Here is a 45,792-nt window from a genome sequence, read left to right as displayed (position 1 = left end):
GGTAACTTCTACCGCTCAAGAATAGCATTGTATTCAATTTAGGTAGGGGCGCAAGGACCTGCGCCCTCTAAGGTTGCGGTTCTAAACGATAATTTGATGGGCGTATGCCAGGAAGCCCCTACAGTTATGTTGTTGGGTAACGTGGGAAGGATTGAGGCGCGATCGCATTCTCCACCCCAAAACACGCGATCGCACACCCTCTCTCAGTCTTACTTTATTCCTGTTTCTGTCTAATCTTGAGATAAGAATGAACCGATACCGCCCAATCGATATCGTCGGGTTTGAGCAGGCTAATCCAGCCGTTCTTGTGCTTTTGCTTCAGACAGGATATGTTTTATGTTGAACCAAAAACAAATTATGTAAATTATGGCGAAGCATTTAGCCAAATCTGATGTCAAGCAACTAGCATTGATTCTGGGGATAGGCACACCTAAGGAGATTTTCAGAAGCCTCCGCAATTATTTAGCGGGGCAGTTCGTCGGTGCAACTCGTGATGAAACACTTTTAGATGAACTTCTCAAATGTCTATTCTGCAAGCTCTACATTGAGATGGGTCATGCTCAGTTACCTGAAACGGAGACAGATTCAGTAGACTACGCTCAGAGGATTCGAGCTATATTTGCAAAGGTTCGAGGAGACTTCCCAGACATTTACAGTTCGCAAACTGAAATTCTATTAGACCCTGAGACAATTTACAAGGTTATGAAAGAATGTTCCTTTTCTTTGATTGACGCGAATAGCGACCCAATTGGTGATGCTTTTGAAGTTTTTGTTGGCAGCGAATCACGAAGCCGTTCAGGACAATTTTTTACGCCTCGTTCCGTTACGGACTTGTTAGTTGAAGCGGTTGATCCAAAACCTGGAGAATCAATAATCGATCCGGCTTGTGGTGCTGGAGGTTTTCTGACTTCAGTTTCACGTTACTGGCGTCAGGAGGGAGTTTCTACTCAGGAAATTTCCAGGTTGGCTACACAAACGTTCTTTGGTATTGATAAAGACGAATATCTAGTCAATCTTGCCAAGCTTCATATCTCCCTTTTAACCAGCGGATATCCGAATATTTTATGTGGTGATAGTATTGCGCTAAATAATGGTCTTTCGTCTATTCGGGAAAAAGCAGAGGCAGAAGGCTTTGATGTACTACTAGCGAATCCACCTTTTGGATCTCGCATCGTTGCCGCTAGACCTGAAGTTTTAGATTGCTTTCAATTGGCTCGTAAATGGCAGTTCTATCCTAAACTTAACAAATGGCACCCGACCACAGAGATTAAAAATCGGGTACCTCCACAGGTTCTATTTGTTGAAAGATGTATTTCCCTACTAAAAAAAGGTGGAAGAATGGGGATTGTTCTTCCTGAAAGCATCCTGTCAAACAAGTCATACAGATATGTTGTGGAATACTTATTGGAGAAAAGCAAAGTTATAGCTGTAATTGGTATGCCTGAAGCATTATTTAAGACTTCAGGGAAGGGAGGAACCCATACAAAAACTTGCCTATTAGTTGCTGAAAAAAGCGGCAATTCATCGAAAAGTCGATCCTTTATTTTTATGGCTGAAGCTAAATGGTGTGGTCAAGATTCACGCGCAAAAAAAATACCCAATGATGATCTCCCAAAGATAGGAGAAAATCTGCAAATAGTGAAGAAACAAGGTACTTTATCTGAATCACATTTAGGATTTCTGATTGATAGTGATTCCCTACAGTCAAATGTCTTATGTCCCCGCTACTACGATCCTCAAGTTCATGAAAACCTGAACTCTTTAGAAACCACTCACAATTTATTCGCGTTCGGACAACTTGTTACAGATGGAGTTTTAAAAGTTGCTACAGGTAATGAAGTAGGTAAACTCGCTTATGGCACTGGGGACATTCCATTCATACGAACTACAGATATCAGCAATTGGGAGTTAAAATCTGATCCTAAACATGGTGTAGAGCCAAAAATATTTGAGTCTTTAAGGAATAAGCAGGATGTCCAAGTTAATGACATACTAATGGTCAAAGATGGAACTTATCTAATTGGAACCTGTGCAATTGTGACAGAGTATGACTGTAAAATTATCTATCAGAGCCATTTGTATAAGATTCGCGTGATGCCCAATGATTTAAGTTTAAATCCCTTTTTGTTATTAGCTATTCTCAGCTCACCAGTTGTACAACATCAAATAAAATCTAAGCAGTTTACACAAGACATTATTGATAGTCTAGGAGAACGAATTAATGAGATTGTTCTACCTATTCCGAAATCTGAGAAATTACGTCATGAGATCACGGAAATGGTTAGAACAGTAATCAAGGATCGTGTTGAGGCTAGAGAGCTTGCTAAGAGAGCTAGGTTAGCCGTTGCAGGATCGTAATCATGTCCATCCTTTGTCTTTATAATTATGAGTTATACGCTTCAGTAGATTTCGTACTTCTTCAAGACTCATACTACCTTGAATCCTATTTCCATTGGCTGAGATCCAGCTTATATTTTCCGGTGTATGACCAGAGATAATACTATTTGGATCATCAAGCTTGAGTGGGTTGAGATGACCGACTTGGAAATTTGACTTTCCATGAGTAGGATGCATAAGTTCTTCTTGAAACTCCTGGAATAACATTGGTTCTAGCGTTATAGGACAACAGAATATTTCTAATTCTGGTGGAAGAATATCTTGCTCTTGAAGCATCTTCCGGGAGTTTTCTGGAAAACCTTCAAACTCACAGAGTTGTGTAATAAGCTTATACTCAATCGCCATGCAGACGTGCCTAAGAGCAAAATGGACAGAGTGAGGATGAACTTCCCATCGCTTTTCTCGGTTTGTTTTATGAGAACCAGTTTGCACTCGATCAGTTAAGTATGTTTTAACTTTGATTTTATCTTTAAGTACTTTTTTAAAGAATTGAGCATCAGGGCTAGTTTTAGGATTGGTAAGATATTGCCGTAGCTTAAGAGTTCTGATGACATCTTGATTGATAACCCATTCAACATTTCCTCGACGGTGGATTTTTGTGGCTAGATCATGCAGTGCAGGTTGTTCTCTGTAATCAATTGGCAGCTCATATGGAAGAATTTCGTGGTTTAAAAACAAATTTAATGCTATACATTTATCAGAGTCGTTGAGCCAGCTATCAGTAAGTTCAAAAACAAGAGCTTGAGCAATTGCTAAGCATTCTGAGAAAGAACACTCTCTTTGATCGCCATTAAGTTGTGAATACCAACGAGTTCTGTATTTTGTTGTCTCACAACCTGGTAGCTTTACCAGTTCAATCAGGAAAGCGTGACGAAGTATCCCTTTACCAAGCTTCTTATATTGTTTTGCGCTAATTTTTTCTCTTATGATATTTATGTTAGGAGCTATTGTTTCATCAGAGGCAAACATTGACCAAACACTGTCATAGAGTGTGTTCATTTTAAAGCGTTGAGATTCAACAAGTTGATCTATGGTTTCCCGCAAGGCTCTTTACCCTCTTTCGTTTAAAGCTTGTTCAAACTCGGTAATGAAAACAGGAAGGGAAATCCCAATTGCCTGACACCAAGCCCTTAACTCAACAATGTCAAGTCTCCGTTCACCTCGTTCACACTTGCTTATAATCGATTGGGTTGTTTCGAGGCATTCTGCGAGTTGTTCCTGGGTAAGTCCAGCACGCTCCCGCACTTCACGCAGCAATTTGAGGAAGCATCTGTAATCTTCTGAGAAGACAGATTTTTTCATACCCCTCCTGTTTCCCTGACAGAAGGGTAAAGTCTATTTTTGAATAGTCCAAAATCGACTATTGTTAAATCGATAAACTTAATTAGAGACATTTAGAGAGGCGATCGCACTCCTCACCTCAAAAAGCGCGATCGCATTCTCGACTCCAAACAGCGCGATCGCACCGCACCTCATCCTGACTTTTCAGGGGAAGTTTAGAAACTATTGTAGAGACCAAACATGGACGGTCTGGGCGGGTTTAGTCACATCTGGGTACAACCGAAAAGATAGTAGTGAAACCCGCCCCTACACAATCTCCCTTGATTGCACCATATATTGTGGAAAAGAAGACCCAATCCCCCCTTCCCGCCTAACCCGGACAGGCAATAGTCTAGACTGAGAGATCGATCATCACAAAAAAGGGAACCTCACGATGCGACTCTCTCAAATGCTACTCGTCACCCTCCGGGAAGACCCAGCCGAAGCCGAAATCCCCAGCCATAAACTCCTGGTTCGCGCCGGCTATATCCGTCGCATCGGTAGCGGTATCTACGCTTATCTCCCCCTGATGTGGCGCGTTTTGCAAAAAGTTTCCCAAATCGTTCGGGAAGAAATGGATGCCACTGGCGCCCAAGAATGCTTACTTCCCCAACTTCAACCCTCTGACCTGTGGCGAGAATCCGGGCGCTGGGACACCTATACTAAAGCCGAGGGGATCATGTTCGCCCTCACCGATCGCCAAAACCGAGAACTGGGACTCGGACCCACTCACGAAGAGGTAATCACCACCATCGCCCGTGAAATGATCCGTTCCTATCGCCAACTCCCCCTCCACCTCTACCAAATTCAAACCAAGTTTAGAGATGAAATCCGCCCGCGCTTTGGACTAATGCGGGGACGAGAATTCATTATGAAAGATGGCTATTCCTTCCACGCCGATGAAGACAGCCTGAAAAAAACCTATCAGGACATGGATCAAGCCTATCGCAACATGATCAGCCGTTGCGGTTTAGCCTTTCGCGCCGTGGAAGCGGATTCTGGCGCAATTGGTGGTTCCGGTTCCCAAGAATTTATGGTTCTGGCGGATATCGGCGAAGATGAGATTCTCTATACCGAGGATGGGAACTATTCTGCCAATGTGGAAAAAGCCAGTTCCCTCCCGGCGGATGCGGAACCGTCTCCCTTTGAGACTTACGAAAAACGGGAAACCCCCAACACACCCACCATCGACGCCCTCTGTCAATTCCTCAACTGTTCGCCAACCAATGTCTTGAAAAATGTCCTCTACCAAGCCGTTTATGACAATGGGATGACGGTACTGGTAATCGTCAGTATCCGAGGCGATCAAGAGGTTAACGAGGTGAAGCTGCAAAATGAATTAGTCCGTTTAGCCGATCGCTATAAAGCAAACGCCCTCATCGCCCTAACCGTTCCCGACGCCACTACCCAGGCAAAATGGGCGTCTAAACCCCTCCCTGTCGGCTATATCGCCCCAGATTTAGAGGATGATTACATCCGCCCCAGTAGCGACGTAGCCCCCCAATTTTTACGCTTAGTCGATAATACAGGGGTTGACTTGAAAAATTTTGTCACTGGGGCAAACGAAACCAATTATCACGTCGTTGGTGCGAATTGGGGTGAACCCTTCCCCTTACCTAAACAGGTGGTAGATATCCGTACCGCCAAAGCAGGCGATCGCGCGATTCATGATTCTAGCCAAATTCTACACAGCGCCAGGGGAATTGAAGCCGGACATATCTTTCAGTTAGGCACTAAATATTCTAAAGCCATGGGTGCGACGTACACCAACGAAGCTGGCGAAGAAAATCCCCTGTATATGGGATGTTATGGTGTAGGCGTATCGCGACTGGCGCAAGCCGCCGTGGAACAATCCTATGATAAGGATGGAATTATTTGGTCACCCGCGATCGCACCCTACCACGCGATTATTACTGTTCCCAACATCTCCGACGCCAAACAGATGGATGCTGCTGAGACACTTTACCAGCAGTTATGGCAAGCTGGTGTAGAAACTTTACTTGATGACCGGAATGAACGGGCGGGAGTCAAGTTCAAAGACGCCGATCTGATTGGCATTCCCTATCGCATTGTCACTGGGCGATCGCTGAAACAGGGTAAAGTGGAAGTTGCAGTGCGGGCAACGCACCAGTCTCAAGAATTGCCCCTGGATCAGGTGGTTTCTACACTTAAACAATGGCTTGATGCGGCATTAACGTAACCTCCCCGATTAATACTGAAATGAATAAGGCAGCACTGACTCGATTCATCATAGTGGCGATTTATAGTTCTGCCTTTATTGGTGTAATTTTGGGTCTAGTCGGTGGATTTCAGACAGGGATTGCCTGTACTGCCATTGTTTTTTTCTCTATCCTTGCCTATAAGTATCCCCGCCTCGGATTATGGGGACTGCTAATCTATCTTCCCTTCAGCGGGAGCATTATTTATTCTGTGGGTGATGTTTACCAATCCATGGGTGAGAGCATCACCTACTCCGGGAATCATCCCCTCTTTCATTTAATTAAAGATGCGTTTTACCTTCCCGCCTTAATTGCCCTGATTCAGTCGCGGGATTCGTTCTGGAAACTGCTACCGCGCTCGATTCTTAAACCTTTATTGATCGCGATCGCGGTTGTGCTAGGGGTGGCGTTAATGACGTTCCTGTTGATTAATGTACCCCAGGAGTTTGATCCCCAGCTTAAAGGAAGCCCGTTTCTGATGGGAATTCTAGGGTTAAAAGGGCTGGTGGGGTATATTCCCTTACTCTTCTGTGGGTATTATCTGATTCGCGATCGCACGGATTTATTTTTCCTAACTCGCTTGCACCTGATTGTGATCCTCATCTGCTGTAGCTTGGCGTTCCTCCAATACCTGTGGCTGGTTACTGGTTTATGTCCCAGTAGCAATAGTTTGACCGGAGAAGCTGTCTACCGAGCCAGTTTACAGGCAAGATGTTTAGTTGGTGGTTCTCTGTTATACAATCCTCAAGTCGGGTTAATTCGTTTACCCGGTACATTTGTCGCGCCCTGGCAATGGGGATGGTTTCTGATTTCCAGCGCTTTTTTCACCTATGGGGCGAGTGTTAGTGATCCGTCTCGTCGTTGGCGACTCGTGGGATGGGTGGCGATGGTTGCTGTCTTGGCAGTAGCGGTCATTTCAGGTCAACGCATTGCTCTGGCGATCGTTCCGGCGACGTTTGTTCTGTTAGTATTACTCACAGATCGGCATAAGGTATGGCTCCCGATTAAATTAGGAATTGGGGTGCTTTTAGCGATTTGGATTACTCGAACGTTAGGGAAGGTAGAAGAACGAGTGATTAGTTTAGTTGATCGCTGGGAGGCGTCTCCACCGCCTACGTTTATGCTGGATCAATTTAAGTGGGTATTGAGTAGACAAGAGGGATTATTAGGACATGGTTTAGGACGAGCCACTAATGCTGCCCGTCGCCTAGGAGAAACTCAACTGATTGAAACCTATTATGCCAAATTGTTGTACGAAATTGGTCCGATTGGGGTTTTGGCTTTTCTGGCGCTGGTATCTTTGCTGACGTTTCTGACGTTTAAGGCATATCGGTCAGTTCAAGATGCTTCTTTACAACGCTTAGGGTTGTGTCTTTGGGTCTTTGTTTTGTTTATTAGTTATAACACCTATTATTATCCCCTGGCTGTCGATCCCGTAGAGGTTTATTATTGGTTTTTTGCGGGGGTTTTGCTCAAGTTACCGCGACTTGATGATCCGGTAGGTTCTGAAACACTACTTTTTGATCACAAAGACGCTTAGCCTAGAATACAGGGTAGGGCGCACGGGGCGTGTAGCTAACTTTTCACGGTATCTGGCGCAACGTGAGTGTTACGTGTGTAGGGGCGGGTTTCACTACTATCTTTTCGGTTGCACCCAGATGTAACTAAACCCGCCCCGACTCAGGTTTATAGAGTACTGGATATAATATAACTGTGAGTATTACCGGGGTTTGAAAACTTGCCAAAGAATAAAAATAGTAAAGCCGATATAGCCACACACGACGCTCCAATCTTGCCAATTATTAGAATTTGTGAAACCGTTATTACCCATTTTGATTTTCGATTTTAGTTTGAATTAAGCGACAGGGCGACCCGAATTTATTGAGTGGATTGGGGCTGTTCATTGATATCAGCTGATTGTATCTAGACATTAGAACTTTTTTTGCCGCAAACTGTTTTTATACCTAAAAGAAACTACAAATAAACTCTCCAGCGCCATCTGGTTCAAATGAAACAACCACTCCATCTTGGCGAACCCGGGTGCGATCGCGACAATTATAAATCTCTACCGGGCGTTTTACCCCATCAATACTCACGGCGGCTCGATACTGCCAATAATAGTTGGTAAAAGTATAGTCAAATATAGACAGACATAATTTCATTGCAGAAATTCCCTTCGCTTTTACTTTGAGAGATTAATTCTCCTTGGGTGAACTACGCACCTCTCTATCCCATAGCTGTTAAACGCATTTGGGAATGCTTTTCGTAAAATATTGTAGGAACCTATAACATCAGATTGAACAAGAAACCCCGGCTCTGTACGATATAAACCTCGTTTAATTCTTTTTCCTGAAAAAACGGGTTTTTCAGTGAGCTGTCCATAAACGGGGAGAGGATCTAAATTCAAAAAATTAGAAGCTGAGGTATAGGATTCTTCTTGAAGAATCACCGATATTCCTCGTAATTGACATTTGTAAATAATCATGTCAATTAATCGAGCATGAGGAACGGTCACAAATTTTTGATTGTTGACTTTTCCTAAGTTCACTTCTTGTTTACAACCGTCATTTTTCCCAATTACTAAAGTGGTGATATCTTGGTCAACTAAGAGATTGACTAAATAACGACTAGCTCGGTGAAGATAATTATCTATCTTCTGATTACGGCAACGGGTTAAACGACGAATTCTTTGGGAACTTTGACGATTGCTTTTTAACAGAGATTGTAACTTCGCTCGACGTTGGTTATAAAATTGATTTAGGCTTTTTAATGGTCTGCCATTAATCAACAAAGGAGTAAACTCCGGTTGATTTGAAGTTACAGCCATCAAATTATCTATGCCTAAATCTATCGCGGCTATCTTTTCATTTGGGGTTAATAACTGTTCTTTTTCTTCATAAATTACCTCAATTACATAACAATCGCACTTGGGGACAATCCTCACTTCTGCTATACGGTTAGCCACTTTACTGGTCAACTTGACGCTGAGCGGAGCCGAAGCGTCAATATTAGTTCCTGATAGCTTGACTAATCCTTTTCTTCTGGCTACTTTACTTATCGCTTGAATTGTATAAATTAGAAGATTTCGTCCTTTTTTTGTATCTTTATAGCCAGGAATTTTCGGTCTACCTATAAATTTATCGGGATGCTTTTTAAATTCAGAGTTCGCGGCGAAAAAAGATTTCCAGTTCCGCTCTAATCCTCTTAAAACTTGCTGTGATACTTTCGCCGGTAATGCTTTATATTGTTCTGTATCTTTCATCAAGGAAGCCATCTGATTATAAGTCAAATAACCCTGACCATAAATCCAGTTTTGACGGATGAGATAATTGGCAGAGTTATAAAGATTTTTAGACTGCCAAGATAAGCGATCTATCGACCTCCAAAAACGATGCCCTTTTTTGATTATATGTCTTTGGGCTAGTAGCATTATTGTCCGTGAGATTAAACTCTTGCATAAATACAAGCTATCAAGTCAGGTTTCAAGTTGTCCTCAATCGCCTCCCAAGTTATGATAGACAGTTATGATAATTGTACCAGACGGCAATTGATGACCTGTCAAATTTCCTTGTTTCTACCACCTCCAGGCAGTTCGATAACTGATTCCTGCTTTTTTGGCATAGTCTGAGAGTTTCATGTCTATATATTACACAACATGACTACATCTGACTATATTCTTATTGAAACTTTACAATACTCGCGGAGCGCCAAGCAAGCTACGTCATTCGTCATTTGTTATTAGAAAAATCCTCCCTCATCTCCCTCATCTCCCTCATCTCCCTCATCTCCCAGCGCTTTGATAGATGGGGATTATCACTTTGATTGTCAAATTGTCTAATTGCTTTGTTTGAACTTTACCCTCGACCCATTACACTATACACTAAGCTTAGAAAACTTAAGAAAAATTAATCGTTAAGTAAAAATACCTGTCTATCAGGGTTTCTTCAGGTTCAATACCACTGAAGAGGAAATTTGTATACCCCCACGAGATCATGTCGATGACTCAGTTTTTCCTTGACTCTGCCTGGTTAATACCTTGCTATGCCCTATTAGGTGCAATTTTAGCCGTCCCTTGGTCTCCGGCGATTATAAATCGTACCGGACCAAGACCCGCAGGCTATATTAATCTGTTGATGACCTTCATCGCTTTTTTGCATGGGTTGTTGGCATTACTCGCCATCTGGAATCAACCGGCTCAATCGGTTGTGATTCCCTGGCTACAAGTGGTTGATTTGGATTTATCCATTCCCCTAGAAATCTCGGCGGTTACGATTGGGGCGACAATGGTAATCACTGGGTTAAACTTCCTGGCACAAATTTATGCCATTGGTTACCTAGAAACCGATTGGGGATGGGCACGGTTCTATTCCTTTCTGGCATTGTTTGAAGCGGGAATATGCGCCCTTGTCCTTTGCGATTCCTTGTTTTTTAGCTACATTATCCTGGAAATTCTCACTCTGGGAACCTATCTTTTAGTCGGATTTTGGTTTAATCAATCCTTGGTGGTAACCGGTGCCAGAGATGCATTCCTGACCAAACGGGTGGGAGATTTAGTCCTATTAATGGGGGTGATTAGTATCTATCCCCTGTCTAAAACCTGGGACTTTTCTCAATTGGCAGACTGGGCAAGTACCGCTAATCTTGATCCGAAAGTAGCCACCTTGGTGGGTTTGGCATTAATTGCCGGTCCTATGGGTAAATGCGCCCAATTTCCCCTGCATTTGTGGCTAGATGAAGCTATGGAAGGACCCGTTCCCAGCACCATTTTACGGAATGCCGTGGTGGTTGGTACGGGGGCGTGGGTGTTGATTAAACTGCAACCCGTTATTGCTATATCTCCCGTTGCTGTATCCGCCATAATTTGGATTGGTGGAGTGACAGCCGTGGGTGGTACGATGGTCGCGATCGCACAAATCGATATTAAGCGTACTCTGTCCTATCTGGTAAGCGCTTATCTGGGATTGGTGTTTATTGCCGTGGGTACGGGACAAATCCAAACCGCCCTGTTATTAATGTTGACCTACGCCGTCGCCATGGGGTTATTGGTGATGAGTACAGGGGCGATTATTTGGAACAGTATTACTCAGGATGTGACTCAATTGGGCGGGTTATGGGCAAAACGCCCTGCTTGTGGGTTGTCTTACCTGGTGGGGGCGGCTGGATTGATTGCGGTTCCTCCTCTGGGCGGATTTTGGGCGTTTTTACAGTTGGGAGATTCTTTGTTTACCAATCACCCGAAACTCTTTGCCCTGTTGTTAGTGGTGAATGCTTTAGCCTCGTTTAGCCTATTCCGTGTCTTCGGTTTAGTCTTTGGTGGCAAGCCTAAACAAATGGCACAGCGATCGCCTGAGGTACATTGGCCCATGGTCTTCCCTATGATACTGCTGATGGGGTTTACGCTGCACGTTCCTTTACTCCTGGGGACATGGCAACTTTTACCGGAATGGGTAAGCCTGAATCCGACGGTGGCGGCTTCGCTGGTGTTGTCGAGTGCACTTGGTGGCGGTGCGGCGGCTTATATGTATCTGAGTAGCCAGGTGGAAAAGCCGATTCGATTTGGTTCAAAGGACCTGCAAGACTTTTTTGCCTACGATTTATATACCCAAAAGTTGTATCGGGTAACGATAGTGTTTCTGGTTGATTTGATTTCCAGAACGATTTCTTGGGTTGACCGCTATATCGTGGATGGTTTGGCTAATTTAGTCGCTTTTATGACGGTGTTTAGTGGGCAAAGCTTGAAGTATAATGTTTCGGGTCAAACCCAGTTTTATGCGTTGACTATTTTGTTGGGGGTGGCGTTATTGGGGTTTTTGTTGAGTTTGCCGATTTTGTCGCGTCTTTCGTTGATTGTTGGTGGATGATTTACGTTTTTGTCGGAGGTGTTGGTGGGGAAAGATGTGTTTTTTTAACGCAGAGGTACGCAGAGGTTAGCGCTCCAGGTAGCAGAGGGGTTAAGTGAGGTGGTGGAGGAATGGATGTGTCACTGTTTAGATGGATATTAAATGTAGAGACGTGCCATGGCGCGTCTTGAGGTTTGAGTTTATCGGGGCGGGTTTAATTTGAATCGTTTATAGTTATTTAGAGGCTGATGAACTTGCCCCGATTAAGTGGAAGCGTTTTAAGTTGGGAAGTTTGACGGGATTATGCTAAGTACGCTGATTGGGTTACCTGTTGTTGGTGCGATTATTATCGGGTTTTTGCCGGGAAAGGTGGCAAAAACACGACTCCGGGCGATTGCTTTAGCGGTGGCGACGGCGATTGTTCTGGTGACGTTGTGGTTAGCTACGAAGTTTGATATCACTTATTCCGGTTGGCAGTTTCAAGAGGAGTTAACCTGGATTCCTCAATTGGGATTATCCTACAAGTTAGGTGCGGATGGTTTATCGTTTCCGTTGCTGGCATTGGGGAGTTTGTTGAACTGGGTGGTTATTTTTAGTAGCCGCATTGATGTTGAACGAGTTCGCCTTAAATATGCGCTGATTTTGTTGGTGAATGCGGGAGTTACGGGGGCGTTTCTGTCACAGAATTTGTTGCTGTTTGTGCTGTTCTATGAATTGGTGTTGATTCCTTTGTATCTGTTAATTGCCATTTGGGGAGGAAGCAAGCGCGAATATGCGGCGATGAAGTTTCTCATCTATACCGCTGTGTCCGGAATTCTGATTCTGGCGGCGTTTTTGGGGATTACGTGGCTGAGTAATTCCACTAGCTTTAATTATGAGGCGATTCACACCCAAGGGTTATCGTTAACGACTCAGTTGGTTCTGTTGACGATTTTGTTGGTGGGATTTGGGATTAAAATTCCCCTGGTTCCCTTACATACCTGGTTACCTGATGCTTATGTGGAAGCGTCGCCTGTGGTGGCGATTCTGTTAGGGGGGGTTGTGGCGAAGATGGGAACCTATGGGTTGGTACGCTATGGGTTACAATTGTTTCCCGAAACTTGGTCGTTGGTAGCGCCGGGATTGTCGGTTCTGGGCGTCGTGAGTGTATTGTATGGTGGGTTTAGTGCGATCGCGCAAAAAGATATTAAACGGATGGTGGCGTATAGTTCTATTGGTCACATGGGGTATATTGTTGTCGCGGCTGCGGCGTTAACCCCGTTGAGTCTGTTGGGGTGTGTGACTCAGATGGTGAGTCATGGGATTATTCTGGCGATTCTGTTTTATTTGGTTGGGGTGGTGGAAACCAAGGTGGGAACTCGCGAGTTGGATGTTTTGAATGGGTTGATGAATCCAACTCGGGGTTTACCGTTGGTGAGTGCACTGCTGATTTTAGGGGGAATGGCAAGTGCGGGGATTCCGGGTTTAGTTGGATTCGTGGCAGAGTTTTTGGTGTTTCAAGGGAGTTATTCAGTGTTTCCTTGGCAAACGATTTTATGTATTTTTGCGTCCGGGTTAACGGCGGTTTATTTTGTGATTCTGCTGAATCGAACCTGTTTTGGCAAGCTGGATAATCGTCAGGCTTACTATCCGAAAGTTCTCTGGAATGAACAGGCGCCCGCGATTATTTTGGCGGTGATTATTTTCTTCCTGGGAATTCAACCAACTTGGTTGGTTCGGTGGACAGAAACAACCACAAATGCGATTGTTTCGGCGGTGCCAACTCAGGTTGATCAAGAAAATGTGGCGAGGGCGGATTCGTCATTCGTCATTAGTCATTAGTAATTAGTCATTAGTCATTCGTCATTAGTCATTCGTCATTCGTCATACTCGCTTTCATCGAGAAGCAAGCTACGTCTTATGTAGTTCTTTGACGTAAACAAAGGGCGGGTTTAGTTAAGTTAGGGGTTTGATCCGAAACGTTATTGGTAAAACCCGCCCCTACACCACTCATTCGGGGCGGGTTTAGTTACATCTGGGTGGGGGAAGAAACGATAGTTGTCAAACCCGCCCCTACACATTCAAAATGAAAAAATAAAAACTTGATAACCATGGTACAAACTCCAACAAAACCAGCAACAAAATTACCACCGTCTCAGCATGAATTTGCGGATATTGTTCATCGCTTAGAAGCTGGGGGGGCGATGGTTCCCGATACGCCGGAAAATCTGATGCAAATTATTGGGATTTGGAAGGCGTATGCGGTGCCAATGGATTTCTATTGGCGAGATTTGCTTTATATTGGGGAACGAGTCTTTTTGAATCCGTTTCCCTTCTTTAAATATTTCCTGCCGAAAGACTATTTAGAACTGCATAATCATTACGCGGGAGATGATGCGGATTTACGGATTTGGCGGGGTCAAGCAACGGCGCATCCGGAACTTGTGGAATTTATTGAGAAAGGGGAAACCCAGAAAATGCCCAAGTTATTGCATCACTTGTGGCATGACCGGATTAATATGGAGTTTGCTGAAGCCTGTATGCGGGCTATGCTTTGGCATCGACAGATGTACGCCCCGGTGAATCAGTTTGACCCGTATCTGGATACACAGGAATATAAGGACAATGCGAATCGGGCAATTCAGGCGTATTTTAAAGGAAATCCGGTGATGCTGGGATGGCATAAGCTGTTCCCAGAAATGTTTATCGAACAATGTCGTCAGGCGTCCTATTATAGTCTGTTGGGGCTATTTTGGGAAGTCATGGCACCGGTGTTCTTTGAGGTGTCTGATCTCTACGATGAAGGGAAAATTACTTCTGTACCCGAAGCGATGAACTTTTTGGTGAATGGCATATTCGCGATCGCGGGTCGTCCGATCTATCATCATGTTTATGTCAAAGGGGAATGCTATGAGGTGATTCCCAAGTCCAAGGGGTTTACCTGGCTGTATGAGGCGGCGCTTCCTTATGTGGAGTCGGTATTCTATCGCACGGCACCCTTTAGGGGGACGAAGTCCTATAATGCCCAAGCAGGGGAAGTACCGAGTGATCAGAAAGACTTCCATTATGGGGTTCTCTATGCGGATAAATTCCCGGTGGGTTCGGCGGGAGTTCCCCCCACATTACTGATGCAGGATATGTTACATTTCTTACCTCCTTATCTGCAAGCCTTCTATGAAAAGCGCTGTCGCCGTGAAAGTGATATCCTGAATCAAATTGGCGTAACCTTTCAGCGATCGATGTATTGTGTGACATCGGCGGTATTTCAGGCGTTACGAACCGCACTGTTGTATCCCTTAGATGACCCGAATCCGAAGCATTTGCAGGCGAATCGAGCCTTTTTTGAAGCGCAATTAGACCGATTCTGTCGTCCAGAGTACGGAATGCGGGATGCGGCGCGGTTAGGGTATATTCAGACTGCCGATTATCGGTAATATTGGTTTGAACAATTACCAGATCCCCGATTTCTCAAAGAAATCGGGGATCTAACTATATAAATATGCCCATAGATATAGGCAAAAAAACTTAAAATCTGCATTTTCCAGTTTAAAACGGATTAAGGTTACTCTGAATAAGACCGAATAGTATAAGAAGAGTAGAGGGGCTGGTGTCATCCTACAGCCAAGCTTCTACAATCTAAACTAAGATACTCGCATCGAGTTTGAGTCATTACAGATTTGGTCAGAAGGAGTTAAACCTATGAAAAATGAAGAAAATGAACCCGACACCCTTCTGGCTCAAATTGTGGCATTACAACAACAAGTGGGCGAGTTGGAGGACAAGGTTAATCACTATGAACAGCAACTGGCGCAGGAACGAGAAACGCGCCAGCTTGAAGTTGGCTTACATCTGGCTAACGAAGGATTCCAATTCGCCGCCCGAGCCGTGAATGCGCTCATTTATGATTGGCAGATGACCAAGAATCGGGTAGAACGAACGGATGGACTCACCAGTATTTTAGGCTATTCTCTCAGCGAAGCCAAACCCACCTGTGACTGGTGGCGCGATCGCATCCATCCCGATGATGTGGAACGAATGGCTCAGGAGACAGCCACGGCGTTGAGTCAGGGAGACTCCTATCAAGTCGAATATCGGGTTCGCCACAAAAACAATCACTATATTCCTATCTTGGATCAAGGACTGGTGGTGGCACGAGATGATCAAGGACATCCTATTCGGGTGATTGGTAGCACCATCGATATTAGCGATCGCAAACAAATAGAAGCCGCCTTACGGGAGAGAGAACAGCGCTTCAGCACATTATTTAATGGCATGGAAGATTGGGTACTCGTTTATCCCCTCACGGCTGACAATCAACCAGGACAATTAATTGAGGTGAATGAACAAGCCTGTAAACGGTTAGGCTATAGCCTACAAGAACTCCTCACCCTATCGATTGCGGATGTAGTGGACTTCCCCTTAGCTGATTTTAACCTCAGTTTCCAGAAATTGTTGCAAGAGAAACGAGTGGTTGTCGAATCAGTACATCGCACCAAAGACGGTCAAAAAATTCCCGTTGAAGTCAGTTCCACCCTATTTATGCTGGATGGTTTGCCCACCGTTCAATCCATCTGTCGAGACATTACTGAACGTAAACAGGAAAAGACAGCCCTACGCCGCAGTGAAGAACGATTTCGGGTTGCCCAAAATCTTTCCTTAGATGGGGTTACTATTCTAAAAAGCCTTCGCAATTCAGCCGGAAAAATTATTGATTTTGAGTGGATCTATGTCAATCCCATGGCGGCAAAAATGCTACATCATTCGGTTTCCGAGTTAGTCGGTCAACGCCTACTTAATATCCTGCCGGGAAATCAAAGGAATAGTGACTTATTTGAGCGCTATGTCAACGTCGTAGAAACCGGAGAACCCCATGATATCGAAGTGCGCTACGAATCCGAGGGAATTGTTGGCTGGTTTCGCAACATGGCAGTCAAGTTAGACGATAGCGTCGCCATTTCCTTTAGCGATATTACCGAACAAAAACAAGCCGAGTTAGCACTGCGGAAAAGTGAAACCGTTCTCAATGCCTTTATTGCCAGTTCCCCCATTGGCATAGCCTTTTTTGACCATGACTTACGCTATCTCTATGCCAATGAAGCCTTAGCCACGATGAATGGCGTACCCCTGAGCCAACATTTAGGTCGTACTCTTTGGCAGGTAGTGCCACAGATGGCACCTGAATTTGCCCCCATGCTGCATCAGATTTTACAGACTCGGCAACCGAGGCTGAACTTTGAGTTTAGTTGTGAAGTTCAACCGGGTGTTTATCGCCATGCTTTAGCCAATCACTTTCCGGTTTGCTTACCCGATGGTGAACTATTGGGAGTCGGTGTTACCGTCATGGAGATTTCTGAACTCAAGCGGGTAGAAGCCGCCTTACGCATGAGTGAAGCCTTTGCCCACGCCAGAGTGCAAGAGTTAGAAACCTTAATGGAAATTACCCCAGTGGCGCTTTGGATTGCCCATGATCCTGACTGTCATCAGATGACGGCTAACCGAACGGCGTACAATTTAATGCGGATGCCACTAGGTTCAGTGACAACTGCAACTCCTGTTGAGGGTTCCTATCCCCTGCCCTTTAAACAATATAAAAACGGACAAGAATATCTCTCCCAAGACTTACCGATGCAACGTGCGGCTAGAACCGGGCAAGAGGTGATTGATGAAATAGAATTTGTCTTTGAGGATGGCACAGTGCGCTTCATCTATGGCAAAGCCATTCCCCTGTACCACGACTCTGGTGAGGTGCGCGGCGTGATTGGCGCATTCGTGGATATCACCGAACGCAAACAGGCAGAACGGGAGCATGAACAACTTCTAGCACGAGAACGCGCCGCTCGTAAAGAGGCAGAATCCGCCAACCGGATTAAAGATGAATTTCTGGCGATTTTGTCTCATGAGTTGCGTTCTCCCCTGAATCCTATCCTAGGATGGACAAAGTTACTCCGCACTCGTCAGTTCGATCAAGCCGCAACCGATAAGGCATTGGCAACCATTGAACGCAATGCCACGATTCAAATTCAGTTAGTGGATGACTTACTCGATGTTGCCCGAATTCTGCGCGGAAAAGTGTCTCTGACTCGTCATCGGCTTGATTTAGCGATCACAATTAAAGCGGCGATTGAGACAGTGCAGTTGGCGGCGGAGGCGAAATCGATTCAAATTCAGACTCATTTTATCAGTAAGGTGGGTTTGGTTGAGGGTGATTCTGGGCGGTTACAACAAGTGGTGTGGAATTTACTCTCCAACGCGGTTAAGTTTACTCCATCCGGGGGACAGGTTGAGGTGACATTGATGGCGGTGGATGAGTTTGCCCAGATTACGGTAAGCGATACAGGTATCGGAATCTCTGCCGATATTCTTCCTCATATTTTCGACTATTTCCGTCAGGCGGACAGTTCCATGACTCGCCAATTTGGGGGATTAGGATTAGGACTCGCGATCGCGCGTCATCTTGTGGATTTACATGGTGGCATAATCCAGGCAGAAAGCCCAGGGGAAGGACAGGGGGCAACGTTTACTGTCAGATTAGCCCTACTCCCAGATAAAAAGCAACGAATCAGACATAACGCCCAGGATGGTTTAGAAAAGCCAAATACCCCTGCTCTGAAAGGGATACGCATCTTAGTTGTCGATGATGAGCCAGACACACGAGAACTAATTGGGATTATCTTACAACAAGTTGGAGCAGAAGTGATCACAATGGCATCAGCCGAGGAAGTGTTGTCACAATTTAACCAGTTAACCCTGGATATCCTGGTGAGTGACATTGGTATGCCCCAGATGGATGGGTATGGTTTACTGCAACAGATTCGGGGCATGTCCTCAACCCAAGCCCAGATACCTGCGATCGCATTAACGGCGTATGCAGGGGAATCCAATCAGCAAAAAGCCCTAGCCGCCGGATTTCAGCAGCATCTGGCAAAGCCTATTGACCCCAATGATTTGATCCAAGCGATCGCCCGGTTAGTTGAACAGAGAAATAAATGAGTAGCTTTACCTTAATTACGTCTATTTGTCAATCCCCTTCCAGGCTGATTCTATGAAACGTCTGTAAAGATTTCCTGACAACTTTGAAGAGTTGGCAAACTCTCCGGATTTTTCACCCATTGAGCGCCATTGGCTGATAAAACTGAATACTAGAGAACCCTAAATTTTGAGCCAAGCACTTTATCTAATCATGCCAACTCATCCCAAATAAAGCTGTCAACATTGTTACAAAACTTAAATTATTGCTAACTCTACAGGGTTAACTATAAGGGTGAATCCTTGAGGTTAATTGTTAGCAAATTAGAGAAAGAAATGTCCTTTCTCGATTAATTGTAATGCAAGTTTTTAGGTAGAGAAATTAGCTCTCCCTGAGGGGGAGCTTTTCTGTTTTTATGAACGTTTTAACTTCACAAAAGCTTTATAGAAAGTTCATTTTAACTTTATTAATCTCCGTAAAAACACGGTTATAGTTAAATTGTGGTCAGAGAAAAGCAGCGAAACGAACCTCAAGAACACAGTCGTTTACGTAATTCCTCGTAGACTACACCGAAGCAACAAAAAAAAACGTAATTAATTCACGGAGTAAAAATAAATGTCTAATCCTATCAATGACAACTTTGTAGATAGCATTCAATTGAGCGGTGCTTCAGTCAGTACCACGGGAACGAGTGTGGGAGCCACTGGGGAGATAGGTGAACCCTCTCAAAGTGGAAGTACTGATTCAGTCTGGTGGTCTTGGACAGCACCTTCATCGGGTCAATTCACGATTGATACAAATGGCAGTAACTACGACACTTACTTGAGCGTCTTTACAGGTAACGCTGTTAACAGCTTAACCACAGTTGCTCAAAATGATGACGGTGGTATTGGCTTCCAAAGTGAAGTTTTACTGAATGCAACTGCTGGCGAAACCTATCACATTGCCGTATGGTAGTTCTGCTACGGATTATCTCAATGGTGGCGCAGGTAATGACACCCTTTACGGAAATGGCGGTAGAGATACCCTTATCGGTGGTCGTGGTGATGACTTAATCTACGGTGGTTCATGTCCTGATCATATTCTTGGTGGCGAGGGCGACGACATCATTTACGCCAATGGTGCCAACAATGGCGCTGACTACATTGATAGTGGTGTTGGCAATGATACCATCTGGCTGGGTAACGGTGATGCCGAGGTTGTCCTCTCAGAAGGAGCTGGATACGATGTGATTAATAACTTCCAGCTTGGTCAGACTTCTCTAATCGTCAGTGATGTTAGTGCGTTGAGTTTCGCTGATAGTGCAAATGGTGCCCAAATCTATCAAGGCAGCGACTTGTTAGCCACCGTGAGTTGGCAGTCTGCTAGCACATTTGCCAATAACACGAATGACATCTTTGTCGCCGCCTAGATATTTCGTCTGATGTTTTAGTCTTTCTTAGTCTGCATATTAGTCTAATCGAACCAAGCGGGAGATGCAACGTATCTCCCAATTTTTTTTGTCAGAGTCGTACATAGCACTTTTCATCACTCAGCAATTTCATGATTATTACTAAGATAGGCTTCCACAGCGTCTTGGTGTCGGAGATAATAAACAATTGTGGTATAAACATCAGTTGTTGTTATCACTGGCACAAAAACCTTTACTCATAACAGTTTTGCCTAACATGAATCCCTACGCTATTATTCATCAAACTCAACGCCAACGAGTCAGCGATGGTATGACGCGATCGCTCCTGGAAAACTGCGAGAATGCGCCCCGTATCCTGGTACTCGTTTGGTCTCAACTGGGTGACTTTGACACGCTCGAATATACCTTCTGGTTACAGCGAGAAGCTGAACAGTTGCAAGGGAAGGGAATCGCCATTCGCGCCGTGGGGATTGGCAATCTGGATTCAGGAAAACAGCTTTGTCAGTATACCGGATTTCCGGCGGAATGGTTGTTTGTTGATCCAGAGGCTCAATTGCATCGCCAGCTTAACCTCTATCCTGGGTTAAATTTCAAACTTCCGGGACTCTCTACCACGCAAACCGCCTGGTTAAATCTACTTTTAATGTGTGCGGGGATTGGTAGCCCAGGTACACTCGCCGAAGTGTTTCGCGGTTATCGGGGCGATCACAACGCACCTCAGCTTATTGGCGATGAGGAAGTTGTCAAGGCGAAACCCTTACCCCCTCTCAAAGGCTCATTTTTTCAATTCGCTGGCGGAAGTGGATATCAGCGCCCCTTTGAACTCGCCACTTTGAGACTACGGAATATGGTAGAAGTGTTAAGCCATTGGAAAACCTATGTCCCCAATCCCGCTTATATGACACAGCGAGGTGCAACCTTCCTATTTGACGCAGACGGGAAGCTACTGTATGAACATCGCGATCGCGCAATTCTCGGCTTTGCTGCCAACATGAGCCGTCCCTTATCATTTTTAGATGAAATAGGGTAAAAGGGTAGAAGGGTAGCTCGCATCGATTCCGGAATACAAGTACAGACAATTGGTGATTGAGTAAGAAAGAAAGTTTTATGTAGGAGCTGGTTTTACTATTATCATTTTTTACCTCACCCAGATGTGACTAAACCCGCCCCGATGTAGAGACGTAGCATGCTACGTCTCTACTCCTTCAAAGATATACCCCAATCATGAACTATTGTTTTCCCAAACCCAATTACCATTTCCTCTGGATTCCAAGCAATCTTCTCCTCAGCCTTCTCATCTTCATCAGCACAGCCAATGCCCAAATAATCCCCGATAACGATAACTTTTCAACCAACACAAACATTACCAATAGTGAGATTCAAGGCGGAATCAGAACCGGAAATCATCTTCTCCACAGTTTTGAGGAATTTTCTATTCCTACCAACTCCCAAGCCATCTTTAAACTGACCCCCCAAAACCTAGACATAGAAACTATTATCAGCCGTGTCACAGGCAACAAGACATCCATCATAAATGGCATCCTTGCCGCAGATGGCACCGCTAACCTAATCCTGATTAACCCCAACGGAATTATAGTTGGTGCGAATGCACAACTCAATATCGGTGGCTCCTTTTTAGCCAGTACCGCCAACAGTATTATTTTTCCCAATGGCAGTGAATTCAGCACCACCAATCCCCAACTCCCCCCCCTGCTCACCATTAACGTACCCATTGGCTTACAGTTTGGTAAAAATCCAGCACCAATTATTAATCAAGCAAATAGTAATCTGTCAGTAAACCCCGGTCAAACCTTAGTGCTGGTAGGAGGAAATTTATTATTAAACAAAGCTAATTTAACAGCACCACAAGGACGAATTGAATTGGGGAGTGTGACCAGTTCCGGACTCGTTCATCTAACTCCAATAACCCCAGGTTTTGCCTTAGATTATTCCGATATACAACAATTTGGCATCATTGACTTAACCGATGCAACAGTTATCAAGACCAGTGGTTTAGGGGGTGGCGCAATTCGGGTGCGGGGGGGACAAGTCACCCTGACTCAACACTCAAACCTAGTGGCGGAAACCGTCGGTAATGTGAACGGCGGCGGGATTGATATTCAGGCAAATCAGGTAACATTGCAACACGGTGCGTTTGCTTCGACCTCTACATTTGGTACAGGTACAGGAGGTCATCTAACTATTCGTGCTGACCAAGTGAACGTGACTGGCACAACTCCTCTAGAACCCTCACGACAGCTTCTATTCAGAACATTTGATCCCCTTAATCCTAGTAATGGTTTATTTAGCGTAAGTCGTGGACAGGGGGATGCTGGACATTTAACCATTGAAACCAACCAATTGATTGTGCAGAACGGCGCGGCTATTTTAACCACCGCATTGGCTGGAGGTGATGGTGGCGATTTAACCTTAAACGTTTCGGAGTTTGCTGATTTAATGGGTGGGTCTCTGTTAGCGACAGGAACCATCGCTCAAGGAAATGCAGGTGATTTGACCATAACCACAAATCAATTGCGAGTGCTAGAGGGTACATCCTTAAGCACCACTCCTGGCGATACCAGTCAAGGTGAGGGGGGGAATTTGACCGTAACGGCTGAAGGGGTAGAACTCAGAGGAACCCCAGCCGATGCTGTTGTTCCTGGCGGGTTGTTCACAACAACGCTAGGTGCGGGGGATGCGGGTGATTTTACGCTGAATACAGGTCAACTCATTGTTGCTGATGGGTCACAAATCTCAGCGTCAGGGGCGGGTGGGGGACGAGGGGGAAATCTGATGGTTAACGCCGATACAGTGGACTTGAGGGGAATTTCTGCTGATGGTCGGTTTTTGAGTGGGTTGTTTACCTCGTCATCGTTGTTAACCGTAGAAGGACAAGGAGGAACAGCACCCGCTGGAGATTTAATGATTACTACGCGCCGATTAAGTGTCCAAGATGGCGCTCAAATTTCCGCCGCCACCGGGGGGGCAGGTACAGCCGGAATGTTAACGATTAATGCGACGGAATCAGTCACAGTGGCGGGTGTGGCGACGGGTGTTGATCCCGGTGTCGAACGTGTCTCCTTTGGCATCATTGGTGATGGTATCGTACCCAGTGCGATTGAAGCCAATACCAGTGGTGCAGGCGGTGCGGGGGATTTGCAGATTCAAACGGGACGGTTAAATGTGTGGGATGGCGCAGAAATTGGCGTCAGGGGGACTGCATCGGGTGCTGCTGGTAATTTGGATATTATTGCTGATTCGATTTGGCTGGACAATCAAGGGGGAATCAGCGCCGCTACAGTGGCGGGGACAGAGGGAAATATTCGACTCGACGCCTCGAATCTGTTGCTGCGGCGCAATAGTCGGATTACCACGAATACCGAGAATAGTGATGGGGGTAATATCAGGATCAATACCGATGCTTTAGTCGCGATCGATAATAGTGACATCACGGCTAATGCTCGTCAAGGTCGAGGCGGTCGTGTTAGTATTACCGCTCAAGGTATTTTTGGTACTCAGTTTCGGGATGAACTGACTCCCAATAGTGATATCACTGCCACATCAGAGTTAGGACCACAATTTAATGGTCTGGTCACTTTAAATATTCAGGGAATTGACCCGAATCGGGGATTAGTTCGCTTACCGGAAAACTTTACTCAACCCAGTGATCAAATTGCCACAGGTTGTGTCGCTGAAACCGGAAACTCGTTTGTTGTGACGGGACGCGGTGGATTACCCGAAGACCCCAGCCAAATTTTGCGCGGTCGCACCCTTTGGCAAGATTTGCGAGCTGTAGATTTGGATGAAGAAAATCTGGAGAAGACGGAACATGAAGACAATCGACAGCAATTTCCTTCGTCAAGAGAGGAAATACAGCCAGAGGAAAACCTGACCTCTCGCCGTTCTTCTATTGTGGAGGCTAAAGGATGGGTTATTGATGACGATGGTAATATCGAACTGGTGGCGAATATGCCTAATAATAGACTGAGGGGGCTAGAGTCATCCAGAACATCTCATTGTTATTAAATAAAACAGTAGGTTGGGTCGAGGTACGAGACCCAACAAACCTTGGCTTGAGACTGTTGGGTTTCACTCCGTTCAACCCAACCTACACCGATACTGAAGGGGGTGGAGTTGTCCAGAAAAGATTTCACTCCGTTCACTCCAATTTACTTAAGTAACGAATTAAATCAACAATCACCGATGGACAGTTTTATTCAGCAAAAATTATTGACTTCACTTTTATTGACAGGGAATCTGCTTGTTGGTTTGCTGGCTTCAAGTAGTCTGACTCAAGCACAGGTTATACCTGATGATACATTGCCCAAAAATACAGTTGTCACTCAGAATGGTAATCTCACTGAGATTCAACAAGGGACAAGAGTAGGTGATAATCTATTCCACTGAAAATCAATCAACTGGTGGCTTACAGGTAGATTCCCTTCAAACCTTAGGTTTAGTTGGTGGCGAACTGCAGTTTTCGGGAGGACATTTGACAGCACCCCAAGGGCGAATTGAATTAGGTAGTGTTGGTGCGAATAGTTTTGTCCAGATTACGCCAACGATTAAATGGATTATTAATTCCCAAGGTCAAGTTGAGTTAGTGGCTCATGTTCCTGAAGTTACTCCCCACAGTTCCTGGTATAAATCAGCAATATGCTTAAATGAGTAATCACATTGTTGTCATGGCGATTAAAATCGCTGCTACACTTGCCCTTGCGTCCGCCTGCGCGGACTGGATATTATGACTTTTTTGCCTCGCATCAGACTGAAAACAGTTATCAGGCGATCGCGAACTCAAAAAATAGCGCTAATCCCCTCACGTCTCAAGGTTATCAGTCGCTGTATCGGGTTAGGATTACTCACATTGTTCCTGATAACCTGGGTTTTTCCCACCCAAGCACAGCATCCGCCGATACCCCTGACGGGATCAACTCAGACTCAATTCTTGAGTAGGGAACTCTTAACAGGGAACAGGGAACAGGATATAAACTCAGTTCAGGAGAATGACAAGGCTTTAACTCAACTCGAACAAGGCAAAGCCCTCTATGCGGCGGGGCGCTTTTGGCAAGCGATTAGGGTTTGGCAACAGGCGATGCAAGGGTACCAAGCTCAAGGCGATCGCATTCACTATGCCCTGAGTTTAAGTTATCTCTCCTTAGCCTATCAAGAGTTGGGACAATGGCAGGAGGCGGAACAAACGATTACCCAAAGCTTAAATCTAGTCGCTAATCTCCTCAAACCCACCCCCACTCATCAACGCCTTCTCGCTCAACTGCTGAATACTCAAGCCAGTCTCCACTATGCCCAAGGACAAATGGAAGCGGCTTTAGAAACCTGGAAACAGGCAGAACAGGCGTATCAAGAGGCGGGGGATCAAACGGGTGTATTTGGGTGCCAAATTAACCAAGCCCAAGTTTTACAAGCGTTGGGACTCTATCGGCGATCGCAGATTACCTTAGAGCGAGTGCAAACCCAACTCCAAACTCAACCCGATTCCTTACTCAAAGCCGCCGGATTACGCAGTCTGGGCGTCGCGTTGCAAGTGGTGGGTAATCTGGAGGAATCACAACAGGTTTTGCCGCAAAGTTTAGCAATAACTCAGCGCTTCGATTCAGCATCTGACCAAAGTGCGACGCTATTTAGCCTAGGAAATACAGCTAGAGCGTTACAGGAATTTGAAGATGCGATCGCCTATTATCAACAAGCCGCGTCAATAGCAATCAGTCCTCTGAGCCAAGTTGAAGCCCAACTTAACCAACTCAGTTTGTTGATTGAGACTCGAAATTGGACAGATGCTCAAGCTTTAGTTCCCCAAATTCAGGTTCAATTATCCAATTTACCCCTAAATCGGGCGGCAGTTTATGCTCAAGTGAATTTCGCTGAGAGTTTGATAAAAATGGGAAGCAGAGGTGTACAGGTGCAGGGGAGCAGAGGTACAGGGGAGCAGAGGGAGATGGGGGAGTTATCTCAACACTTAGTCAGGGCGGGTTTTGTCAAAACTTTACCATCAATAGCTAACAGAAAATCCCTAAACCCGCCCCTACACACTCACGCGCCATGCCCTCGAAGGTTCTGAAGGGTTTCCCCGCGCGATCGCACAATTGTTAGCTAGAGCGATCCACCAAGCCAGACAGCTTAATGATAAGAGAGCCGAGTCTTACGCCTTGGGTCAATTGGGACATCTTTATATGGAGACACAACCGATTGAACCGGAGTTAAAAGAGAATGAGATTAAGACCCTCGTCTTTGTTCTGGATGGTGCGTTGCGAAATTTGCCCATGGCGGCGCTCTACGATGGACAGCAGTATCTGATCGAAAACTACAATATCGCGCTATCCGTAGGATTACAACTGATCGAACCGCGATCGCTCCTTCCCCAACAACTGAAAGCCTTAACCGCTGGACTCACCGAGGCACGGGACGGTTTTCCGGCTCTCCCCGCCGTGAAGTTGGAAGTGGAAAACATCGCTGCCCAAATTCCGACTAAGGTCTTTTTAAATCAACAGTTTACCCATCAAACGCTGCAAGAGCAAATTGAGGCAACTCCGTTTCCTATCGTTCATTTAGCGACTCACGGGCAGTTTAGCTCCAAAGCCGAGAACACATTTCTGCTCACTTGGAATGGGCGCATCAAGGTGAAAGATTTGGATCAACTCCTGCAAGTCAGACAGCGACAGAATACCAACCCGATTGAACTGCTCGTTCTCAGTGCTTGCCAAACGGCGACAGGGGACAAGCGAGCAGCGTTGGGATTGGCTGGATTAGCCGTGCGATCGGGCGCTCGTAGTACTCTAGCCACCTTATGGTCAGTTAATGATGAATCGACGGCTCAGTTGATGGTTGAGTTTTATCGACAACTCACCCAATCTCAAGTGAGTAAAGCTCAAGCCCTGCGTCAGGCTCAACTCACTCTTCTACGTCAACCGAATTATCAGCATCCCTTTTACTGGGCGCCCTTTGTTTTAGTCGGAAATTGGCTTTGACTCAAACCCTTTTCCCTGTTGCCGATTACCTCATATTTACAAAAATAAAGAATTTATGTTGATTGGTAAGGTTCATTACACGTTATGATACGATACTTAGTATTAAATACTAATAAGGGGTGTGACCCTACACTCTACAATAAAAACTAAATGTTAAATGGGGTGACACATCCAGGGTGGTAGGTACTCTCTAATCTTTCTCTCTCATCTTTCAGTTGCTCGACTAGGGAATTGGTATGCTCACAAATAAATAGACAAATCGTCATTATTTTAGTATAATACCAGTCTTATTTGTTTGTCTGTTATGGGATGCCGCTTAGAATCCCTGTGATGCACTACAGCTCATTCTTCTTCACGAGGGTTTTTGATCATGGCTTGGAAACATACACCTCAACCTCTTGCATTTTTATCAGTAGGTCTTGTCTTGAAGCTGCTCCTGGTGAGTAGTTTACCAGTACCATTACGTGCTGAAACGATACCCCTGTCTGAAACAGCCAGTGCGACCTTTATTCCCGACCGGAAAGGAGCGCCCCAAGATTCAGCCGGGGGAGCCTCACGGGATGGTGGTGTCTGTCCCAACGATATCAGTAATCTCGAAACATCAGTCACACCGTTCCAATTAGCCACAAATCATGGATTCACGGTAGCCGAACGTCCCACATTTTTTGTTTACATCCCACCAACAGTAGCTCAAAACGCTGTATTTATTCTCAAGGATGAAACAGAAGAGTATTTTTACCAAAAAACCGTATTACTTCCTAACCAGAGAGGTTTGGTCAGCTTTAAACTACCCATTGATGCACCAACTCTGGAAATTGGCAAGACCTATCAGTGGTCGTTTTTACTCATTTGCGGACAATCCCTCCGACCCGATAGTCCTAAAGTAGAAGGGCAAATTCAGCGCATTCAACCTGATCCCGCCTTACTCAGCAAACTTCAGCCATGGTCTCCTGTGGATAGAGCCGCTTTTTATGGAGAGGAAAGTATTCAGTAGACGTTCCCTCCCCTTTCCCCCTCCCCGAACCTCTCCCGACGCCTCTCCTACAAGGAGAGGGAAGCGGAATATATTTTTTATTTGGAGGGGCTTTGATGCTCCCCCTTGCCACCCCTTTCGTTCTCCCCTTGAAGGGGAGATGAGTAAGGACGAAGCTTTTTCTTCACGGAAGGGGGCTGGGGGGTTATGTTTTTCCAATTCGTCAAAGGAGGAAACTTGCAAATTACGAACGAGTTAACCAACCACTCATTTGAGTATTACTACTTTGTCTTCTTTGGGGTCACTCTTGCCCGATACTTTCTTATCGCTGGGGGAGCCTACTGGCTCTTTTATGTAATTCTGGAGAAGTTCCTCGCCAAAAACAGTTTGCGTCTGAAGCCACTGAAGAATGATTCCATTAGACATGATATCTTATTATCAGTTTTATCGGCAATTGTTTTTGCCTTTTGTGCAGCGCTAATCTTATCAGAGTACGGTTTGGGAGTAACGCTCCTCTATACTAACCCCTATGACTATGGACTATGGTATCTAGGAGTTAGTTTTGTGGCGGTGCTTATCCTTCAGGATACATACTTTTACTTTATCCATCGCCTTTTTCACCACCCTTGGCTGTTTAAGTGGATGCATTCTGGACACCACCGTTCGGGAGAACCAACCCCCTGGAGTTCCTTCGCATTTGACCTTCCAGAAGCAATTATACAGTCACTCTTCTTTGTCGTTATAATCTTTATCGTCCCGCTCCATTTCATCACCTTGGCGGCGGCACTGATTACGATGACAATATGGGCAGTAGTGTCTCATCTGGGATTCGAGCTATTTCCCTCATCATTTCTTCACCACTGGCTGGGGAAGTGGTTTATCGGGGCAACCTATCATTCGATACATCATCGCCAGTACACCGTACACTACGGATTATACTTCACATTCTGGGATAAGCTGCTCGGTACTTAACTGCCTTGGATGTCATTCTCAAACATAACAAAACTGAGTTAGAGATGCGATCGCTCTGTTCTACTCGCCTTAACCCTCAAATTACATTGTCCTGTTGCGATCGCTCTCTTGTCTAGGACATCGGTCAAGAAACCGGGTTTCTTTGGCTCAAAGGTTGATATGGCGTTGTCATCCTCACGAGAAACCCGGTTTCTAGGAATACTTGACCGGCGCTCTAGACGTATCAGTTTGAAGCGAAACACTTAATTTTTATTAAAATTTAATCGATATTTGTTTATTTTTGTATCTTTATCTCATCAAGTATGCTTAGCTCTGGTACGCTCAAATTTTGAGCGTATAAAAATCCTGCCAATTCATGCTGAGAATAAAGAATAACTGATGAAAAAAATATTAGGTTGTTGTTTGGCAATAATTCTGGCAATGTGGGTTGCTGCATTTCCGGCAAATGCTCAAAGTAATTGTTCGCCAAACAGCTTTTTTCACTCTCCCGTAAGCTGTAGCCAAAACTCTGGTTTGAGCCAACTAATAGCTGACGCTTCCCTCGCTCGAAAACCGCTGATTTTTGATGATGACGGTAGCCAAGATGGCATGACAGCCTTAGCTTATCTTCTGGCTAATCCTAAATTTGAGCTCAAAGCGCTTACCCTTTCTCAAGGCATTGCTGATCCTGCCACGTTTATTGACAATTTCGAGCGGATGCTAGGACGATTAGGGGTCAGCGATATTCCCATTGGTATTGGTCCGTCTGAACCTTTAGCCGGAAACAATACTTATCCCCAATTTATCCGTGACGGCGCGGTTTCCTTTTGGTCTCCCTTTGTCACCTTACCCGATACGGCTCCCTCGTTCAAGACCAAACCAGCCGCTAAACTGATTGTCAAAACCATCAAAAAATCTCCTGAACCTGTCACTATCTTAGCTACAGGTTCTTTAACCAATATTGCTGAAGCCCTGCGACTCGACCCGACAATTATCGATAATATTTCTGTCCTGGACATTATGGGCGGTGCAGTTTTTCTACCGGGCAATCTTGGTGTTGTTCCTGAGCCACCTTTTTCCACCAATAAGGTTGCTGAATTCAACATCTGGGTTGATCCTTTAGCGGCGAAAGAAGTCTTTGAAGCTGGAGAAAAGGGATTAAAAATTCAGTTGACCTCCTTAGACACCACCCACGAAGTCTCCTTTTCCCGAGACGATCAACAAGCTTGGTTAGCGACAGGAACCCCAGAAAGCAAAATCGCATCGGAATTTTTAGACTTCGCTTTAACCATCATTCAAAGTGGTAATGATCCTAACCCTGCCTGGGATTTAGTGGCAGCTATCAACATGGCTGAACCCGACTTTTCCCCGGAAACACCGCTGCACATAGAAGTAGATGCGACTTCAGATCCTGGCGACACCCAAGGACAAACTTATGTTGTCCCTGACTTACCGCCGAATGTTTTTGTTTCGCTAAAACCCAGTTTCGATAATTTACCCTTCAACCAGGCTCAACTTTTTTCCTATTTACAGAAATGAGTCATTGGCGTTAGCTTTTAATCGATAACTCAAATCATCTAACCTTTTTCATGGAGAGGATGTTTGAGTCCGGCTGAACATCTAGACCAAAACCCAAAACTATGAAATTTTAGTCCCGATGTGAAGCTACAAAAGTAACATCTTCTCCATGAGCATCACGTCAACAAAACAAGTGAGGTAAAAAAATGACAACGACAACAACAGAACGGTTGAAAAAGTTTACGATTTTACATTCCAACGATATGCACGGAGACTTTCTCGCCGAAGCTAATGCGGGAGAAGGCAATTTGATTGGTGGACTAGCACTGCTTTCCGGCTATATCAATAAAGTGCGCCAAGAAGAGAAAAACACGCTTTATGTGATTTCTGGCGATATGCTGCAAGGGTCTATGATTGATACCGAATTTAAGGGTCTGTCAACCATAGAAATTATGAATTACCTGGCGCCAGACGTAGTAACCTTAGGAAACCACGAACTAGACTATGGATTTCCTCATTTGCTATTTCTGGAAAAGATGGCAAACTTTCCCATCGTCAATGCCAACTTGTGGTTACACTGGGCGATATGAAAAAGGTTTATCCTTATGATGGACCACTCTATAAAGTACGATTGACGGGGACACAGTTGCTCAAGTTATTTAACCATGTGATGAGGGCAGAAAACCGCATTCCTGGTGAAAGTAATTGTTTTCAAGTCAACCAAGGAGTTCAAGCAGTTTACAGTGATGCTGAACAGAAGGTTGAAACTTTGGTAGTTAATGGTAAACCCGTAGAAGAAGATACACAGTACAGTGTTTGTCTTCAAGAATACCATTACAAAAATTCAGTGCAAAGTCTCAATATGACAAGTGAAGAATTAGGTAGTCCGAAGGTGATTACAACATCTGCCCAAAATGTTCTGGAAGAATATCTGGGTTCTCATCAACTTCTTGACGCTAAAGTCGAAGGACGTTTAAGCTGGAGCATTTCTTCTAAACTTTTGAGTAAGCGATACAGATCAAAGCTGGTTTCATTCAGCATAATCCGACCCGCAATTTGGTAATTGATCGTTTTGGGTACGGAAATAAGGCTACGATTATTCCGGTTGAACCTGATGAACCTCATATTCAACTGGGGCGGATGATTAATAAAATGGTACGGGATTGGGGGAAGACAGTATTACCTGATTTTTGGTTACCTTAGCAGCAAGGCAGAATGCTCCAGAGAGGCTAACCCCTGTCGTAGCTAGACAAAGGGGATAATGGTTTGCCACACTGGAAAATAATATCGAGCATCTCCACTATGAATCGCCTCAATCACCGCGCCTATAAAATCCTTTGTGCAGAAGTTCATCACTGCACCGGAGACTCCCAAGTAAATCAGGTAGAACGAGAAATCGTCCTTAAGCGATTAAAAAAACTGCGATCGCAACTCGGTTCTCCCGCTTCATTAGCCGAACTCCGAGACACGGTTGTGGATGTCTTACCTCAATTCAGCGAAAAAGAACTCAATAAAGCAGCCATTGCCAATCAGCCGCCAGGACTATTCAGCAAAATCGCTTGGACAGGGGTAATCTTGGGAAGTATGGCGGGTTTAGTTTGGGTGGTAAATCTGCCCTACCCCATGATCCGGCGTCCAGTGGCGCGGACTGCTCCCATATTACTACTACCCAGTTATATCCGTATGGATCATAACTATCGCCAAACTATTCGTAACGTTGAGCAAGCCGATCAACTGATTAATAATGCAACCAGTGCAGCAGATTTTAGTTTAGGGGAAGACAAAGTAAAACTCGCTCAAGATCATTTAGATCAATTACCGGTCTGGTTCTTAGGCTACGAACCCAAATTATACTGTAGATTATTTAGCTGTAGCTGGAAATTTACCCTGGATGAATTTGAAAGCGCTCGTACTAATGTAGCTCGTATGGAAGCTAAGGTATTTCAGGAGAAGAATGCTCAGATTGAACTAGAGAAAGCAGAATCTGCACTCGATCAAGCCAAACAGCAGTATCAACAAGCCGCAACACCCACTGAAAAACGAAACGCGATCGCATCCTGGCAAACTGCACTGGATCAAATCGAGCAAATCCCCTCAGCTACCCTCGCCGGAAAAACCGCGAAAACCAAGTTCCTAGCTTACCAACGAGACTTTCAACAAGTGGTTGGCTTTGCAGCAGATAACCAGCGTACTGGTTCCCTGATTGGTGCGGCGCAAGAATTTGCTTTTGCGGCAGCTAAAGCGGCTCAAAATCCGCCCCACACTGCAACCGAATGGCAGCAAATCGCCAAACTTTGGCAACAGGCGATCGCACGGTTAGAAAAAGTTCCCCTAGAGGATCAAGGTTATCTAGAAGCCCAAAAATTACTTGTTACCTATGAAACCAACTTAGGAATTATCCAAACACGCTATTCTGCTGAGACGGAATCAATACAAGCCTTAGAGGAAGCTCAACGTCAAATTCAACGCTTGCTCGCCAACACGCCTACCGATGCGGCGATTAATCAGAATCTGACTATTAGTCAGCTTCAGGGTATTATTAATCAACTGAATAAGGTACAACCGGGGACAACATCCTATTCAAAAGCCCAAGAACTTTTGCTCTCTGCCCAAAATAAACTTCAGCAACTTCAGCCATAAACAGATGATTAAATTGTCAGTCTTGACCTAGACGTTGCGCTCACTGAACTGTATCGTGGTCTTGATGGTTAATTCATGGATTCTGTTGAATATATTGTAAGATACCTTGTGCGATCGCGCTTGCCATTTGGCTCTGGTATTCGGGTGTCCCTAGGCGTGGGTTATCTTCTCGTCCAGTAACAAAGCCAACTTCCACGAGAACGGCGGGCATCGGATTATTCCGCAGAACGTAAAATCGAGCTTGTTTCACGCCGCGATCGCGAATCTGCATTCTCTGTAAAATACTATTATGAATGGTTTGGGCAAGACGCTGCCCATTTGAGTAATAATAAGTTTCCAATCCATTCACATCTGGACGACGACCAACCGCATTCGCATGGATACTCACAAATAAATCCGCCTGGGCTTGTTTTGCCATCTCCACGCGGGGTGCTAAGTCTACAAAATAATCGCTGGTTCGGGTGAGAATCACTTGAATCCCTTGTTGCTGTAAAATGGCGGCAACTTGTTGAGAAATAGGCAAAATTACATCCTTTTCCCGCAATCTATTTAACCCAACCGCACCGGGATCTTTTCCCCCATGTCCGGGATCAACCATAACCACAATACGGCGGTTGGGAACTTGGGAACTATGGAAAGGAGGATTGCTGGTGATAGGCGGTATGACGGGATTTTGCAGCGGTAGGGGGGTGGGTGTGGTTAATTGGACAACTTGTTGCGCTGGCGGTAACTGCACTGTCCACATCCGAGGGGAGAATCCCTTAAATAGAACCTGTTGGGGATTAATCGTATAACCCGGATTAAACTCAATCACCAAGCGCGTGGTTTGGGGGTTCAATTGACTGACACGCACCACCCGCACTGCACCACCGACTAATTGTTCTAATTTGGCGTTCTCCAGGGGGATACCGGGTAAATCAATTACCAGGCGGTTGGGATTGGCAAGAAATTGCCCTCTGGGTTGTACCCCTTCATCAGTAGTAAAGACGAGTTGATTTTGATTCGCATCAAAGCGCCAGGAGAGCAATCTCGCCGCTTGCGCTGGCAAGGAGAGCAAAAAAAAGCCGAGAAAACTGGGAAGTAGCCAGTGCAGTTTCACCGTTAAAGTTCCTCAAGACAGGGGACAGGGAGATGGGGAGATGATATTTAATTAGTCGGACACTCCTTGTAAAATCAGGACTTACGCAGGCTTTTCCGTTGAACCAACACCTGTGGGGAATCCTTTATGAATTGCCCCTACGATGTAGCCGCTGTGCGTCAGCAATTCTACCTTTCAATATCCTGATCGTTGATTAGCACATACATCCAGACAACGACAACCGCCGTCACCAGCAGCAGGGGGTATTCAGCCAGCGCCGCGAAGATTACAATAATCTCCAGGATGGTTTTGAGGTCTGCAAATCGTTTGTTTAGTTTGGAAGAGGGGGAAACGGGGGATGATTGGCAGGAGGAGGGATTGCGACATATAGAACCCTTTACGAATTCTTAGAGAACCCAGATTTTATGTAGGGTGCGTTAGCGTAGCGTAACGCACCTTAACCAATGTATATGGTGTGGCTGTTGCCGCAGAGGGCGCAAGACGAGGCGCCCCTACAGTCGGGTTTAACCTATCTATTTGGGAACCACGATATCAAGGCTAGTTAATGTTTATACTAATCAGCAAGATTTATATCCAATGAGCAAGATACTCACACTGCTGGCGTGGCACAGCTAAAATAGAGCTTTGTTTGTAGTAAGCACTTTAGTGCTATAACGCATAGCTGCAGAGGGCTAAGGTTCCCTCACTACAAAACAAATTAAAGAGGTCAAATATGTCATTTAGCAGTTATAAAAGTATTGGCGTCGTCGCTAAAGCGTTTCAAATTAAATATATTCGGGACAATTTCATTACCGAGATTGAATTTGACGTAAGTGATAGTTTTCGGAATGAATTAGAGTTAATTTTAAATGAGGGGGTGTTTGACAATTCAGAAATGGCGATTTGTGAGACGATTATTTATCCCATATTAAAAGAAGTTTGGAAAGCTTATCGCCGCAATTTCCTGCTCTGGAGTCACCAAGCCTTGACCTACGATGAAAACTTATCTGGAACTCCTGATTATATCGTGGCAAAGCGTTCGCCCTTGGGGACAGTGGTGTTCGATAAACCCTATTTTGTAGTTGTTGAGGCAAAGAAAGAGAGTGATTTTACTGAAGGATGGGGACAATGCTTGGCAGAAATGGTGGCGGTGCAGAAAATTAACAAGGAATGTGAGTTACAGTTGGAGCAGCAATTGTAACCATCTAAAACGTATTGATCCTGCTTTGGACTTTGACAATAACCGGAGAAATTCGTTGCGGTGGCGAAACTTAGCCTTATGGAAGCTTCTGTTTCAGGGATACATAATCCTACCCTTAATTTACTCCTGCAACGGGAGTTAATTGAAGACAGTGGTTGCGGCTACTGCTTCCAAGTGGAACTAATCCGGCGCTGGTTTGCCAGAGATACAGGAGAGTAATATCTGGAGTTTGTCGTTGCGCTGTCTTCGCCATACGCGATCGCACTACTAAAAACCGTAACCAGCCAATCAATAATGGTGTTGGGTTTCCTAGCGTCAACCCAATCTACTGGACTGACCTAAAATTGTGGAATAGATTTTACCATTGAATCGGGCGCACGCCATGCGCCCCTACGGTTTCCGGTGAACCCGTTTTAACGGGTTTAAGCTTTGAGCCGGAACTTTAGTTCCAGGCTGATGAACGATGTGCAAAATAATCCTATAGTAATTAAAGAGCGGCGAATTCTTAAGAAACTGTTGTGAAATCAATTACTCTCCTCGGCTCCACTGGATCGATTGGCACCCAAACCCTAGAGATTTTAACTCACCATCCAGACCAATTCCGGTTGGTGGGATTGGCAGCACGTAGCAATGTGGAACTGTTAGCTGCCCAAATTCGACAGTTTCGACCGGAAATCGTAGCCTTATGTGACGCCCAAAAATTACCTGACCTAAAATCCGCGATCGCAAACCTCGATCCCCAACCGATTCTAGTCGCGGGAGAAGCGGGTGTTGTGGAAGTTGCCCGTTATGGTGATGCTGAAGCGGTAGTCACTGGGATAGTCGGTTGTGCGGGATTGTTACCCACCATTGCCGCAATTGAAGCCGGAAAAGATATTGCCTTAGCCAACAAGGAAACCCTAATCGCAGGTGGACCCGTTGTCAATCCCCTAATTGCCAAACATGGCGTTAAACTGCTTCCGGCTGACTCGGAACATTCTGCCATCTTCCAATGCCTTCAGGGAGTCCCAGAGGGCGGATTACGGCGAATTATCCTCACCGCATCTGGGGGCGCTTTCCGAGATTGGTCAGTCGATAAGTTAGGGGAGGTAACGGTTGCCGATGCGATTAAACATCCTAACTGGTCAATGGGGCGCAAAATTACTGTCGATTCGGCTACCTTGATGAACAAGGGGCTAGAGGTGATTGAGGCACACTTCCTCTTCGGTATGGATTATGACGATATTGATATTGTCATCCATCCCCAGAGCATTATTCACTCCTTAATCGAATTACAAGATACCTCCGTCTTAGCCCAGTTAGGCTGGCCCGATATGCGCTTACCCCTACTCTATGCCTTATCCTGGCCCGATCGCATCTATACGGACTGGGAACCCTTGGATTTAGTCAAGGCGGGGACACTGACGTTTAAAGAACCTGACCATGATAAATATCCCTGTATGCAATTAGCCTACGCCGCCGGGCGGACTGGGGGTTCAATGCCAGCGGTATTAAACGCCGCCAATGAGCAAGCCGTAGCACTATTTTTAGACGAGAAAATCCAATACTTAGACATTGCCCGGTGTATTGAGCAAACCTGCGATCGCCACAGCCGTGATAACTGCCCTGATCCTGGACTAGAGGATATTCTAGCTGCTGATCGCTGGGCAAGAGAGGAAGTGTTGCGGATTTATCCAACCCTAGAAAAGAGCGATCGCGTGGTTTCCCTGCGATAATAAAAACACTGTTGGTTGGTCAATTAACTTACGGTTAAGCCCTCCTACACACCTACCCCTCTGCACTCCTGCACCCCTGCTCACAGACCACTAGCTTAAGGAAGTTGGGGACTGTTGTTCTGGTGTGGTGTAATGGAATCTTAGATGATCCAACGTTAATAAACCTTTCATGCACACCAAAGCTTTTAGTGAGCTTTTCCCTCTATTTAATACGGCGAACCCCGAGACACTAGAATGGCTGTTGTCAGTTGGAGTCGAACATGATTATCCCACCGGGCGAGCCGTTTTAATGGAAGATGCCTGGGGCAATGCCGTTTACTTTATCATGTCCGGTTGGGTCAAAGTTCGACGCCTGTATGGGGACAAAGCCGTGACGTTGGCAATTTTAGGTCAGGGAGATTTTTTTGGCGAGATGGCAATCTTGGATGAATCTCCCCGTTCTACGGATGTTGTCGCCCTTTCATCGGTCAAATTACTCAGCGTCTCCGCCCAGCGCTTTATTCAAACCCTGTTCAAAGATCCCCAGTTACACCACCGGATGCTACAACTGATGGTTAGACGACTGCGTCAGACTAATCTCCGCTTTCAACGACGCCATCAACCCCCAGCGATTAAGTTAGCCAATACCTTAGTCAACTTGGCAGAGAATTATGGTCAAGTGGGAGAAAAGGGAACCGAAATTTATAATATTCCCTATAAAGACTTGGCTGATGTCACGGATATCAGTGTGGAAGATACAGCCAAAATCATGAAAAAGCTGGAAAGTAAGGGTTGGACTGATGTTGACCCCCAAGACCAAAAACTTTGTTTGATTAATCTCAAACAACTGACCCATCTAGCTGGACGGCTTTAGGATAGAAGGGAAGCTGGGGAAGCTGGGGGAGATGGGGGAGGGGATTACCAATGAACCATGAACCATCTAACCATCAACCATGAACTATCAACCATCAACCATCAACAAAGGACGAATGACAAATGACAAAGGACAAATGACTAAACCCACCTTCCATTATCACGTCGCTATGCCTCAACCTCAATCTCATCTATTTGAGGTGACGCTACAGGTGAATGGTTGGTCGGAATCGCTGCTAGATTTAAAAATGCCCGTCTGGACTCCGGGTTCTTATCTAGTGCGGGAGTATGCCAAACACTTACAAGATTTCCGAGTTGAAGCGGCAAACCAGCCCTTACCCTGGGATAAACAGAGTAAAAATCACTGGCAGGTTCAAACTGGAGACGCCTCAACCATCGTTGTCCGCTACCGCGTCTTTGCCAATGAATTATCAGTCCGCACCAATCACCTCGATGCCACTCACGGCTATTTTAATGGGGCGGCGTTATTCCTGTTTGTCCCAGGTTTTGAGCAACAGCCGATTCAGGTGACGATTGTACCCCCTAAATCCGATTGGCAGACAACCACACCCTTACCCCCTGTTGATGGTGCTGAGAATACCTTTGAAGCCGAGGATTTTGACACCTTAGTCGATAGTCCCTTTGAAATTGGTACACAACAGGTTTATGATTTTGAGGTTCTGGGTAAACCGCATCAACTGGCAATTTGGGGACATGGAAATGCTGATCCGCAACGAATTATTGCCGATACGACGAAAATTATCGAGACAGAAGCCGAGTTATATGGGGGATTACCCTACGAACGGTATTTGTTTTTACTGCATTTATCGTCCACAGGGTTTGGCGGTTTAGAACATAAAACCTCTTGTTCCTTAAATTATCCCCGTTTCGGGTTCCGGGCGAAAGATAAATACAATCGTTTCATGCAATTAGTCGCCCATGAGTTCTTTCACCTGTGGAATGTTAAGCGGATTCGCCCCAAAGTCTTAGAACGGTTTAACTATGAACAAGAAAGCCATACCACATCCCTGTGGTTTTGTGAAGGGACAACCAGTTATTATGATTTAGTCCTTCCCTTACGGGCAAAGATTTACGACAGTAAAACCTTTTTAGAGGGATTAGGGAAAGAAATTACCCGGATGCAACTGATCCCAGGGCGTTTGGTGCAACCCCTGAGTGAGTCCAGTTTTGATGCTTGGATTAAGTTATATCGCCGAGATGCCAATAGTGATAATAGTCAGATCTCCTATTATCTCAAAGGAGAAATGGTATCCTTATTACTGGATTTGCTGGTGCGATCGCGTCATGGCAATCAGCGCTCCCTTGATCATGTGATGCGGCGGATGTGGCAAGAGTTTGGCGTCAAGGAAGTTGGCTTTACGCCTCAACAACTGCAAGAGGTGTTGGAGTCTGTCGCAGGTACTGATTTAAGTGATTTCTTCCGTCGCTACATTGAGGGGACAGAAGAATTGCCCTTTGATGAGTATCTCGAACCCTTTGGCTTAAAACTCAAGGCGGTGGAAGACGAAGAGTCTAAACCTTATTTGGGGTTAATTGTCAAGACTGAAAATGGGCAAGAGGTGGTTAAATTTGTCAACGCCACCTCTCCTGCGGGAATAGCCGGGGTGGATGCTGGGGATCAATTACTGGCAATAGATGGTTGGCGAGTCAGTGCTGATCAATTATGCGATCGCCTAAAAGATTACCATCCCGGTGACACGATTCAGGTAACCGTGTTCCATCAAGACGAACTTTGTACCTTACCCGTTACCCTAGGCGAATCCCAACCCACCCGCTACCAGGTTGTGCAGCTTGAGAATCCCTCAGAGACTCAAAAACAGAATTTAGCCGGGTGGTTGAACACCAAGGAGGATTAAGCGCATACCCAGCAACAGTAGGGGCGCAAAGACTTGCACCCGGTTTAAACGTCGAATCTATTCCACAATTTTAGCTGTGTCAGTCCGCCATCGTGCGTTAGCGTAGCGTAACGCACCATTGCCACCATATATGATGTACCTGCGTAAGTCCTGAATAGTGAAACCCGCCCCTACGCCTAAATCGATGTGCTAGTCCCTGGCAAAATCACTGACCTGTAGTAAAATCGATAACCATACCTTCCCGCAGCCTTGACTGTCTAGTTTAAAAATGCATAAATTTCTGCCAATCGCTTACTTTCAAAATCAATTTCTTCCCTTCGAGGATGCCAAAATTTCCATTGCTACCCATGCGCTGCACTATGGCACAGGCGCTTTTGGCGGATTGCGGGGGATTCCTGACCCCCAAAACCCCGAACAAATTCTCCTGTTTCGTTTAGACCGTCATTGTAAACGATTAAGTGACAGTGCCAAATATTTACATTACGACTTACCCGCTGATAAAATCAAAACTGTAATTGTAGATTTCGTCAAAAAAAATCAAGTTAAAACCTCATTTTATATCCGACCCTTTATTTATACATCCGATTTGGGAATTGCCCCCAGACTGCATAAGATTGAAAAAGACTTTTTCGTCTATGGATTAGAACTCGGTGATTATTTATCCCCAGAAGGGGTAAGCTGTCGGATTAGTTCCTGGTATCGTCAAGCGGATCACAGTTTACCCCTGAGAGGTAAAATTAGTGGCGCATATATTACATCATCTCTGGCAAAAACAGAAGCGGTAGAATCCGGATTTGATGAAGCATTATTAATGAATGCTCAGGGAAAAATCTGTGAAGCCTCCGGAATGAACATCTTTGTGGTAAGGAATGGGCAACTGATTACGCCGGGATATGACCAAGATATTTTAGAAGGAATCACCAGAGATAGTATCCTGACGCTGGCAAAGGATTTAGGTATCCCCACAATCGAACGCCCTGTGGATAAATCGGAGTTATTTATTGCCGATGAAGCATTTTTAAGTGGAACGGCGGCTAAAATTACTCCAATTAAACAGGTTGAGAATTATGAATTACCGAAAACGCGACCCATCACAGAGAAACTGAGAGATAAAATTACAGCAATTACGGAAAATCGCGATCCAAATTATCAAGATTGGGTTTATGTCGTTCCTTTAAAATAAAAGTTCAAGTCGGTTGGGTAGAACGTAAGCAAAACCTAACCGACTAAGCGCCTAGCGTTGGATTATGGGAAAAGAAGGTTTAACCTAACCTAAACCGACAACGGTTATAGGCTTCCATCTGGCTTGTGTCTAACCCAATGGGACTCGTTAACCTAGAGTAGTATGAAACAACTTTCGCTATTTGAAACCGATAATACTACACCCCAATCCTCCTACTTACATCTTGAGGGTGAAATTCCGATCGATCTCCCCGAAGATTCCCTAATTTCTTTACAACGAAAGCAACCTCTTAAAATTCATTCCCTTGGTTTTCAACCTGCCAAATCCATTCCGGAAATCCCACATTGGTTTTTAAGAAAGTATGGCAAAGGCAAATGCACAATATTAGAACCTTTTGCCGGTTCAGGAACAACAATTATTGAAAGTTTATTACAAGGTGTATCAGTTTATTGGCTTGACTATCATCCTCTAAGTCGCCTGATCTGTCGTGTTAAAACTCATTTATACGATGGAGCCGAGATTCTCGACTATGCCGAGCAAATCTTGAAAAATGCTTATACAGTAAAACATCCATTAGAAACCATCAATTTCGCCAATAAAGATTTTTGGTTTCAAAAACCTGTTCAAGCTGGATTAGAAAGTCTCCGAACGCAAATTTTTCAACTTCCGGAAGCGATACAACCTTTATTTTGGCTGGCTTTTGCTTCGACTGTCCGCAAAACATCTGATATGAATGATGGCATGATTCTCGCCGCAAAACGAGCTAATTTTAAAGCCATTCCCCAGCGTTCTCGTGAAGATGTTTATCGGTATTTTAAAGACTATCTTGATCAAGCGTTAGAGGCAATTGGGGAATGGCAGTTTGTCTTGAATAACTCGTTGCAAAATGCCATTGAATTGACTTCAAAAACAGCTATTAATCTTACAGGTGATTGGCATTGTGATGCAGTTATTACTTCGCCGCCTTATATTAATGCAATTGATTACGTTTGGGCGTCTAAGTTTGAGTTACATTGGTTGGGCTTAGTCAGTAATGATCGCGAAAGACTTGATTTATATACTCAAGAAATTGGAACTGAAAGAATTTCCAGAAAAGAGTATTGCCAATTGGGAAAAACCGGAAATTCCTATCTAGATGATTTGATTGCTGACATTTACCACGGTACGCAATATCAAGCGAGTAAAGGACAAAATCAGCTTCGAGCAAGAGTTGTTTATAAATACTTCATGGATATGAAGGAGCATTTTTTAAGCTGCTTCAATCATCTTAATCCAGGTGGCTATTATTGCTTTGCTATTGGCGATATTAGTAAAATTTGCGGTGTTGAGATTCCAGTGGCTAAACTTTTAACGGAAATAGCTGAAAAAATTGGCTTTGTTAAAATATTTCAGTTTCATTTGTTGCTAAAAAATCGTCGATTAAACTTACCTAGAAATGTGAAGTGGGCGGGAACAATTAAGCATGATACTGTTGTTGTATTACAAAAAATAAAAATATGACTCAAGAAGATATAAATGGTTTGCTAGAGAATATTTTAAATCAATATCAACAAGCTTTTACTGAAAGAACCCCTCCTGAAGAATCAACAGAGGAAGACGATCTGATGTTGGCGTTTGGTTTCACCCAAACTATAAAAGCCACCAATAAGCAGTATTGGGGACGGCAATTAGGAAAATGTTGGGAGCGTTTGGTCGAAACTTTATGTCAGCAAACCTGCGAGCAATATCAAAAAGCACACGGTACTCATTATGATTTGGCAGTAGGATTGAATGCGATTGATACTAAGTATCGTATTGGTTCTGGCGATGCGAAAACCCTACGAGGATTTAAACAAAATGCTGAAACATTAATTGATGAAGGGTTTACTCCTGTTTTGTTGATTGTGCGAAATGATAATTTGCAACAAGCGATTAAAGCCTGTTCGGATGGTGGATGGGAAATTTATGCAGGAAATAACGCTTATGACTACCTAAATAACTTAACCCAGTTCGATTTACAGGCATGGTTGCAAACAAGACAAAATCGCTTTAGTTTATAGGAGATCATGATACCGTCTCTAAATGTAAGATGATAGGTGATCGAACTTGACTGGATGTAAACATTATTGAATTAAAAATTTAAGTTTAATTAAAATTAATTTAGAATCAATACAATTAACTGAAAAAACCAAAAAATGATTTTAAGGTTAAGCAAACGGACGAATTAAGTTAACTTGATTCGTCTCAACGTTTTTTAGGAGAAAGCCGATGATAAATTTTAAATCATTATTAACGACGTTGATGGGCGGGAAGAGTCTCCCCAGAGGATTAGACAACACCGCCTCAGAATCAACCTTTATTGAAGATGATGATGCAGGACAATTGATTTCGTCCGCTCAAGGTCCAATCGTAGTACCAGCCATTAATACAATTGAGGGAAGTTTATTTAATCCTTCAGATATCGATCTCTACCAAATTGAATCTGAACGTCAAGCATTTTTAAAATTTAGTGTTGCTCAAAATCCCTTATTTTCTGTATCATTTTTATCCTCTTTGTCTTTGTTCTTATTTGATGAAACGGGTCAAGGACTAGCAGCAGGAATCGGAGAAATCGGATTCAATTTTTCTGAAAATCAGACGTTGTATTTAGGTATAAGTGATGGTCTTAATCCACTGAATAGTGACGGAGAGGTGCTTTTATCACCAGAGGGAGAGGTCAATACAGGAACTTTGGCAGGTTGGCAAGAGCCTGGAATCGTAATTCCTTTGTTTATTCATTATAGAATAGCAATAGCAATCGAGATACAGCCTGTTGATTAACCTGTGATAATTATAGCGGTACTAAGACAGGTTAGGACATTCTTTACTGTTCCCTGTTCTCTCTTGGACTAACTGATGTCCTAACGTATCCTGGTAGTGCGATCATCGTGCTCGCTACTAATCCCCAATTTAAATTCATTGCATTCACCCTTTTCCCCTATACCATCGCACCAATTTTTTAGGGTCAACTCCAAAAAAATACCCCAAAATAATAAGCTGGTTAATTAGGGTGGTTTTGATGATTCCTAACCGTTCCCAGCGTCGTCCTGATGTTAGGACAGATGCTGGAACAATCGTAATTCGTCCCAGCGGTTGCAAGTGGCGAATAAATTCAAAATCTTCCATAATAGGTAAATTAGCAAAACCGCCGATAGTATGAAAAACAGTCGCTTTTAAAAATATCGCTTGGTCGCCATAAGGCATCGAAAAAAAACGCGATCGCCAATTCACCAGTCGTTCAATGAGACGCAAGCCAAACTGTTGAGAATCAATGCGTAATTCAAACGCCCCCGCAATGGTTGTGGAATCTTGCAGCCCTTGGCGAACTAAACTATCAAAATTACCAGGTAAACGAGTATCGGCGTGGAGAAAGAGGAGAATATCACCCGTCGCCCTTGCTGCACCCGCATTCATTTGACAGGCGCGACCGGGTGGGGTACAAATAACCTGGACATTTCGCGATCGCGCCACGCTGACGGTTTGATCTTGACTCCCCCCATCAACCACAATAACCTCCACATTGTCAGTATTCACAAGTCTCTCTAAGATAGAACCAATCCTACTCGCTTCATTTAAAACGGGAATAATAACTGAAATTGTTTTGGTTTTCATTACATTAGAATTACTTCTATTCTCTTTTGGCAAAATAAACGGGTATTCTCACCTGCCCAAATCCTCGGGACGGTCAATATCATGGAGTATGGGCAGAGATGCGATCGCTAATCCCAAGTTATCCGCAATCTCGACGGTTTGTTGCCTGACTTGCGAGGTTCCCCAATCAATTCCCACAAAGAGTTCCGGAATTAACCGCCGCAAACCAATCAGATAATATCCCCCATCTTGTGCCGGTCCTAATACTAAATCCTGGGTTTCCAGGAATTTAAATGCCTCAGCCATTATTTGAGGGTTTAAATCGGGGCAATCTGTCCCAATAATTACTACACCTGTCATTCCCGCCGTAAACGATCTCTCAAATGCTGATGCCATTCGTTTACCCAGATCTCCCTCACTTTGTTGATAGTAAATCACATCAGCACCTAACCAGGCTTGCATTAACGGTTGATTCCCCCCAGCAAAATGAATTTCTATAGAGACAGGATGAAATGCTTGCAGTTTTTTCGCTTTAGCCAGAGTATTTTCTGTCATCTGGCGTTGCAGCTTCGCCGCACCTTTCTCTCCTAGGGCGGGAATCATACGTGTTTTGGTTTTTCCTGGTTCGGGATAGCGGGTGAAAATAATTAGAGATTCTTTTACAGTAGCTGGAGTCATTCGATTAAACTGATGTGCATCTAAATAAACGATAGTGAAATCGTTGTCAGGGCTGTGAGGTGTAGGGTATGCCAATTAAATGCATAACCGTTTCAGAGCTTACGCTTTCTTGGCATCTAAATCACCATTTGTAGGGACACGATACTATCCATGCATGTCAACTTAAGGTGAGAACTAATACTGGCAAGTGTTTCACCCTCATCCCCTAACCCCTTCTCCCACCCCCCTCGTTCCCCCCTACCCCCCTCGTTCCCCCCTACAAGAGGGGGGAGGACAGAGGATGCTTCGCTTTTGTTGCATGGGGGAGGACAGAGGATGCTTCGCTTTTGTTGCATGGGGGAGGACAGAGGATGCTTCGCTTTTGTTGCATGGGGGAGGACAGAGGATGCTTCGCTTTT

34 protein-coding genes and 3 pseudogenes are annotated in these 45,792 nt (G+C 44.7%); 30 read left to right on the top strand and 7 right to left on the bottom strand.

Annotation, left to right across the window (positions count from 1 at the left end; all coding sequences use genetic code 11):
* Positions 1-96: 96 nt before the first annotated feature.
* The gene (locus tag RIG27_RS22135) at positions 97-234 is read left to right on the top strand and encodes a hypothetical protein (RefSeq protein ID WP_446348740.1); all 138 of its coding nucleotides are present in this window, start codon (positions 97-99) and stop codon (positions 232-234) included.
* Between the two features lie 132 nt (positions 235-366).
* Complete coding sequence (locus tag RIG27_RS22130; protein WP_446348738.1) at positions 367-2,358, top strand: N-6 DNA methylase; 1,992 nt, start codon at positions 367-369, stop codon at positions 2,356-2,358.
* Here RIG27_RS22130 and RIG27_RS22125 read toward each other — a convergent pair whose 3' ends face one another.
* Positions 2,359-3,441: a hypothetical protein gene (locus RIG27_RS22125; RefSeq protein ID WP_446348736.1), complete on the bottom strand. Its 1,083-nt coding sequence runs from the start codon at positions 3,439-3,441 to the stop codon at positions 2,359-2,361. It abuts the gene before it with no gap.
* A gap of 6 nt (positions 3,442-3,447) precedes the next feature.
* Positions 3,448-3,699, bottom strand: a complete 252-nt coding sequence (locus RIG27_RS22120; RefSeq protein ID WP_446348734.1) for a helix-turn-helix domain-containing protein — start codon at positions 3,697-3,699, stop codon at positions 3,448-3,450.
* A gap of 412 nt (positions 3,700-4,111) precedes the next feature.
* Between RIG27_RS22120 and proS the strand changes: the two genes are divergently transcribed.
* Positions 4,112-5,917, top strand: a complete 1,806-nt coding sequence (gene proS, locus RIG27_RS22115; RefSeq protein WP_446348732.1) for a proline--tRNA ligase — start codon at positions 4,112-4,114, stop codon at positions 5,915-5,917.
* Positions 5,918-5,937: 20 nt separating this feature from the next.
* Positions 5,938-7,476 (top strand): hypothetical protein, encoded by a 1,539-nt coding sequence (locus RIG27_RS22110; protein ID WP_446348730.1) that lies wholly within the window; start codon positions 5,938-5,940, stop codon positions 7,474-7,476.
* A 424-nt stretch (positions 7,477-7,900) separates the two neighbouring features.
* Here RIG27_RS22110 and RIG27_RS22105 read toward each other — a convergent pair whose 3' ends face one another.
* Both RIG27_RS22105 and RIG27_RS22100 read right to left on the bottom strand, forming a co-directional pair.
* Positions 7,901-8,098 (bottom strand): hypothetical protein, encoded by a 198-nt coding sequence (locus RIG27_RS22105; protein WP_446348729.1) that lies wholly within the window; start codon positions 8,096-8,098, stop codon positions 7,901-7,903.
* Between the two features lie 20 nt (positions 8,099-8,118).
* The gene (locus RIG27_RS22100) at positions 8,119-9,366 is read right to left on the bottom strand and encodes an RNA-guided endonuclease InsQ/TnpB family protein (protein ID WP_446348727.1); all 1,248 of its coding nucleotides are present in this window, start codon (positions 9,364-9,366) and stop codon (positions 8,119-8,121) included.
* A gap of 568 nt (positions 9,367-9,934) precedes the next feature.
* Between RIG27_RS22100 and RIG27_RS22095 the strand changes: the two genes are divergently transcribed.
* The 17 genes and pseudogenes from RIG27_RS22095 (at position 9,935) to RIG27_RS22015 (ending at position 33,201) form a co-directional block, all read left to right on the top strand.
* A complete protein-coding gene (locus RIG27_RS22095) occupies positions 9,935-11,797 on the top strand; it encodes an NAD(P)H-quinone oxidoreductase subunit F (RefSeq protein WP_446348725.1) in 1,863 nt (620 codons plus the stop codon).
* 282 nt (positions 11,798-12,079) lie between these two features.
* Positions 12,080-13,597, top strand: coding sequence for an NADH-quinone oxidoreductase subunit M (locus RIG27_RS22090; RefSeq protein ID WP_446348723.1), 1,518 nt, complete (start codon positions 12,080-12,082; stop codon positions 13,595-13,597).
* 269 nt (positions 13,598-13,866) lie between these two features.
* Complete coding sequence (locus RIG27_RS22085; protein WP_446348721.1) at positions 13,867-15,189, top strand: CO2 hydration protein; 1,323 nt, start codon at positions 13,867-13,869, stop codon at positions 15,187-15,189.
* 265 nt (positions 15,190-15,454) lie between these two features.
* Positions 15,455-18,745 carry a PAS domain S-box protein gene (locus RIG27_RS22080; protein WP_446348719.1) on the top strand — a complete coding sequence of 1,097 codons (3,291 nt, stop codon included), beginning with the start codon at positions 15,455-15,457 and terminating at the stop codon, positions 18,743-18,745.
* Between the two features lie 592 nt (positions 18,746-19,337).
* Positions 19,338-19,679 (top strand): hypothetical protein, encoded by a 342-nt coding sequence (locus RIG27_RS22075; protein ID WP_446348717.1) that lies wholly within the window; start codon positions 19,338-19,340, stop codon positions 19,677-19,679.
* On the top strand, positions 19,639-20,133 hold the full coding sequence (locus tag RIG27_RS22070) for a hypothetical protein (RefSeq protein WP_446348714.1): 495 nt from the start codon (positions 19,639-19,641) through the stop codon (positions 20,131-20,133). The genes RIG27_RS22075 and RIG27_RS22070 overlap by 41 nt, the downstream gene beginning before the upstream one ends.
* Before the next feature lie 256 nt (positions 20,134-20,389).
* Positions 20,390-21,163, top strand: a complete 774-nt coding sequence (locus RIG27_RS22065; protein ID WP_446348712.1) for a peroxiredoxin-like family protein — start codon at positions 20,390-20,392, stop codon at positions 21,161-21,163.
* Positions 21,164-21,357: 194 nt separating this feature from the next.
* A complete protein-coding gene (locus RIG27_RS22060; RefSeq protein ID WP_446348710.1) occupies positions 21,358-24,159 on the top strand; it encodes a two-partner secretion domain-containing protein in 2,802 nt (933 codons plus the stop codon).
* A gap of 177 nt (positions 24,160-24,336) precedes the next feature.
* Positions 24,337-24,540, top strand: coding sequence for a hypothetical protein (locus RIG27_RS22055; RefSeq protein WP_446340607.1), 204 nt, complete (start codon positions 24,337-24,339; stop codon positions 24,538-24,540).
* The gene (locus RIG27_RS22050; protein ID WP_446340608.1) at positions 24,521-24,805 is read left to right on the top strand and encodes a hypothetical protein; all 285 of its coding nucleotides are present in this window, start codon (positions 24,521-24,523) and stop codon (positions 24,803-24,805) included. Before RIG27_RS22055 ends, RIG27_RS22050 begins: the two co-directional genes overlap by 20 nt.
* A 72-nt stretch (positions 24,806-24,877) precedes the next feature.
* Positions 24,878-27,119, top strand: a pseudogene (locus RIG27_RS22045) (CHAT domain-containing protein).
* A 370-nt stretch (positions 27,120-27,489) separates the two neighbouring features.
* Entirely contained in the window at positions 27,490-28,113 is a 624-nt protein-coding gene (locus RIG27_RS22040) for a DUF928 domain-containing protein (protein WP_446348708.1), read from the top strand.
* Between the two features lie 216 nt (positions 28,114-28,329).
* Positions 28,330-29,064: a sterol desaturase family protein gene (locus RIG27_RS22035; protein WP_446348706.1), complete on the top strand. Its 735-nt coding sequence runs from the start codon at positions 28,330-28,332 to the stop codon at positions 29,062-29,064.
* Positions 29,065-29,442: 378 nt separating this feature from the next.
* The gene (locus RIG27_RS22030; protein ID WP_446348704.1) at positions 29,443-30,582 is read left to right on the top strand and encodes a nucleoside hydrolase; all 1,140 of its coding nucleotides are present in this window, start codon (positions 29,443-29,445) and stop codon (positions 30,580-30,582) included.
* 185 nt (positions 30,583-30,767) lie between these two features.
* A pseudogene (locus RIG27_RS22025) lies at positions 30,768-31,555 on the top strand (5'-nucleotidase C-terminal domain-containing protein); the annotation flags it as partial.
* A gap of 62 nt (positions 31,556-31,617) precedes the next feature.
* Entirely contained in the window at positions 31,618-31,764 is a 147-nt protein-coding gene (locus RIG27_RS22020) for a hypothetical protein (protein ID WP_446348702.1), read from the top strand.
* Positions 31,765-31,863: 99 nt separating this feature from the next.
* Positions 31,864-33,201: a hypothetical protein gene (locus RIG27_RS22015; protein WP_446348700.1), complete on the top strand. Its 1,338-nt coding sequence runs from the start codon at positions 31,864-31,866 to the stop codon at positions 33,199-33,201.
* A gap of 73 nt (positions 33,202-33,274) precedes the next feature.
* Here the strand turns inward: RIG27_RS22015 and RIG27_RS22010 are convergent, their stop codons facing one another.
* Positions 33,275-34,300 carry an N-acetylmuramoyl-L-alanine amidase gene (locus RIG27_RS22010; RefSeq protein WP_446348698.1) on the bottom strand — a complete coding sequence of 342 codons (1,026 nt, stop codon included), beginning with the start codon at positions 34,298-34,300 and terminating at the stop codon, positions 33,275-33,277.
* Between the two features lie 712 nt (positions 34,301-35,012).
* Here RIG27_RS22010 and RIG27_RS22005 point away from each other — a divergent pair.
* The 9 genes and pseudogenes from RIG27_RS22005 to RIG27_RS21965 form a co-directional block, all read left to right on the top strand.
* A pseudogene (locus RIG27_RS22005) lies at positions 35,013-35,459 on the top strand (hypothetical protein); the annotation flags it as partial.
* 99 nt (positions 35,460-35,558) lie between these two features.
* A complete protein-coding gene (locus tag RIG27_RS22000; RefSeq protein WP_446348742.1) occupies positions 35,559-35,699 on the top strand; it encodes a hypothetical protein in 141 nt (46 codons plus the stop codon).
* Between the two features lie 299 nt (positions 35,700-35,998).
* The gene (gene dxr, locus RIG27_RS21995) at positions 35,999-37,195 is read left to right on the top strand and encodes a 1-deoxy-D-xylulose-5-phosphate reductoisomerase (RefSeq protein ID WP_446348696.1); all 1,197 of its coding nucleotides are present in this window, start codon (positions 35,999-36,001) and stop codon (positions 37,193-37,195) included.
* Between the two features lie 169 nt (positions 37,196-37,364).
* Complete coding sequence (locus RIG27_RS21990; RefSeq protein WP_446348694.1) at positions 37,365-38,048, top strand: Crp/Fnr family transcriptional regulator; 684 nt, start codon at positions 37,365-37,367, stop codon at positions 38,046-38,048.
* Between the two features lie 115 nt (positions 38,049-38,163).
* Entirely contained in the window at positions 38,164-39,924 is a 1,761-nt protein-coding gene (locus tag RIG27_RS21985) for a M61 family metallopeptidase (RefSeq protein WP_446348692.1), read from the top strand.
* 268 nt (positions 39,925-40,192) lie between these two features.
* Positions 40,193-41,107, top strand: a complete 915-nt coding sequence (locus RIG27_RS21980) for a branched-chain amino acid transaminase (protein ID WP_446348690.1) — start codon at positions 40,193-40,195, stop codon at positions 41,105-41,107.
* A gap of 162 nt (positions 41,108-41,269) precedes the next feature.
* Positions 41,270-42,607: a DNA methylase gene (locus RIG27_RS21975; RefSeq protein WP_446348688.1), complete on the top strand. Its 1,338-nt coding sequence runs from the start codon at positions 41,270-41,272 to the stop codon at positions 42,605-42,607.
* Positions 42,604-43,146 (top strand): restriction endonuclease, encoded by a 543-nt coding sequence (locus tag RIG27_RS21970; RefSeq protein WP_446348686.1) that lies wholly within the window; start codon positions 42,604-42,606, stop codon positions 43,144-43,146. The genes RIG27_RS21975 and RIG27_RS21970 overlap by 4 nt, the downstream gene beginning before the upstream one ends.
* Positions 43,147-43,354: 208 nt before the next feature.
* Positions 43,355-43,906, top strand: a complete 552-nt coding sequence (locus RIG27_RS21965) for a hypothetical protein (RefSeq protein ID WP_446348684.1) — start codon at positions 43,355-43,357, stop codon at positions 43,904-43,906.
* Between the two features lie 144 nt (positions 43,907-44,050).
* Here the strand turns inward: RIG27_RS21965 and RIG27_RS21960 are convergent, their stop codons facing one another.
* Both RIG27_RS21960 and RIG27_RS21955 read right to left on the bottom strand, forming a co-directional pair.
* Positions 44,051-44,737: a TIGR04283 family arsenosugar biosynthesis glycosyltransferase gene (locus RIG27_RS21960; RefSeq protein ID WP_446348682.1), complete on the bottom strand. Its 687-nt coding sequence runs from the start codon at positions 44,735-44,737 to the stop codon at positions 44,051-44,053.
* A gap of 48 nt (positions 44,738-44,785) precedes the next feature.
* Positions 44,786-45,394, bottom strand: coding sequence for a TIGR04282 family arsenosugar biosynthesis glycosyltransferase (locus RIG27_RS21955; protein WP_446348680.1), 609 nt, complete (start codon positions 45,392-45,394; stop codon positions 44,786-44,788).
* Positions 45,395-45,792: the final 398 nt, after the last annotated feature.

This window comes from Coleofasciculus sp. F4-SAH-05 (assembly GCF_040222985.1).
GTDB classification, from domain to species: domain Bacteria; phylum Cyanobacteriota; class Cyanobacteriia; order Cyanobacteriales; family Coleofasciculaceae; genus Coleofasciculus; species Coleofasciculus chthonoplastes.
This window is presented reverse-complemented; position numbering and strand designations above follow the sequence as displayed.

Coding starts and splice junctions, on each gene's coding strand:
- RIG27_RS22135 (WP_446348740.1), top strand. CDS start 97: ATGGGCGTATGCCAGGAAGCCCCTACAGTTATGTTGTTGGGTAACGTG.
- RIG27_RS22130 (WP_446348738.1), top strand. CDS start 367: ATGGCGAAGCATTTAGCCAAATCTGATGTCAAGCAACTAGCATTGATT.
- RIG27_RS22120 (WP_446348734.1), bottom strand. CDS start 3,699: ATGAAAAAATCTGTCTTCTCAGAAGATTACAGATGCTTCCTCAAATTG.
- proS (WP_446348732.1), top strand. CDS start 4,112: ATGCGACTCTCTCAAATGCTACTCGTCACCCTCCGGGAAGACCCAGCC.
- RIG27_RS22110 (WP_446348730.1), top strand. CDS start 5,938: ATGAATAAGGCAGCACTGACTCGATTCATCATAGTGGCGATTTATAGT.
- RIG27_RS22105 (WP_446348729.1), bottom strand. CDS start 8,098: ATGAAATTATGTCTGTCTATATTTGACTATACTTTTACCAACTATTAT.
- RIG27_RS22100 (WP_446348727.1), bottom strand. CDS start 9,366: ATGCTACTAGCCCAAAGACATATAATCAAAAAAGGGCATCGTTTTTGG.
- RIG27_RS22095 (WP_446348725.1), top strand. CDS start 9,935: ATGACTCAGTTTTTCCTTGACTCTGCCTGGTTAATACCTTGCTATGCC.
- RIG27_RS22090 (WP_446348723.1), top strand. CDS start 12,080: ATGCTAAGTACGCTGATTGGGTTACCTGTTGTTGGTGCGATTATTATC.
- RIG27_RS22085 (WP_446348721.1), top strand. CDS start 13,867: ATGGTACAAACTCCAACAAAACCAGCAACAAAATTACCACCGTCTCAG.
- RIG27_RS22080 (WP_446348719.1), top strand. CDS start 15,455: ATGAAAAATGAAGAAAATGAACCCGACACCCTTCTGGCTCAAATTGTG.
- RIG27_RS22075 (WP_446348717.1), top strand. CDS start 19,338: ATGTCTAATCCTATCAATGACAACTTTGTAGATAGCATTCAATTGAGC.
- RIG27_RS22070 (WP_446348714.1), top strand. CDS start 19,639: ATGCAACTGCTGGCGAAACCTATCACATTGCCGTATGGTAGTTCTGCT.
- RIG27_RS22065 (WP_446348712.1), top strand. CDS start 20,390: ATGAATCCCTACGCTATTATTCATCAAACTCAACGCCAACGAGTCAGC.
- RIG27_RS22060 (WP_446348710.1), top strand. CDS start 21,358: ATGAACTATTGTTTTCCCAAACCCAATTACCATTTCCTCTGGATTCCA.
- RIG27_RS22055 (WP_446340607.1), top strand. CDS start 24,337: ATGGACAGTTTTATTCAGCAAAAATTATTGACTTCACTTTTATTGACA.
- RIG27_RS22040 (WP_446348708.1), top strand. CDS start 27,490: ATGGCTTGGAAACATACACCTCAACCTCTTGCATTTTTATCAGTAGGT.
- RIG27_RS22030 (WP_446348704.1), top strand. CDS start 29,443: ATGAAAAAAATATTAGGTTGTTGTTTGGCAATAATTCTGGCAATGTGG.
- RIG27_RS22015 (WP_446348700.1), top strand. CDS start 31,864: ATGAATCGCCTCAATCACCGCGCCTATAAAATCCTTTGTGCAGAAGTT.
- RIG27_RS22000 (WP_446348742.1), top strand. CDS start 35,559: ATGGAAGCTTCTGTTTCAGGGATACATAATCCTACCCTTAATTTACTC.
- RIG27_RS21990 (WP_446348694.1), top strand. CDS start 37,365: ATGCACACCAAAGCTTTTAGTGAGCTTTTCCCTCTATTTAATACGGCG.
- RIG27_RS21985 (WP_446348692.1), top strand. CDS start 38,164: ATGACAAATGACAAAGGACAAATGACTAAACCCACCTTCCATTATCAC.
- RIG27_RS21980 (WP_446348690.1), top strand. CDS start 40,193: ATGCATAAATTTCTGCCAATCGCTTACTTTCAAAATCAATTTCTTCCC.
- RIG27_RS21975 (WP_446348688.1), top strand. CDS start 41,270: ATGAAACAACTTTCGCTATTTGAAACCGATAATACTACACCCCAATCC.
- RIG27_RS21970 (WP_446348686.1), top strand. CDS start 42,604: ATGACTCAAGAAGATATAAATGGTTTGCTAGAGAATATTTTAAATCAA.
- RIG27_RS21965 (WP_446348684.1), top strand. CDS start 43,355: ATGATAAATTTTAAATCATTATTAACGACGTTGATGGGCGGGAAGAGT.
- RIG27_RS21960 (WP_446348682.1), bottom strand. CDS start 44,737: ATGAAAACCAAAACAATTTCAGTTATTATTCCCGTTTTAAATGAAGCG.
- RIG27_RS21955 (WP_446348680.1), bottom strand. CDS start 45,394: ATGACTCCAGCTACTGTAAAAGAATCTCTAATTATTTTCACCCGCTAT.